At 73.0% G+C, this 55,423-nt stretch carries 56 protein-coding genes and 1 pseudogene (1 of these 57 cut by a window edge); 28 read left to right on the top strand and 29 right to left on the bottom strand.

Annotated features, from left to right (window positions below):
- Together UW392_RS59235 and UW392_RS59230 are read left to right on the top strand one after the other, a co-directional pair.
- Positions 1–1,351, top strand: the 3' portion of a protein-coding gene (locus UW392_RS59235) for a catalase (RefSeq protein ID WP_320783792.1). The gene continues 308 nt to the left of window position 1, outside the view; the window shows 1,351 of its 1,659 coding nt (coding positions 309–1,659); the start codon falls outside the window, past its left edge; its stop codon occupies positions 1,349–1,351.
- A 211-nt stretch (positions 1,352–1,562) separates the two neighbouring features.
- On the top strand, positions 1,563–3,329 hold the full coding sequence (locus UW392_RS59230; RefSeq protein ID WP_320783791.1) for an ABC transporter ATP-binding protein: 1,767 nt from the start codon (positions 1,563–1,565) through the stop codon (positions 3,327–3,329).
- A gap of 106 nt (positions 3,330–3,435) precedes the next feature.
- Here the strand turns inward: UW392_RS59230 and UW392_RS59225 are convergent, their stop codons facing one another.
- The gene (locus tag UW392_RS59225; RefSeq protein WP_320783790.1) at positions 3,436–3,816 is read right to left on the bottom strand and encodes a hypothetical protein; all 381 of its coding nucleotides are present in this window, start codon (positions 3,814–3,816) and stop codon (positions 3,436–3,438) included.
- Positions 3,817–4,053: 237 nt separating this feature from the next.
- Between UW392_RS59225 and UW392_RS59220 the strand changes: the two genes are divergently transcribed.
- The 3 genes from UW392_RS59220 (at position 4,054) to UW392_RS59210 (ending at position 5,042) form a co-directional block, all read left to right on the top strand.
- The gene (locus UW392_RS59220) at positions 4,054–4,239 is read left to right on the top strand and encodes a hypothetical protein (protein WP_320783789.1); all 186 of its coding nucleotides are present in this window, start codon (positions 4,054–4,056) and stop codon (positions 4,237–4,239) included.
- A 46-nt stretch (positions 4,240–4,285) separates the two neighbouring features.
- Positions 4,286–4,648 carry a hypothetical protein gene (locus UW392_RS59215; RefSeq protein ID WP_320783788.1) on the top strand — a complete coding sequence of 121 codons (363 nt, stop codon included), beginning with the start codon at positions 4,286–4,288 and terminating at the stop codon, positions 4,646–4,648.
- A 157-nt stretch (positions 4,649–4,805) separates the two neighbouring features.
- Positions 4,806–5,042 (top strand): hypothetical protein, encoded by a 237-nt coding sequence (locus UW392_RS59210; protein WP_320783787.1) that lies wholly within the window; start codon positions 4,806–4,808, stop codon positions 5,040–5,042.
- Positions 5,043–5,161: 119 nt separating this feature from the next.
- Here UW392_RS59210 and UW392_RS59205 read toward each other — a convergent pair whose 3' ends face one another.
- Positions 5,162–6,187, bottom strand: a complete 1,026-nt coding sequence (locus UW392_RS59205; protein ID WP_320783786.1) for a helix-turn-helix transcriptional regulator — start codon at positions 6,185–6,187, stop codon at positions 5,162–5,164.
- A 62-nt stretch (positions 6,188–6,249) separates the two neighbouring features.
- Here UW392_RS59205 and UW392_RS59200 point away from each other — a divergent pair, with 62 nt between their 5' ends.
- Positions 6,250–7,428, top strand: a complete 1,179-nt coding sequence (locus tag UW392_RS59200) for an epoxide hydrolase (protein ID WP_320783785.1) — start codon at positions 6,250–6,252, stop codon at positions 7,426–7,428.
- Between the two features lies 1 nt (position 7,429).
- Here the strand turns inward: UW392_RS59200 and UW392_RS59195 are convergent, their stop codons facing one another.
- Positions 7,430–8,311 (bottom strand): Gfo/Idh/MocA family oxidoreductase, encoded by an 882-nt coding sequence (locus UW392_RS59195; RefSeq protein ID WP_320783784.1) that lies wholly within the window; start codon positions 8,309–8,311, stop codon positions 7,430–7,432.
- A gap of 215 nt (positions 8,312–8,526) precedes the next feature.
- On the opposite strand from UW392_RS59195, the gene UW392_RS59190 reads away from it, so the two are divergent.
- Entirely contained in the window at positions 8,527–8,808 is a 282-nt protein-coding gene (locus UW392_RS59190) for a GlsB/YeaQ/YmgE family stress response membrane protein (protein WP_320783783.1), read from the top strand.
- Positions 8,809–8,989: 181 nt separating this feature from the next.
- Here the strand turns inward: UW392_RS59190 and UW392_RS59185 are convergent, their stop codons facing one another.
- From UW392_RS59185 to UW392_RS59175, 3 genes are all read right to left on the bottom strand, one after another.
- Positions 8,990–10,450 (bottom strand): ornithine decarboxylase, encoded by a 1,461-nt coding sequence (locus UW392_RS59185; protein WP_320783782.1) that lies wholly within the window; start codon positions 10,448–10,450, stop codon positions 8,990–8,992.
- A gap of 108 nt (positions 10,451–10,558) precedes the next feature.
- Entirely contained in the window at positions 10,559–11,032 is a 474-nt protein-coding gene (locus tag UW392_RS59180; RefSeq protein WP_320783781.1) for a hypothetical protein, read from the bottom strand.
- A gap of 188 nt (positions 11,033–11,220) precedes the next feature.
- Complete coding sequence (locus UW392_RS59175; protein WP_320783780.1) at positions 11,221–11,679, bottom strand: ATP-binding protein; 459 nt, start codon at positions 11,677–11,679, stop codon at positions 11,221–11,223.
- 265 nt (positions 11,680–11,944) lie between these two features.
- Here UW392_RS59175 and UW392_RS59170 point away from each other — a divergent pair, with 265 nt between their 5' ends.
- A complete protein-coding gene (locus tag UW392_RS59170) occupies positions 11,945–12,175 on the top strand; it encodes a DUF397 domain-containing protein (protein WP_320783779.1) in 231 nt (76 codons plus the stop codon).
- A gap of 108 nt (positions 12,176–12,283) precedes the next feature.
- A complete protein-coding gene (locus UW392_RS59165; RefSeq protein ID WP_320783778.1) occupies positions 12,284–13,201 on the top strand; it encodes a helix-turn-helix transcriptional regulator in 918 nt (305 codons plus the stop codon).
- Between the two features lie 64 nt (positions 13,202–13,265).
- Here UW392_RS59165 and UW392_RS59160 read toward each other — a convergent pair whose 3' ends face one another.
- Positions 13,266–14,084 carry an SAM-dependent methyltransferase gene (locus UW392_RS59160; protein ID WP_320783777.1) on the bottom strand — a complete coding sequence of 273 codons (819 nt, stop codon included), beginning with the start codon at positions 14,082–14,084 and terminating at the stop codon, positions 13,266–13,268.
- A gap of 333 nt (positions 14,085–14,417) precedes the next feature.
- Here UW392_RS59160 and UW392_RS59155 point away from each other — a divergent pair, with 333 nt between their 5' ends.
- Both UW392_RS59155 and UW392_RS59150 read left to right on the top strand, forming a co-directional pair.
- Positions 14,418–18,701, top strand: a complete 4,284-nt coding sequence (locus UW392_RS59155; protein WP_320783776.1) for a HAMP domain-containing protein — start codon at positions 14,418–14,420, stop codon at positions 18,699–18,701.
- An 85-nt stretch (positions 18,702–18,786) separates the two neighbouring features.
- Positions 18,787–21,258, top strand: coding sequence for a SpoIIE family protein phosphatase (locus UW392_RS59150; RefSeq protein ID WP_320783775.1), 2,472 nt, complete (start codon positions 18,787–18,789; stop codon positions 21,256–21,258).
- Between the two features lie 27 nt (positions 21,259–21,285).
- On the opposite strand, the gene UW392_RS59145 is transcribed toward UW392_RS59150, so the two are convergent.
- A complete protein-coding gene (locus UW392_RS59145; RefSeq protein WP_320783774.1) occupies positions 21,286–21,435 on the bottom strand; it encodes a hypothetical protein in 150 nt (49 codons plus the stop codon).
- 143 nt (positions 21,436–21,578) lie between these two features.
- Here UW392_RS59145 and UW392_RS59140 point away from each other — a divergent pair.
- Together UW392_RS59140 and UW392_RS59135 are read left to right on the top strand one after the other, a co-directional pair.
- Positions 21,579–21,804, top strand: a pseudogene (locus UW392_RS59140) (hypothetical protein); the annotation flags it as partial.
- A 143-nt stretch (positions 21,805–21,947) separates the two neighbouring features.
- Positions 21,948–22,103: a hypothetical protein gene (locus UW392_RS59135; RefSeq protein WP_320783773.1), complete on the top strand. Its 156-nt coding sequence runs from the start codon at positions 21,948–21,950 to the stop codon at positions 22,101–22,103.
- A 50-nt stretch (positions 22,104–22,153) separates the two neighbouring features.
- Here the strand turns inward: UW392_RS59135 and UW392_RS59130 are convergent, their stop codons facing one another.
- The 6 genes from UW392_RS59130 to UW392_RS59105 form a co-directional block, all read right to left on the bottom strand.
- Positions 22,154–23,038 (bottom strand): STM4011 family radical SAM protein, encoded by an 885-nt coding sequence (locus tag UW392_RS59130; protein WP_320783772.1) that lies wholly within the window; start codon positions 23,036–23,038, stop codon positions 22,154–22,156.
- Positions 23,039–23,049: 11 nt separating this feature from the next.
- Positions 23,050–24,432: an STM4012 family radical SAM protein gene (locus tag UW392_RS59125; RefSeq protein WP_320783771.1), complete on the bottom strand. Its 1,383-nt coding sequence runs from the start codon at positions 24,430–24,432 to the stop codon at positions 23,050–23,052.
- Entirely contained in the window at positions 24,429–25,235 is an 807-nt protein-coding gene (locus UW392_RS59120; RefSeq protein WP_320783804.1) for an STM4013/SEN3800 family hydrolase, read from the bottom strand. Before UW392_RS59120 ends, UW392_RS59125 begins: the two co-directional genes overlap by 4 nt.
- A 22-nt stretch (positions 25,236–25,257) precedes the next feature.
- The gene (locus UW392_RS59115) at positions 25,258–26,340 is read right to left on the bottom strand and encodes an STM4014 family protein (RefSeq protein WP_414497590.1); all 1,083 of its coding nucleotides are present in this window, start codon (positions 26,338–26,340) and stop codon (positions 25,258–25,260) included.
- Positions 26,341–26,434: 94 nt separating this feature from the next.
- Positions 26,435–27,409 carry an STM4015 family protein gene (locus UW392_RS59110; protein WP_320783803.1) on the bottom strand — a complete coding sequence of 325 codons (975 nt, stop codon included), beginning with the start codon at positions 27,407–27,409 and terminating at the stop codon, positions 26,435–26,437.
- A 65-nt stretch (positions 27,410–27,474) separates the two neighbouring features.
- Positions 27,475–28,434, bottom strand: coding sequence for an STM4015 family protein (locus tag UW392_RS59105; protein WP_320783769.1), 960 nt, complete (start codon positions 28,432–28,434; stop codon positions 27,475–27,477).
- 199 nt (positions 28,435–28,633) lie between these two features.
- Here UW392_RS59105 and UW392_RS59100 point away from each other — a divergent pair, with 199 nt between their 5' ends.
- A complete protein-coding gene (locus UW392_RS59100) occupies positions 28,634–28,960 on the top strand; it encodes a hypothetical protein (protein WP_320783768.1) in 327 nt (108 codons plus the stop codon).
- Between the two features lie 51 nt (positions 28,961–29,011).
- Positions 29,012–30,046: a DUF6745 domain-containing protein gene (locus tag UW392_RS59095; protein WP_320783802.1), complete on the top strand. Its 1,035-nt coding sequence runs from the start codon at positions 29,012–29,014 to the stop codon at positions 30,044–30,046.
- Between the two features lie 31 nt (positions 30,047–30,077).
- Here the strand turns inward: UW392_RS59095 and UW392_RS59090 are convergent, their stop codons facing one another.
- From UW392_RS59090 to UW392_RS59065, 6 genes are all read right to left on the bottom strand, one after another.
- A complete protein-coding gene (locus tag UW392_RS59090; protein WP_320783767.1) occupies positions 30,078–30,698 on the bottom strand; it encodes an L-threonylcarbamoyladenylate synthase in 621 nt (206 codons plus the stop codon).
- Between the two features lie 98 nt (positions 30,699–30,796).
- Positions 30,797–32,161 (bottom strand): FAD-dependent oxidoreductase, encoded by a 1,365-nt coding sequence (locus UW392_RS59085; RefSeq protein WP_320783766.1) that lies wholly within the window; start codon positions 32,159–32,161, stop codon positions 30,797–30,799.
- A gap of 143 nt (positions 32,162–32,304) precedes the next feature.
- Positions 32,305–33,486: a hypothetical protein gene (locus UW392_RS59080; RefSeq protein WP_320783765.1), complete on the bottom strand. Its 1,182-nt coding sequence runs from the start codon at positions 33,484–33,486 to the stop codon at positions 32,305–32,307.
- Between the two features lie 99 nt (positions 33,487–33,585).
- Complete coding sequence (locus UW392_RS59075) at positions 33,586–35,712, bottom strand: xanthine dehydrogenase family protein molybdopterin-binding subunit (RefSeq protein WP_320783801.1); 2,127 nt, start codon at positions 35,710–35,712, stop codon at positions 33,586–33,588.
- A 101-nt stretch (positions 35,713–35,813) separates the two neighbouring features.
- Positions 35,814–36,806: a xanthine dehydrogenase family protein subunit M gene (locus UW392_RS59070; protein ID WP_320783764.1), complete on the bottom strand. Its 993-nt coding sequence runs from the start codon at positions 36,804–36,806 to the stop codon at positions 35,814–35,816.
- A complete protein-coding gene (locus tag UW392_RS59065; protein WP_320783763.1) occupies positions 36,803–37,414 on the bottom strand; it encodes a (2Fe-2S)-binding protein in 612 nt (203 codons plus the stop codon). The genes UW392_RS59070 and UW392_RS59065 overlap by 4 nt, the downstream gene beginning before the upstream one ends.
- 259 nt (positions 37,415–37,673) lie before the next feature.
- On the opposite strand from UW392_RS59065, the gene UW392_RS59060 reads away from it, so the two are divergent.
- On the top strand, positions 37,674–38,114 hold the full coding sequence (locus UW392_RS59060) for a hypothetical protein (RefSeq protein WP_320783762.1): 441 nt from the start codon (positions 37,674–37,676) through the stop codon (positions 38,112–38,114).
- Positions 38,115–38,208: 94 nt separating this feature from the next.
- Here UW392_RS59060 and UW392_RS59055 read toward each other — a convergent pair whose 3' ends face one another.
- The 4 genes from UW392_RS59055 to UW392_RS59040 all read right to left on the bottom strand — a co-directional run bounded on the left by UW392_RS59055 (position 38,209) and on the right by UW392_RS59040 (position 41,103).
- Entirely contained in the window at positions 38,209–39,192 is a 984-nt protein-coding gene (locus UW392_RS59055; RefSeq protein WP_320783761.1) for an aldo/keto reductase, read from the bottom strand.
- A 101-nt stretch (positions 39,193–39,293) separates the two neighbouring features.
- Positions 39,294–40,100 (bottom strand): metallophosphoesterase family protein, encoded by an 807-nt coding sequence (locus UW392_RS59050; RefSeq protein ID WP_320783760.1) that lies wholly within the window; start codon positions 40,098–40,100, stop codon positions 39,294–39,296.
- On the bottom strand, positions 40,097–40,399 hold the full coding sequence (locus tag UW392_RS59045; RefSeq protein WP_320783759.1) for a BON domain-containing protein: 303 nt from the start codon (positions 40,397–40,399) through the stop codon (positions 40,097–40,099). Before UW392_RS59045 ends, UW392_RS59050 begins: the two co-directional genes overlap by 4 nt.
- Positions 40,399–41,103, bottom strand: coding sequence for a hypothetical protein (locus UW392_RS59040; RefSeq protein ID WP_320783758.1), 705 nt, complete (start codon positions 41,101–41,103; stop codon positions 40,399–40,401). The genes UW392_RS59045 and UW392_RS59040 overlap by 1 nt, the downstream gene beginning before the upstream one ends.
- Before the next feature lie 260 nt (positions 41,104–41,363).
- On the opposite strand from UW392_RS59040, the gene UW392_RS59035 reads away from it, so the two are divergent.
- The 4 genes from UW392_RS59035 to UW392_RS59020 all read left to right on the top strand — a co-directional run bounded on the left by UW392_RS59035 (position 41,364) and on the right by UW392_RS59020 (position 45,097).
- Complete coding sequence (locus tag UW392_RS59035) at positions 41,364–42,257, top strand: SDR family oxidoreductase (protein WP_320783800.1); 894 nt, start codon at positions 41,364–41,366, stop codon at positions 42,255–42,257.
- Between the two features lie 66 nt (positions 42,258–42,323).
- Positions 42,324–42,794, top strand: coding sequence for an SRPBCC family protein (locus tag UW392_RS59030; protein ID WP_320783757.1), 471 nt, complete (start codon positions 42,324–42,326; stop codon positions 42,792–42,794).
- A 58-nt stretch (positions 42,795–42,852) separates the two neighbouring features.
- A complete protein-coding gene (locus tag UW392_RS59025; protein WP_320783756.1) occupies positions 42,853–44,502 on the top strand; it encodes an NAD(P)/FAD-dependent oxidoreductase in 1,650 nt (549 codons plus the stop codon).
- A gap of 58 nt (positions 44,503–44,560) precedes the next feature.
- The gene (locus UW392_RS59020; protein WP_320783755.1) at positions 44,561–45,097 is read left to right on the top strand and encodes an MSMEG_6728 family protein; all 537 of its coding nucleotides are present in this window, start codon (positions 44,561–44,563) and stop codon (positions 45,095–45,097) included.
- 46 nt (positions 45,098–45,143) lie between these two features.
- On the opposite strand, the gene UW392_RS59015 is transcribed toward UW392_RS59020, so the two are convergent.
- Positions 45,144–45,455 carry a hypothetical protein gene (locus UW392_RS59015; protein WP_320783754.1) on the bottom strand — a complete coding sequence of 104 codons (312 nt, stop codon included), beginning with the start codon at positions 45,453–45,455 and terminating at the stop codon, positions 45,144–45,146.
- Positions 45,456–45,482: 27 nt separating this feature from the next.
- The gene (locus UW392_RS59010; protein ID WP_320783753.1) at positions 45,483–45,887 is read right to left on the bottom strand and encodes an SRPBCC family protein; all 405 of its coding nucleotides are present in this window, start codon (positions 45,885–45,887) and stop codon (positions 45,483–45,485) included.
- Positions 45,888–46,051: 164 nt separating this feature from the next.
- Here UW392_RS59010 and UW392_RS59005 point away from each other — a divergent pair, with 164 nt between their 5' ends.
- Positions 46,052–46,225 (top strand): CsbD family protein, encoded by a 174-nt coding sequence (locus UW392_RS59005; RefSeq protein WP_320783752.1) that lies wholly within the window; start codon positions 46,052–46,054, stop codon positions 46,223–46,225.
- Between the two features lie 123 nt (positions 46,226–46,348).
- Here UW392_RS59005 and UW392_RS59000 read toward each other — a convergent pair whose 3' ends face one another.
- Positions 46,349–46,558 (bottom strand): hypothetical protein, encoded by a 210-nt coding sequence (locus UW392_RS59000; protein WP_320783751.1) that lies wholly within the window; start codon positions 46,556–46,558, stop codon positions 46,349–46,351.
- 428 nt (positions 46,559–46,986) lie between these two features.
- On the opposite strand from UW392_RS59000, the gene UW392_RS58995 reads away from it, so the two are divergent.
- Positions 46,987–48,954, top strand: a complete 1,968-nt coding sequence (locus tag UW392_RS58995) for a DUF1996 domain-containing protein (RefSeq protein WP_320783750.1) — start codon at positions 46,987–46,989, stop codon at positions 48,952–48,954.
- A 103-nt stretch (positions 48,955–49,057) separates the two neighbouring features.
- Here UW392_RS58995 and UW392_RS58990 read toward each other — a convergent pair whose 3' ends face one another.
- Complete coding sequence (locus UW392_RS58990; protein WP_320783749.1) at positions 49,058–49,549, bottom strand: lamin tail domain-containing protein; 492 nt, start codon at positions 49,547–49,549, stop codon at positions 49,058–49,060.
- 216 nt (positions 49,550–49,765) lie between these two features.
- Here UW392_RS58990 and UW392_RS58985 point away from each other — a divergent pair, with 216 nt between their 5' ends.
- Positions 49,766–50,560: an SDR family oxidoreductase gene (locus tag UW392_RS58985; protein ID WP_320783748.1), complete on the top strand. Its 795-nt coding sequence runs from the start codon at positions 49,766–49,768 to the stop codon at positions 50,558–50,560.
- Positions 50,561–50,635: 75 nt separating this feature from the next.
- Complete coding sequence (locus UW392_RS58980) at positions 50,636–51,805, top strand: YihY/virulence factor BrkB family protein (RefSeq protein ID WP_320783747.1); 1,170 nt, start codon at positions 50,636–50,638, stop codon at positions 51,803–51,805.
- 111 nt (positions 51,806–51,916) lie between these two features.
- Here UW392_RS58980 and UW392_RS58975 read toward each other — a convergent pair whose 3' ends face one another.
- Positions 51,917–52,129 carry a hypothetical protein gene (locus tag UW392_RS58975; RefSeq protein ID WP_320783746.1) on the bottom strand — a complete coding sequence of 71 codons (213 nt, stop codon included), beginning with the start codon at positions 52,127–52,129 and terminating at the stop codon, positions 51,917–51,919.
- Positions 52,130–52,385: 256 nt separating this feature from the next.
- Between UW392_RS58975 and UW392_RS58970 the strand changes: the two genes are divergently transcribed.
- From UW392_RS58970 to UW392_RS58955, 4 genes are read left to right on the top strand one after another with little or no spacing between them, the layout of a single operon-like run.
- Positions 52,386–52,571 (top strand): hypothetical protein, encoded by a 186-nt coding sequence (locus UW392_RS58970; RefSeq protein ID WP_320783745.1) that lies wholly within the window; start codon positions 52,386–52,388, stop codon positions 52,569–52,571.
- Between the two features lie 38 nt (positions 52,572–52,609).
- Positions 52,610–53,335, top strand: a complete 726-nt coding sequence (locus UW392_RS58965; RefSeq protein ID WP_320783744.1) for a hypothetical protein — start codon at positions 52,610–52,612, stop codon at positions 53,333–53,335.
- Positions 53,332–54,384 (top strand): DUF6895 family protein, encoded by a 1,053-nt coding sequence (locus UW392_RS58960; protein WP_320783743.1) that lies wholly within the window; start codon positions 53,332–53,334, stop codon positions 54,382–54,384. The genes UW392_RS58965 and UW392_RS58960 overlap by 4 nt, the downstream gene beginning before the upstream one ends.
- Positions 54,381–55,307: a DUF6895 family protein gene (locus tag UW392_RS58955; protein ID WP_320783742.1), complete on the top strand. Its 927-nt coding sequence runs from the start codon at positions 54,381–54,383 to the stop codon at positions 55,305–55,307. The genes UW392_RS58960 and UW392_RS58955 overlap by 4 nt, the downstream gene beginning before the upstream one ends.
- The last annotated feature ends 116 nt before the right edge of the window (positions 55,308–55,423 follow it).

Here is a 55,423-nt window from a genome sequence, read left to right as displayed (position 1 = left end):
CGACCTGGCCGTGCGCTTCTCCACCGTCATCGGCGGCCGGGACTCCTCCGAGGCGGCCCGCGACCCGCGCGGCTTCGCGGTGAAGTTCTACACCGAGGACGGCAACTGGGACCTCGTCGGCAACAACCTCGGCGTCTTCTTCATCCGGGACGCGATCAAGTTCCCCGACGTCATCCACTCCCTCAAGCCCGACCCGGTCACCTTCGAGCAGCAGCCCCGGCGGATCTTCGACTTCATGTCGCAGACCCCCGAGTGCATGCACATGCTCGTCAACCTCTTCAGCCCACGCGGCATCCCCGCCGACTACCGCCACCAGCAGGGCTTCGGCGTCAACACCTACAAGTGGGTCAACCAGCAGGGCGACACCGTGCTGGTGAAGTACCACTGGCAGCCGAAGCAGGGCGTGCGCAGCATGACCGAGGAGGACGCCGCCAACGTGCAGGCGCAGGGCCTCGGCCACGCCACCAAGGACCTGTACGAGGCGGTCGCGCGCGGTGACTACCCCGAGTGGGAACTGCTGGTCCAGGTCATGGAGGACCACGACCACCCGGAGCTGGACTTCGACCCGCTCGACGACACCAAGACCTGGCCGGAGCAGGACTTCCCGCCGAAGCCGGTCGGCAAGATGGTGCTGAACCGCATGCCGGAGAACTACTTCGCGGAGAACGAGCAGATCTCCTTCGGCACCGGCGTCCTCGTCGACGGCCTGGACTTCTCCGACGACAAGATGCTGGTCGGCCGCACCTTCTCGTACAGCGACACCCAGCGCTACCGGGTGGGCCCGAACTACCTCCAGCTCCCCGTCAACCAGGCCAAGCACGCCGAGGTGCGCACCAACCAGCGCGACGGCCAGATGGCGTACTCCATCGACGACGGCGGCGAGAGCTCGCACATCAACTACGAGCCGTCGCTGATGGGCGGCCTGCGGGAGGCCCAGTACCCGACCCACGACGACCAGGGCCCGGAGATCACCGGCCGCCTCACCCGCAAGCGCATCCCGCGCACCAACGACTACCTCCAGGCCGGGCAGCGCTTCCGGCTGATGGAGGACTGGGAGCGCGACGACCTGGTGAAGAACTTCACCGACCTGCTCTCGCAGTGCGACCGGCCGGTCCAGGAGCGGATGGTCTGGCACTTCTTCCTGGTCGAGAACGAGCTCGGCGAGCGCGTGGGCAAGGGCATCGGCATCGGCGCGGAGGACGTGAAGCACCTGGAGCCGCTGGCGAGCCAGGACCTCACCGACGAGGACCGCCAGCGCCTGGCGAACCTCGGCAAGAACCCGCCGCGCGACGTCGAGGGGCTCACCATGACGCACTGCGTCCCCAACGAGCGGCACGTCGTCGAACGCTGAGGCACGGTCCGTACGGCCTCACCCGGTGAGGCCACACCCCGTACGACCGGACACCACCACCGTCCCGCACCACCCCCGCCCGTGCGTGGCGTCCCGGCCCACCGGCCGCGGACGCCACGCACGGGCGTTCCCGTCGCCCTGGTGTACTCCCGGCCGGCCTGGGCAGTAAGCGCTTGCCATCCACTTGCCCCACGGGATAGGACCGCCCTCCATGGCTTCGCCGGAAAAACCGCTCGACCATCGTTACCGGGACGAACACCCGGTCCGTACGCTCGGCTACCTGCTGCGCGCCGACCGGTGGCGGCTGGCCGCGGCCGCCGCCGTCTTCACGGTCAAGCACAGCCCGGTGTGGCTGCTGCCGCTGATCACCGCGACCATCATCGACACCGTCGTGCAGCACGCCCCGATCGGCCAGCTGTGGCTGAGCGCCGGCGTCATCATGTTCATCCTGGTCGTCAACTACCCGCTGCACCTGCTCTTCGTCCGCCTGCTGTACGGCAGCGTGCGCCGCATGGGCACCACGCTGCGCTCCGCCCTGGTCACCCGCATGCAGCAGCTCTCCATCGGCTACCACGCGCGGATGAGCGCCGGTGTGCTCCAGGCGAAGGTCGTCCGGGACGTGGAGACCGTCGAGACGATGGTGCAGCAGACCACGGAGACGGGACTCGGCGCGCTCACCGTGCTCACCGGCGGCCTCGTCATCATCGCGGTGCGCACCCCCGAGTTCGTGCCCGTCTTCCTCGTCGTCGTGCCCGCCGCCGCCATCGTCGTGGCCCGGCTGCGGGCCCGGCTGCGCACCCACAACGAGCACTTCCGCCTCGAGGTCGAGACCCTGTCGTCCAAGGTCACCGAGATGACCCGGCTGATCCCGGTCACCCGGGCGCACGGCCTGGAGGGCAAGGCGCTGCACCGCATGGACGGCACGCTCAGCCGGGTCCTGAAGTCCGCGCTGCGCCTGGACCTGCTCAACGGGCGCTTCGCCTCCCTGGCCTGGGTGGTCCTCAACATCGTCGGCGTCCTGGTCCTCACGGGCGCGGCGCTGATCTCGTACTACGGCGTCTGGGGCGTCAGCGCGGGTGACGTCGTCATGCTCAGCGCCTTCCTGACCACCCTCACCAACTCGACCACCACCCTCGTGGGCCTCGCCCCGGTCATCACCAAGGGCCTGGAGTCCGTCCGCTCGGTGGGCGAGGTGCTCCAGGCGCCCGAGCTGGAGGACAACGAGGGCAAGACGAAGCTGGACGCCGTCCGCGGCGCCGTCACCTTCCAGCGGGTCGGCCACGCGTACGACGCCACGGAGCGCCCCGCCGTACAGGACTTCACCCTCTCCGTGGCGCCGGGCGAGACCATCGCCTTCGTGGGCGCCTCGGGCGCGGGCAAATCCACGGTGCTCAACCTGGTCATCGGCTTCATCCGCCCCACCTCCGGCCGGCTGCTGCTCGACGGCACCGACATGAGCACCCTCGACCTGCGCACCTACCGCAGATTCGTCTCGGTGGTGCCGCAGGAGTCGATCCTCTTCGACGGCACGATCCGGGAGAACGTGGCCTACGGGATGGACGAGGCCGACGAGGAGACGGTCCGCGCGGCCCTGCGCGACGCCAACGCGCTGGAGTTCGTCGACCGGCTGCCCCGCGGCCTGGACACCATGGTCGGCGAGCGCGGGGCACGGCTGTCCGGCGGCCAGAAGCAGCGCCTGGCCATTGCCCGCGCGCTGATCCGGGACCCGAAGGTGCTCGTCCTGGACGAGGCGACCTCGGCCCTCGACACCCAGTCGGAGGCCCTCGTCCAGCAGGCCCTCGGCCGGCTGCTGAGCGGGCGCACCACCTTCGTGGTGGCGCACCGGCTGTCGACCGTGCGCGGCGCGGACCGGATCGTGGTCATGGGCGACGGCCGCATCCAGGAGATCGGCACCCACGAGGAACTGCTCCGCCGGGGCGGCGCCTACACGGCGCTGCACAGCGGTCAGGTCGCCTGAGGCCAGGGCGCCGGACGGGCCCCGCGGGGACCTGGCGCGGGCGACCCCCGCCTTCCGGCCGGCGCTCGACGGCGTCGGGCAGGAGGTCCGGTCGCCCGCACGGCCATCATGCCGGGCCGTCGGCTCCCTCGGCGACGCTCCGCGCCCACAGGACGAGCGGCACCTGGAGCGGGAGCCGGGCGTACGCCGCGGCCCGCAGCGCGGTGGGCCGGTCCCGCCAGTCGGCCGCCATCTTCACGTTGGCCGGGAGGACGCCGACGAAGAGGGCCGCCGTGGCCCGCGCGCTCGTCCGCCGGGTGCGGGGCAGCACCAGCCCGGCGGCCAGGGCCAGTTCCGCTACGCCGCTCGCGTACGTCCAGCTCCGCGCCGACCCCGGCAGGCTCCGCGGGACGATCGAGTCGAACCGCTTCGGTGCGGCGAAATGGGCGACGCCGGCCGTGGCCAGCAGACCGGCGAGCAGCAGGGGCGAGCGGTTCGAGCGGGGCACGGTTCCTCCTCGGGGGGCGGCCCGCGGTGGACCACCGAGCGATATTACTGAACGGTAAGCGCGTATCGGGGACGGGGTGGGCTGTGGCCCGCGACGGCCGGCCGGGTCACGCACGCCCGCCGTCGGGCGGCCCTGTTTGTGCCGCCACCCTGCGGTTACTCGCCACACCCTCGTGGGAAACGCGCACGGTCCTCGACGGACCGGTACGCACGGAACAAGGCAACTGGAGGCACACCGTTGGGCGAGCAGACACCGTCTCAGGCCGAGGGCGAACGCGACGACGAGGCCGCCGTCGAGGCCGAGCGCGGCACCGGAGAGACACGTCCGCACGCCGACGCGCCCCGGCCCACCCCCTCGCAGGCGGAGGGCGGGCGTGACGGGGACGACGCGGACGAGGCGGACGGACGGCCCCGGCAGGGCTGACCGCGAGGAAGACGGACGTCGGACGAGTCGAGGAGGAGCGAGCGCTGTGACGGACCGGGAACACGAGGCGACGGAACGGGCCGCGACGGAACAGGCGGGGCGCGACGCCTCGCAGGAGCGCGGCTCCCGCGAGAGCACGGGCAAGGTGCCCGACCCCACGGAGGGCGGGGCCGAGCGCCGGGCCCCCATCGGCAGGGGCGACAACGCGGCGGTGGCCGGCAGCGATGTGCAGCAGCCGGAGATCGCGGAGGGTCCCGTCGAGGGACTGCAGCCCGGAGAACGGGTGGAACGCGGCGAGTGGCGGCCTCCGCTGGAGGTCGACCCGCCGTCCGACGGCCTCGCCCCGGCGGTCGGCGCCTCGGGCGACCCCGAGGCCGTGCGCGAGCAGAAGAAGCGGGGCGGCCCCTGAGCCGCGGCGTGTCCGACCGGCCGACGACGGCGGAAAGTGACCTCGTGTACGCGGTGAGCGACCGGGTACCCGGGCGGCGTTCCCGGACGACCCCGACGATCCGGCCGCGGCACGGACGACGAGCCGCGCACGACACACGACACGGAGGTGGACCGGCGTGACCCACAAGACGGAGACCGGCGGCGTGACCGGCACGCGGGACAAGGACTACAACCTCATCTGGTACGTCGAGGCGTGCCTGGCCAACGCCCTGCGCCTGGAGAGCTACATCCAGGACGCGGAGCGCGAGAAGGACACCGAGGTCGTGGAGCTGTTCCGCAAGGCACAGGCCGACAGCCGCAAGGGCGCCGAACTGGGCAAGCAGCTGCTGCGCTCGCGGCTGGGCGGCGGCTGAGCACGGACGCCGGGGGACGGGACGGGCCGCGCACCGGTCCGTCCCGTCCCCGCACCCGTACGAGGAGGCGGGCCGGCGCACGACCTGGGCAACGGGCCGGGGTGTGCGCCGGCCCGCCTTCATGCGCCGTGCGCTCCGGTGCCGGAGGGGCCGTCGGCCCCGGCCACCGCGTCCAGGCAGCGGGTGCCCTGGACCCGCAGGGCCTCGGCGAGCTCGGGCGGTGCGTCGCGGAGCGTGAAGTCGGCGTCCACCGAGGTGATCATCCACGCGAGGTCGCGCGGGGTGGCGGCGCCGACGTGCAGCAGACAGCTCCGGTCGTCCACCGGTTCGACGGCGCCCATGCCGGGCCACACGCGGTCCGCGACCGCCCCGGCGGACTCGTGCAGGACGACGGTGGCCCGGAAGGGCCAGGTCCGTGCCGACAGCTGGTGGGAGAGGTACGCGGCCACGTCCTCCCCGCCGTCGCCGTCGCCGTCGCCGTCGGTGTACGGCAGCGGGCGCGGGACGAAGCGCGGACCGGTGGGGGTCCGCGGGGCGAGCCGGTCGACGCGGAAGGTGCGCCAGTCGGCGCGGTCGGTGTCCCAGGCCACCAGGTACCAGCGGCGGTCGAAACTGACCAGACTGTGCGGCTCGACGCAGCGGACGCCGGACCCGCCGCGCGTGCCCTCGTAGTCGAAGCGCAGGCGCTCGCGGCGGCGGCAGGCCTCCGCGACGGCCATCAGGGTGTCCGGGCGGACCCGCGGCCCCGGCACCTCACCGGCCCGGACGGTGGCCCCGTGCAGGGTGGCCACCCGGTGCCGCAGCCGGGCCGGCAGCACCTGCTCCAGCTTGGCGAGCGCCCGCAGCGAGGACTCCTCGATGCCCGCGACCGAGCCGCCGGCCGCGGTGCGCAGCCCGACCACGACGGCGACGGCCTCCTCGTCGTCCAGCAGCAGCGGCGGCAGCCCCGCCCCGGCGCCGAGCCGGTAGCCGGTCGCCCCCGGGGTGGCGTGCACCGGATAGCCCAGCTCGCGCAGCCGTTCGACGTCACGGCGTACGGTGCGGCGGCTGACGCCGAGCCGCTCGGCGAGCTCGGCACCGGACCGTTCCCGGCGGGTCTGCAGCAGCGCGAGCAGCTTCAGCAGCCGCGCGGAGGTCTTCACCATGGCGTCAGCCTGCCGCAGAGCTAGGACCGTGGCCGTCCCAGGTGGCTCCTAGCGTCACCGCCATGGTGAACACGACACCGGGCGTCCGCCCGTTCCGCATCGACGTCCCGCAGGACCGCCTCGACGACCTCCACGCGCGCCTGGCCGCCACCCGCTGGCCCGACGAGCTGTCCGGCGTCGGCTGGACCCGCGGCGTCCCGGTGGCGTACCTGCGGGAGCTGGCCGGGTACTGGCGCACCGCCTACGACTGGCGGGCCCAGGAGAAGACGCTCAACGACCGACCCCAGTTCGTGACCGAGGCCGGCGGGCAGACCGTGCACTTCTTCCACGTGCGCTCCCCGGAGCCCGGCGCCACCCCCTTGCTCCTGCTGCACGGCTGGCCCGGTACGGCGGCGGACTTCCTCGACGTCCTCGGCCCCCTGTCCGACCCCCGGGCACACGGCGGGGACCCCGCCGACGCCTTCCACCTGGTCGTCCCGTCCCTCCCCGGCTTCGGCTTCTCCACCCCGCTGGCCGGCCCCGGCATGGGCGCGGCCCGGATGGCCGAGGTGTTCGACGAGCTGATGACACGGCTCGGCTACCCGCGGTACGGCGTCCAGGGGTACGACACCGGCTCCTGGGTGGGCCCCGAAATGGGCAGGCGGGCGCCGGACCGCGTGATCGGCGTCCACGTCAACGGCATGATCGCGTTCCCCGTCGGCGAGGAGGGGGAGACGGACGGGCTCGACGAGGCCGACCAGCGCCGCTGGCAGGCCATGCAGGACTTCAACGACGGTTACCTGCAGTGCAACGCCAAGCGCCCGCAGACGGTCGCCTACGCCCTCACCGATTCCCCCGCCGGCCAGCTCGCCTGGATCGTCGAGAAGTACAAGGAGCTCACCGACCCGGGGGACGGACTGCCCGAGGACGCCATCGACCGGGACCGCATGCTGACCAACGTGTCCCTGTACTGGTTCACCGGCACCGCGGCCTCGGCCGCCCAGATCTACTACGAGGAGATGTCCGCCACCGCGTGGGACGCGGCCCAGGGCGCGGAGGCCTGGTCGGCGGACGGCGGAGGCGGGACGGTACCCACGGCCGTGCTGCTCTCCACGCACGACGTGACCGTCCGCCGCTGGGCCGAGCGCGACCACGACGTCGTGCGCTGGACCGAACTCGGCCGCGGCGGCCACTTCCTCGCCATGGAGGCCCCGGACCTCCTCGTCGAGGACGTCCGCGCGTTCTTCCGCTCGCTCGGCTGACTCAGGCCCGGGCCAGCCGGTCCTCCGCCGCCGCGAGGACCTCCGTGACGCGCAGCCCGAACGCGGCGTCGCAGGGGTGCGGGCGGCCGGTGCGGGCGGCGTCGAGGAGCGCGTCGGCGGCCCGTACGAGGGCGGGTACCGGCCCCTCGTGGGACATGGGGAGGACGGTCGTCCCCGCCTTGCCCCGCAGTTCGACGACGGCCCCCGCGGCCGCGGGCGGCGCGGTGAGGCTGAGGGTGAGCGTGCTGGTGGCCCCGCCGGTGTGCGCCAGGACCAGGTGGACGGTGTCCCCGGGGCCGCGCGTGGCGGCCGCCACCCGTGTCACGTCGCCGAGCACCGGCAGCAGCACCGACAGGGCGTGCGGGCCGACGTCCCACAGGGCGCCCCGCTCCCGCCGCCACGCGGACGCGGCGAACGGGCTGTCGCCGGTGAACACCGCGCCGAGCCACTCGGCACGCGCGGTGAACCAGCCGTCGACGGCGGCCTGTTCGGCGATCCAGGCCTCGGGCGCGGACTGGAACCGGCTGGTGAGGAAGACCACCGAGGCCACACCGGCCTCCGTGACCGCCCGCACCACCTCCCGCCCCTCCGCGACGTCCGCCGCGAGGGGCTTGTCGAGCAGCAGGTGGCAGCCCGCCCGCGCGGCCCGCGCCGCGAGCGGGGCCTGTACGGCGGGCGGGAGGGCGACCGCCACCGCGTCCACGTCGGCGAACAGCGCGTCGACGTCCTCGTACACGCGCGTGCCGTGCCGTGCGGCCAGGGCCCCGGCCGCCTCCGGGCGCCGGCCCCACACGCCGGTGAACTCGAGTTCCGGGTGCTCGCTGAGTGCGGGGGCGTGGGCCATCCCGGCCCACGGTCCCGTGCCGAGCAGTCCAGTGCGCATGCCGCAGTCCTCCTCGTACCGGTTCCCTCGGGCGTGACGCCACGCGGACCGCGCGACGTCACAGTCACCCGTCCTGCATGCCCGCGATCGGACCGGGCACACCCGTACGGGTCCGGGAAGGATGCCCCACCGGTCTCTCGAAATCACGGTGGTTTGCTTCGGCCTTCACGGTGCATCCGGAGGGGGACACACATTCGAACGACAGTGGAGGAACCGTGGGAATCATCGCTTGGATCCTGATCGGTCTGCTGGCCGGCGCCATCGCCAAGATGCTGATGCCGGGCAAGGACCCGGGCGGCATCATCATCACGATGCTGATCGGTATCGCGGGTGGTCTGCTGGGCGGCTGGCTCGGCAAGGTGATCTTCGGAGTGGACTCCATCGACGGCTTCTTCAGCCTGTCGACCTGGGTCGCCGCCATCGTCGGCTCGATGATCCTGCTGCTGCTCTACCGACTCGTCACGGGCAACAACGGCCGCTCGCACCGTCACGCCTGACCGGTCGACCCGGTCACCCCACGGCCACACGGTGGACCGCCGCGCCCCCGTACTCGAACGGGGACGGACGAGGACGAGAAGCACGATCACGGCCCGGTGAGGGACTTCCCTCACCGGGCCGTCCGCCGTCCACGGGCGGGACGCCCGCGCCGCCCCGTCGTGCCGGGACGGCGCGGGGGCCTCAGCGGGTCATGACCCGGAAGGTGTCCAGTGAGGAGTCGGCGGCGTCCGGGATGAGCACGCCGGCGGCGAGCCCGCTGCGCAGGTAGTCGACGATCTCCCGGGTGATGACCTCGCCGGGGGCGATGACGGGCACGCCCGGCGGATAGGGGGTCACCATCTCCGCCGCCACCCGGCCCGCGGCCCGGTCCGCCGGTACCCGCTCCGCCTCCGCGAAGAAGGCGTCCCGGGGCAGCACGGCCTGCTCCAGTTCCAGGTCGCCGGGTTGCGGCAGCCGTACGGGGGGCCGCCGTTCGATGGACCCGGCCCGTTCGGTCAGGTCCCGCAGCGCGTCGCGGAGCAGTTCCTCGGTCCGGTCGTCGTCGGCGTGGGTGAGGCTCGCACTGATCCGGCAGCTGTCCGAGGCGCCCATGTCGACGTGGTGCTCGGTGCGCAGCCACTCGGTGGCCTGCATGCCGCTGATGCCCAGCTCGCGTACGTCGACGGTGATCTTCAGTGGATCGAACTCCGCGGTGAGCCCCTCGCGCACGACCTCCTCGCCCATCGGCCGCAGCCCGGGCATCTCCCCGATCGCCGCACGCACCCGCTCGGCCCGCCGCAGCGCGCCCTCCAGCAGGTCGTGCCCCTGCTCGACCATCTGCCGGCGCCACCCGTCGAGCGTGGCGTACACCAGCGTGGAGGCGCTGGTGGTGCCCAGCAGGTCCTCCCGCTGCTTGAGCACGTCGGGCGAGACCCGGTCGCCCTTGAGGTGGAACACCGAGCTCTGCTCGATCGCCCCGCCCATCTTGTGCACGCTGGTGACGACCAGGTCGGCGTCGGCGTCCATGCCCCAGGCCGGCAGACCGGTGTGGAAGGGCAGGTGGGCGCCCCACGCCTCGTCGACGATCAGCGGTACGTCGTGGTCGTGGCACACGGCGGCGACCCCGCGGATGTCCGCGCAGGATCCCCAGTCCGTGGGCGTGATCAGCAGCATGCCCTTGGCGTCGGGGTGGGCCCGGAACGCCCGGCGCACGTCGTCGGGCTCCGGCGGGTGGGCCAGGTGCCGTTCCGCGTCGAACTTCGGGTGCACCCACACCGGCTCCACCCCGTTGACGACGAGCGCGGAGACCACCGCCTTGTGCGCGTTGCGCGACACGAGCAGCTTCTCGCCGGGCCCGGCCACGGACACCATTGCCGTCTTCACGGACAACGAGCTGCCGCAGGTGGAGAAGAAGGCCCGGTCGGCGCCGACCGCGTCCGCCATCAGCTCCTCGGCCTGCGGAATGATCCCCCGCGACTGACGGCGGTCGTCGAGGCCGTTGAGGGACAGCACGTCGGACCGGAACACCCCCTCGCCCAGGATCTCCACCACCCGCGGGTCGGCGCCCCTGCCCTGCTTGTGACCCGGAGGGCCGTACGCCACGTCCCCGCGCCGCCTGAACTCCTCCAGCGCTTCGAGAACCGGGACACGTGAGTGATCCATGGTCCAGTCCACCTCCTCGCACGATCGGATCCGGGCGACCGGCGCCCGTCCGGTCCCCGGGTACCCGAATGCCCCGCGCGCGATGTGCGGCCCCTCCGGGCGGCCGGCTCAGGCGGCGATCGCGGCGGCCAGGCCCTCCGCGGCCCGGACCAGCTCGGGATCGGGATCGGCGAGGAGGCGCGGCAGGACGTGGCGGCAGGCCCGTACGGCGGCCCGGGCCTGCCGCTCCCACCCCACGTAGTCGTCGGTGTAGTGGAGCAGCTTGGGATAGGCGGTGGCCATGTCCTCCCACTGCCGTGCGGAGACGATGCCGCTCAGCAGCTGGACGATCTGCGGACGGCAGGTCACCTCGGGCCGCTGGGCGAGCTCCCACAGAAAGGGCACGGTGGCGGCAGTCGCCTGTTCCACCACGAAGCCGTACTGGCAGATACGTTCCCGCAGCGTGCGGAGGGCGTTCCGCGCGGTGGCGAGGTCGTCGGAGGCGAGGGCGGTCAGCAGATCCGGGATGGCCGCGGCGGATCCGCTGGAGTCCTTGATCTCGTGCCAGGGCACGTGGTTCAAGGTCGTCAGAGGTGTGGCCATGTCTGCTCCTGCGGCGGTGTCGGGTCGTGCTCCGGTTACGGACGCGTCGCGTGGTACTGCGTGCAGGGAAGTCCTCGGTGGTGATCTCTTACGGCGGCGGCCTCCTTCCGTGGTCGCCTCGGGAACCGGCCGGTGCCGGCGCTGTCGGGTCCGGCACCCGCCCGGTCCGGTGGCCGTCCCTCCGGGCGTCAGCCGCGGGGCGGGGCGGGCAGCAGCGCCCAGACGGTCTTGCCGGCGGAGGAACCGCCCAGCCAGCCCCACCGCTCGGACAGGGCGTCGATCAGGTGCAGCCCGCGCCCGTGCTCCTCGAAGAGACCGTCCTCGGCGCGCCGGACGACGGGCGGGGCGTCGGCCGGGTCGGCCACGGCGCACAGCACGTGTCCGGGCCCGAGGGCGAGGCCCAGCCAGACCCCGGCGCTGCCGGCGGGGGCGTACGGCAGGGCGTGCGTGACGGCGTTGGCGGTCAGCTCCGTGACTACGGTGACGGTGTCGTCGCAGCAGTGGTCCAGCGACCACCGGCGCAGGGTGTCGCGGGTGAGGTCACGCGCCCGTGCGAAGCACTGCGGACCGCCGCTGACGGGGAACGCGACCGGGCGGGCCCGGAGGCCGGGCGCACTCGGCTGACGGTACGTTTTTTCTGGTCTCAACGACCTGTCCGTCGCCGTCGCTGCGGTGTCGTCCGTCTCTCCGGGAGCCAGGTGCGGCGTGGTCCCGGAAGCGGTGCGGTGCGCTCGGATCACGTGTGAGGACACGGCCGTCTCCCTGATGTGTCGTCAGGATGCGGCGCCGCTGACGCGGTTGACGCCACGGCTATTATTCACGCTGACAGCATCGGCATGCAATTGCACGGTGAATTGCGCCCGATGGAGCGGCGGCACGGCACGGGGACGGAACGTGAGCGAGGAGGACTCGGTGCCAGCAGTGCCCAACGGGATACGGGCGAGCTCCCTGAGCGCCCGCTGGACGAAGAGCCGGTACAGCAACGCCGAGGGCAACTGCGTGGAGGTCGCCCCCCTGGCCGACGGGAGCGTCGCCGTGCGCAACTCCCGCCATCCCGACGGTCCCGCCCTGGTCTACACGCCGACCGAGATGGCCGCGTTCCTGGCCGGCGCCAAGGACGGGGACTTCGACCACCTGGTGTGACGGGCGGGGACGCCCGCCGGGGTGGCCGGTCGTGCGGAGGCCCGCGACCGTGCCGACCGAATGCGATAATCTGGATCTGATCTCCGCCCGCGCGAGCTGGGAGCCAGGATGTCCGGAACACCGCATCGCCTCTCCCGCCTCGAGCCGTATCTGCACCGTCCCGAGCCCGCTCCCACACTGCTGAAGATGCTGGTGGGCGTGCAGTTGACGGGCATGCGCGAGGACGCGGGCCACTCCCAGGACCAGGCGGCGCGAGCTGTCGGCTTCAGCCCGGCGAAGCTGTCCCGCATCGAGGCGGGCAAGGGCCGCCGGCCACCGGCCGAGGGCGACGTCCGGGCGCTGCTGGAGCTCTACGGCGCCGACGAGCACGAGGCCTCGGTCCTCCTCCAACTGCTGCGACGCGCCGGTGAACCGGGCTGGTGGCAGCGGTACGACAAGCGGCTGATGCCCGAGTGGTTCGACCGGCTGGTCGGGCTCCAGGAGGCGGCCGCCACCATCCGCACCTTCGAGATCCAGTACGTACCGGGACTGCTGCAGACCCCCGCCTACACCCGCGCCGTGGTCGAACGCGGTCTGCCGACCGCACCGGCCGCCGAGGTGCAGCGCCGGGTGGAACTGCGCCGCCGCCGGGGGGAGTTGCTGCACCGCGCGGACGCCCCGCAGCTGTGGGCGGTCGTCGACGAATCGGTACTGCTGCGGGTCCTGGGCGGCCGCCTGGTGATGCGGGAGCAGCTGGAGTACCTGATCAGGATGGCGCAGCTCGCCCATGTCACCGTACAGATCGTGCCCTTGGACGTGACCGACGCGGCCGCGCCGGCGATCCCCATCACGTACCTGCGGTTCGGCGGGCTCGATCTGCCCGACATCGTCTACCTCGAGCACATCAGGAGCGCCAACTTCCTGGAGGACCGCGACGAGACGGAGGAGTACCGGCTCGCCCTGGACCGGCTGGCCGATGACGCCCTCAGCCCCCGCGACTCCTTGGAGCTGCTGCGGCAGACGCTGGAGCGGCGCTACTCCGCCTGAGGGCCCGTGCCACCTCCCCGGCCGGGGAGGTGGCACCGCGTCTCGGCCGCGCGCCCCGGGTGCACTACCGCAGCCGGCCCACCCCGCCAAACTCGATCCACTCCTGCGTGAGCTGACGGGGCGCCACCTCCGAGTCCGGCCGCCAGGTCGAGACCTCCACCAGCCCCGGCTCCAGGACGTCCAGCCCGTCGAAGAGCCGGGCCACGTCCTTCTCCCGCCGTACGCGGCCCCAGTGCCCCTGGGTCGTACGGTCCATGAAGCCGGTGACGAAGTCTCGGACCTCGGGGTCCTCGCTGACCAGCTGGCACATCACCATGAAGCTGCCGGGCACGAGCCGCTCGGCCACCCGGCGGGCCAGCGCCTGGGGACCGTCGGTGTCGCTGTCGGGGATGCAGTGCAGCACCGACACGAACAGCGCGGCGACCGGCTGCGTGAAGTCGATCAGGCGCCGGGTGTCGGGGTGGGCGAAGATGCCGTCGGTGTCCCGCATGTCGGCCTGGATGACGGCGGTCCGCTCGTTCTGGTCCAGCAGCGCCCGGCCGTGCACCAGGACCATCGGGTCGTTGTCGACGTACACCACCCGCGAGGAGGGATCGACGCCCTGCGCCACCTGGTGCACGTTGTCCTGGGTGGGCAGGCCGGAACCGTGGTCGAGGAACTGGCGGATGCCGTACTCGGCGGCCAGCGTCCGCACCACCCGCCGCAGGAAGCGCCGGTTGTTCAGCGCCAGGGCGCGGGTGCTGGGGACGACCTTGTCCAGTTCCTCGACCGCCGCCCGGTCCGCGGCGTAGTTGTCCTTCCCGCCCAGGTAGTAGTCGTACATGCGGGCCGCCGTGGGTACGTCGGCGTCGATGGACGTGGACAGCTGGTCTCCGGACTGCATTCGGGCCCCCCGATCTGCGTCGTGCCCCCTGACGGGCACCTGCCGAGAAAACTCATCCTAGGGATGCGACTTTTACCAGTGCCAGCCCTCGATCGGAGGATCCGCCCGCGGCGACCACCTCGCAGTGCTCGTTTCTGAGTGAGTGTGCAGCTGATCGTGGTGGGGCGACGTATTTTATCGGTGATCGGATCCGGTGATTGACAGGGCATCGAGCAAGAACCATCGGGGGATGACGGATGATGAGGGGGTCACGACGTACGAGCCGGTGGTCCCGCCGGCCCGGCGGCGTGTCCGGGCGGGCGCCGAAGAGGGCGCCCGGGGGAGAGGGAGACGATGGACGAAGCGGGTATGGCGATCCAGGAGCCGGGCACCGAGCCCGGTGAGCCGGAGCTGCGGCGGCTGCTGGCCGGACTGACGGCGGTACGTGACGGCGACTTCGGGACCAGGCTGCCGGAAGAGGCCGGCGGACTGCTCGGCGAGATCGCCTCCGTGTTCAACGGCATGGTCGACCAGCTCTCCCTGTTCACCTCCGAGGTGACCCGGGTGGCGCGCGAGGTCGGCACCGAGGGCACCCTCGGCGGTCAGGCGAAGGTACCGGGCGTCTCCGGCAGCTGGGCGGACCTGACCGACTCGGTCAACGCCATGGCGGGCAACCTGACGACCCAGGTCCGCGACATCGCCCAGGTGGCCACCGCGGTCGCCAAGGGCGACCTCTCGCAGAAGGTCGACGTGGACGCCCGGGGCGAGATCCTGGAGCTGAAGAGCACCATCAACACGATGGTGGACCAGCTCTCCGCGTTCGCGGACGAGGTCACGAGGGTGGCCCGTGAGGTGGGCACCGACGGGCGGCTCGGCGGTCAGGCCGACGTCAAGGGCGTCCGGGGCACCTGGCGCGACCTCACGGACTCCGTGAACTTCATGGCGGGCAACCTCACCGCGCAGGTCCGCTCCATAGCCCAGGTGGCCACCGCGGTCGCCAAGGGCGACCTCTCCCAGAAGATCACCGTCGACGCCCGGGGCGAGATCCTGGAGCTGAAGAACACCATCAACACGATGGTGGACCAGCTCTCCGCGTTCGCGGACGAGGTCACGAGGGTGGCCCGTGAGGTGGGCACCGACGGGCGGCTCGGCGGTCAGGCCGACGTCAAGGGCGTCTCGGGCACCTGGAAGGCGCTGACCGAGTCCGTCAACGTCATGGCCGACAACCTGACCGCGCAGGTCCGCGCCATCGCCGACGTCACCACGGCGGTGGCCCAGGGCGACCTGTCGCAGAAGATCCGGGTGGACGCCCGGGGCGAGATCCTGGAGCTGAAGGAGACCATCAACACGATGGTCGACCAGCTCTCCTCCTTCGCCGACGAGGTCACCCGCGTCTCCCGCGAGGTCGGCACCGAGGGCAACCTCGGCAACCAGGCCACCGTGCGCGGGGTGTCGGGCACCTGGAAGAACCTCACCGACAACGTCAACCTGATGGCGTCCAACCTGACCGGGCAGGTGCGCTCCATCGCCCAGGTCGCCACCGCCGTGGCCCGCGGCGACCTCTCCCAGAAGATCACCGTGGAGGCCAAGGGCGAGGTCGCGGCCCTGGCGGGCACGATCAACACCATGGTCGACACCCTGTCCGCCTTCGCCGACGAGGTCACCCGCGTGGCCCGCGAGGTGGGCACCGAGGGCCAGCTGGGCGGCCAGGCGCACGTGCCGCACGTGGCCGGCATCTGGAAGGACCTCACCGACAACGTCAACTCCATGGCGAACAACCTCACCGGGCAGGTCCGCAACATCGCCCTGGTGACCACGGCCGTCGCCAACGGCGACCTGTCGAAGAAGATCGACGTGGACGCCCGGGGCGAGATCCTGGAGCTCAAGACCACCATCAACACCATGGTCGACCAGCTGTCCTCGTTCGCCGCCGAGGTCACGCGCGTGGCCCGCGAGGTGGGCAGCGAGGGCCGGCTCGGCGGCCAGGCCGAGGTCGAGGGCGTCTCCGGCACCTGGAAGCGGCTCACCGAGAACGTCAACGAACTGGCCGGCAACCTCACCCGCCAGGTCCGCGCGATCGCCGAGGTGACCAGCGCCGTCGCGGAGGGCGACCTCACCCGGTCCATCAACGTCGACGCCTCCGGCGAGGTCGCCGAACTCAAGGACAACATCAACGCCATGGTGGAGTCCCTGCGCGAGACCACCCGGGCCAACCAGGAGCAGGACTGGCTCAAGTCCAACCTGGCCCGCATCTCCTCCCTCATGCAGGGCCACCGCGACCTCGACGTCGTCGCCGAACTCATCATGGACGAGCTGACCCCGCTGGTCGCCGCCCAGTTCGGCGGGTTCTACCTGGCGGAGGAGGCGGCGGACGGCGTCCACCTGCGGCTCATCGGCTCGTACGGCCGCCCCGCCGACGACCCGGGCCGGGACGGGCGCATCCCGCTCGGCCACACCCTGGTCGGCCAGGCCGCGCGCAGCCGCCGCACCATCACCGTCGACGAGCTGCCCGACGGGTACGTCACCATCTCCTCCGGACTCGGCCAGGCGGCGCCGACCGCGCTCGTGATCCTGCCCATCACCGTCGAGGGACACGTCCTCGGCGTGATCGAACTGGCCTCGGTCACCCGGTTCACCCAGATCCACCAGGACTTCCTGGGCCAGCTGACGGAGACCATCGGCGTCAACGTCAACACCATCCTCGCCAACGCCCGCACCGACGAGCTGCTCGGCGAGTCCCAGCGGCTCGCCGGGGAACTGCGCGTGCGCTCCGAGGAGTTGCAGGCCCGCCAGGAGGAACTGCAGAGCTCCAACGCGGAACTGGAGGAGAAGGCCACCCTGCTGGCCACCCAGAACCGGGACATCGAGGCGAAGAACCTGGAGATCGAGCAGGCCCGCCAGGAGCTGGAGGACCGCGCCCAGCAGCTGTCGCTGGCCTCCAAGTACAAGTCGGAGTTCCTGGCCAACATGAGCCACGAGCTGCGCACCCCGCTCAACAGCCTGCTCATCCTCGCCCAGCTGCTCGCGCAGAACCCGTCCCGCAACCTCACGCCCAAGCAGGTGGAGTACGCGGGCATCATCCACTCCGCCGGTTCCGACCTGCTCCAGCTCATCAACGACATCCTCGACCTGTCGAAGGTCGAGGCGGGGAAGATGGACATCGCCCCCGAACGCGTGCCCATGCGCCGCCTGCTCGACTACGTCGAGGCCACGTTCCGGCCGATGACCACGCAGAAGAGCCTGTCCTTCACCGTCACCACCGCCGCCGGAGCCCCGGTCGACCTGGTCACCGACGACGCGCGGCTGCGCCAGGTGCTGCGCAACCTGCTGTCCAACGCGGTGAAGTTCACCGAGCGGGGCGGCGTGGAACTGCGCATCGAACCGGCCACCGACAGCGAGGTCCCGCAGCCCGTGCTGCGCGGCGGCCCCGTGGTGGCGTTCCGGGTCAGGGACACCGGCATCGGCATCCCCGAGCAGCAGCTGGAGACGATCTTCGGCGCCTTCCAGCAGGCGGACGGCACCACCAGCCGCAAGTACGGCGGCACGGGGCTCGGCCTGTCCATCACCCGCGAGATCGCCCACCTGCTGGGCGGTGCGGTCGCCGTCGACAGCACGCCCGGTCAGGGCAGCACGTTCACGCTGTACCTGCCCGTCGCCCGCACCGACTTCCAGGAGGCCGACACCTCCGTACCGCAGGCGGCCGAGGTGCGCGCGGCCGGTGAGCCGCCCGCCCTGCCGGCCGCCGGCCCGCCGGAGCCCGCTCCCGCGGAGCCCGAGGCGCACCCGCGGCGCCTCCTGGTGGTCGAGGAACGGGTCCGCGGACTGCTCTCCGTCGTCGCCGAGAGCGCCGTCGCCGACCTGGACCGCAGCCGGGCCATGCGGGACCCGGGGGACGCCGTGGAGATCATCACCGCGATGAGCGCCCAGGAGGCTGCCTCCGCCCTCGCCGCCCGCCCGTGTCACTGTGTCGTCCTCAGCCTGGACCTGCCCGACGGCGAGGGCATGCGGCTGCTGGAGGCCGCGGACGGCGACACGGCGCTGGCCACCGTCCCGGTCCTGGTCCACAACAACCACCGGCTGCCCGCCGCGCAGGAGGACGAGCTGCGGGCCCGGGCCGAGAACCGGCCGCTGGAGATGCTGTCCAGCCTCGACGAGCTGCGGGAACGCATCGCCCTGCACCTGTCGGCCGAACAGCCCGGCGACGTGGTGCCGCTCGTCCGGATCGAGGAGAGCGTGAGCGCGGCCCCCGAGGTCGACGACGCGCTCGCCGGACGGACCGTGCTCGTCGTGGACGACGACGCCCGCAACCTGTTCGCGCTCAGCGGCATCCTCGAGATGTACGGCCTGCGCGTGCTGCACGCGGAGAACGGCCGCAAGAGCATCGAGGTCCTCACCGAGCACCCCGACATCGCGCTGGTGCTGATGGACGTGATGATGCCCGAGATGGACGGGTACGCGGCCACCGCCGAGATCAGGAGAATGCCGCGCTACCGGGACCTGCCGATCATCGCGGTCACCGCCAAGGCCATGCCGGGGGACCGGGAGAAGAGCCTGGCGTCGGGCTCCAGCGACTACGTCACCAAGCCCGTCGACGCAGGCGACCTCATCGCCTGCGTACGACGCTGGCTGTCGCCGTGACACCGACGAGTCCGGAGGCACCGGCACCCGAAGGCACCCGCCCGTCCCCCGCACACCGTGCGCGTCAGAAGGAGCATGCGTCCACGTGAGCATCCGTGACCTGCCCGGTGACCTCACCCGGGACGAAGAGCCGCAGCTCACCGCCACCGCGGCACCGGCGGCGGACACCGCCGGGCCGTCCGGGGCCGAGGTGACCGGTTCCGCCGGCGTCTCGGTGACCACCCCGGTCGGCCGGCTGGCCGCGACGGTCGAACGGCTGCGCAGCGAGGTGCAGGCGGCGCACGCCGCGGCCGACGGGCGGGCCCTGATCGAGCTCGCCAAGGGCATGCTCGTCGAACGCCTGAGCTGCGGTCCCACCGAGGCCGCCCGGCAGCTCGCCGCCCTCGCCGGCCAGTCCGGCGTCACCGCGCTGGAACTGGCCGCCGACATCGTCAACCAGGCGGCCCGCGACCGGCTGACCGAGGCCGCCGTCGACTTCGCCACGGCGGTCGGCGCCGACCCACGGGGCTCCGCCCCGGAGGCCGCCTCCGCCGCCGTACGGCTGCGTACGGCGGAGAGCAGCGCGCTCGCCGCCGAGGACCCGCAGGCCGTCGCCGACTCCCTGCTGGAGCACGCGCTGAAACCGCTCGGCGCGAGCGGCGTCGCCGTCTGGCTGGCCGGCGCCGACGGCTCCCTCACACTGGCGGGCAGCGCAGGCTTCCCGACCGGGGAGGCGGAGCGCTGGCGCTACGTCCCGCCGGGCGTCGCGACCGTCGCCCGCTGCGCCCTGACCGCGCGCGAGCCGGAGTGGGTGGAGTCCCTGGACATGCGCGGCCTGCCGTCCATCGGCCGCGCCCACCACCCCGAGGGTGGCCGGGTCGCGGTGCCCGCCGGGGTCGGCGGACGCATCCACGGCGTCCTGGAGATCTGCTGGCCCGTCCCGCTGCCCGCCCAGCCGCCCGCCGTGGTCCGGCAGATCGACGCCCTCGCGGAGCTGTGCGCGCACACCCTGGAGATGCACTCCGGCGCCGCCTCCCGCGCGTACGAGGACGCCGTGGCGCGGTCGGGCCTGTCGGAGCTGGTGGACCTGGCCGACGGGCTGTACGACCCGGCGCTGGTGCTCGTCCCCCAGGTGGACGCCGAGGGCCATCTCGCCGACTTCCGCATCCACCACGTCAACCACCGCTTCCGCGACCCCGCGGGCCGCCCGCGCAGCGCCGTCAACGGCGCGCTGCTGCTGGAGGCGTACCCCATGGCGGTCGACCAGAGCGACCTGTTCCAACACGTGGAGCGGGTCTACGCGACCGGGGAGCCGTTCCGGGGCAGCCGAATGACGCTCACCGCCCTGGTGGACCAGGTGCCGTTGTCCTCCGTCGCCGAGGTCAGCATCATGCGGCACGGCGACATCGTGCTGCTGATCTGGCGGATCGAGGACGAGGCGGCCCGGCTCGCCAACCTCCTCCAGCACGCCCAGCGCCTCGGCCGCATCGGCGGCTTCGAGGAGAACTTCGTCACCGCCGAGATCACCTGGAACAGCCAGCTCTTCGCCCTCTACGGCAGGCCCGAGACCGCCGGGCCGGTCCCGGTCGCGCAACTGCGGGACCACACCCACCCGGACGACGCGGTCGCCATCGGCCGCTTCCTGCGCACCGTCCTGCACCACCGCAAGCAGGCGTCGACCGCCTTCCGGCTGCGCCGCCGCGACGGGGTGACCCGGCACGTCCGGGTGGTGGCCGAGCCCGTCGTGGACCTCGACGACACCCTGCTCGCCGTGCGCGGCGCCTACCAGGACGTCTCGGCGCAGCACTGGACCGAGGTCGCCCTCGCCGCCACCCGGGACCAGCTCGTCCAGACCGAGCAGGAGTCCGCGGAGCGCAACCGGCTGGCCCTCCAGCTGCAGCAGGCCATCATGCCGGTGACCGCGGCGCCCCCGGACGTCCCCGGACTGCGCACCGCGGTGCGCTACCGGCCCGCGGAGACCGAGAACCTGGTGGGCGGCGACTGGTACGACGCGGTCGTGCTGCCCTCCAAGCAGGTGCTGCTGAGCATCGGGGACGTGGCCGGGCACGGCATCGAGGCGGCCACCAGCATGGTCGTGCTGCGCAACGCGCTGCGCGGCCTCGCCGTCACCGGGGCGGGCCCGGCCCAGCTGCTGTCCTGGCTGAACAACGTCGCCCACCACCTGACCAACTCGGTGACCGCCACCGCGATCTGCGCCCTGTACGACCCCTCCACCCGGGTCCTGCGCTGGGCGCGGGCGGGCCACCTCCCGCCCGTCCTGGTGCGGGCGGGGGAGGCGGCGACCCTGCCCATGCTGCAGGGGCTGCTGCTCGGCGCCGTCTCCGACGTCTCCTACGAGGAGGCCGAGGTGCGGCTGGACATCGACGACACCCTGCTGATGTACACGGACGGACTGGTGGAACGCCGGGACCGTTCGATGGAGGAGTCCCTGAAGCACCTGGTGATGACGGCGGCGACCGCCCGGCCCAGCCTGGAGCAGCGGCTCGACCACCTGCTCACGTACAGCAGGTCCGACACCGACGACGACACGTGCATCATCAGCATCGAGGTCATGTGAGCCGCCGCCCCCGTGCTCCCCTGCCGCTCAGCGGCGGGGGGTGCGCAGCCTCCCCAGCAGCCGCTGGGCCTGCCCGCGCCGGCGGGGGTCGGCGGCGGCGCGCCGCACCTGGTCGATGGTGCGGCGGCCCTGAGGGCTGCCGGCGAACGCCTTGATCCGATTGAGTATTCCGGCCACGACATGCCTCCCGAGTTCGCGTGGTCACTTCCGGCGGACAACCGCTACTCCCCGACTACCCCGCGCGAGGGCATCCGTGCGCCGGAGAATGAGGCGCGTCGGCCGGTGCGCGAGCGGTACGGTCCCGGGATGCCCGATCAGGAGGTCACTTCGGAGAGGACGTAGCGGCCTGTCACGACGAGTCGTCGGCTGACATGTTCCGGCCGGAGGCGGTGGATCCCGCGGTCGGCCTGCTGGCCAGGCCGGGCGGCGGGGCCGTCGGCGTGACGGTCGGCGACTTCGCGACGACACGGGTGGCGGGGGAGTTCGCCGTAGGTGGGGGTGCCCGACCTGCGGTTCCTGCCGCCCGGGCAGAGCGCCGTACCGTTCACCGGCGCCAGCCGCGGTCATGTCTCCGTGTGGGAGAAGCAGGCCGACGGGATGTGACCGAGGAATGGATCGCGCCATGGCTGGTACGCGGTGGGGGAGCCGTTGCCGACGGGGCGGCCGGACGACGATACGAGGAGGCCGAGATGACCACGCCCGAGGAGAGCGCGGGGAAGACGCCGAAGACCGACCAGGTGATCAAGAACCCGGAGCGGTCCACCACCGAGACGCCGCGCACGGTGGACCGGGACCGGCGGGAGGGCGACGACCGGGGCGAGGAGAGGCGGGACACCGCGTCGTAGCGCTCGCCCCAGGACGTCAGGGGCCGCGGGGAGCACCCCGCGGCCCCTTTTCAGGTGTGCGGGGCGGCCGGGTGCGGGGCGACCGCGCGCGGGACGCGTTCGAGGACGCCGCCCGCGAAGACGTCGTACAGCGGCAGCGTCTCCAGGTGCACGTACCCGATGTGGCAGTCGCAGACGGCGAGCGGGCACGGGCGCGGGGCGAGTGCCCGCCGGTAGGAGCCGTCGTACAGGTTCCCGAGCTCGGCGGGCACGAAGTGGCAGCGCCGGACGGTGCCCTCGCCGTCCACGGAGACGACGGACGATCCCGTGCGGCACGGCATCCCGGCGGACCGGTGCGGATGGCGGCTGTAGGGGAAGAGCGGGTCCAGCTCCGTCCACCGGGCGGCCTGGTCGTCGGTGTACGTGTGGCCCTCGGCGGCGTTGACCCAGAGGTACACGTGGTCCGGCAGCTCCGCGCGCAGCCGCCGGGCGTGCTCCAGGTGCTCGGGCAGGCCCACGATGCCGACGCTGAAGCGGACCCCGAGTTCCGCGAGCCGGTGGGTCCTGCCGAGGAAGCGGTCGTACGGGGTCTGCCCCGGGTGGTACGTGCACCACAGCGCCAGCGTGTCCAGGTCGGCTGTCTCCAGCCAGTCGGTGCGGCAGCTCAGGTTGGTCTGGATCGCCACGCGGTCGATGTGCGGCGCGTGTGAGAGGTCCACCAGCGCGCGGCGGTACCAGGAGCGCACCAGGCCCTCGCCCCACGGTGTGAAGAGCACCGAGAGCCGGCCGCCCGTCCCGGCGCGGGCCCAGTCCGCGAACCGCTCCAGGGCCGCGCGGTCGGCGCGCAGCTGCGCCGTGGAGTCGCGGCGCTTGGCGAAGGGGCAGTAGGGGCAGTCGTAGTCGCACGAGGCCAGGGGGCCCCGGTACAGGACCGTCAGGTCGGTCGTCGGGTTCATCGTGGCCACCGTCACTTGGGCTCGTAGGCGGCCATCGCGGCCCGTACGGCGCGGGAGAAGAAGTCGGGTCCGATGGCGTCCGAGTGGGCCAGCCCCTCGGCGGTGAGCCGCAGCCGCCCGGTGCGCGGGTCGCCGGGCTCCGCCAGCCAGCCGCGGGCCGCCAGCGTCCCGAGCTCCGCCGGGAAGTCGTCGTACGGACCGGAGCCGAAGCGCCGGCGGTAGTCGGCCACCGGCAGCCCCTCCGCCTGGAGCAGGGACTGCAGCAGGTGCCGGCGTCGGGCCTCGTCCCCGTCGACCTCGCGGCCGTGCACGGCGCGGGTGAAGTCCTCGGTGGCGGTGTAGGCGTCGATGAGCGAGCGGATCTCGGGCATGCCCACCGCGTAGTCGAACGAGTAGTGCACCGTCGACGTGTACGAGCGGGCGCCGCAGCCCAGGCCGATCATGCCGTCGGTCTGGCAGGCGTGGTCGTCCGGGCCCTGCGGCGGGGCGTCCGCGCGGCGGAACATGCGCATCGACACCTGCTCGTAGCCGTGGGCGAGCAGGTGGTCGCGGCCCTCGCGGTACCGGCGCAGCCGCTGCTCGTCCCACTCCCGGTCGGCGGCCTCCGGATCGGCCCGGCGGCCCAGGCCCGTCAGCGGCCGGACGTACAGGGGGTACAGGTAGACCTCCTCCGGCCGCCAGGCGAGGGCCGCGTCCAGCGACAGCCGCCAGCTCGCCGCCGTCTGCCCGTCGATGCCGTAGATCAGGTCGATGTTGAGGACGGGGACGCCCGCCTCGCGGACACGGGCGAGGGCGGCCTCTACGTCGGCCCGCCGCTGGGGCCGGACGGCCGCCCGCGCCTCCTCCTCGACGAAGCTCTGCACCCCCAGGCTGAGCCGGGTGGTGCCCCGCTCGGCGAGGACGGCCAGCCGGTCGGCGGTCGCCGTCGCGGGCGAGGCCTCCACGGACAGCGGGACCGCCCGCAGGTCCGCGCCCATGTGCAGCTCCGCGATGTCGCACAGCCGCGCCAGCTCGTCGGCCTCCAGGAAGGTGGGCGTGCCGCCGCCGAACGCGGCGTTGGCGAACCGCACCGGCTCCGCGTCACCGAGCGCCTCCCGGACGGCGACCGCCTGCCGCTCCAGGGCGTCCAGGTAACGGCGGGTCAGGTCGCCGGGGGCGCCGATGCGGGTGAACAGGTTGCAGAAGCCGCAGCGCACCTCGCAGAACGGTATGTGCGCGTAGAGGGAGAGGGCCTGCCTCGGTTCCCCGGACCAGAGGTCCGCGAGCCGGGGTGCGGGCTCCAGGGGCCGGTAGGCCGTCTTGTGCGGGTAGGCGTAGACGTAGTGCTGGTACGGGCGGGGCGGCCGGGTCGCGGCGGGCGCGAGGGCGACGGCGGGGGTGGTGGGGGCGGTCATGCGGACGGCTCCAGGAAGAAGTGGGCGTAGGGGACGGTCCACACGGCCTCGTGGCCGAGGCGGTGCCCCGTGTATCCGTCGTCCCCGTACGTGGTCCCGTGGTCGGAACAGACGACGGCGAAGCAGCGGCGGCGCGAGCCCATCGCGGCGAACAGCCGGCCGACGTGCCGGTCGATGTACTCCAGCGCCGCCGCGTGGGTCTGAAGGGTGTCGCCCGCCTCGCGGGTCGCGCCCGGCAGGTGGAACCAGTTGGGCTGGTGCAGCGCCGAGGCGTTGAGGAAGAGGAACAGCCGCTGGTCGGCGGGGAGGGCGGTGACGATCCGTTCGGCGCGGTCCACCTGCGCCTCGAACGAGGTCGGGGACGCGACGGAGAACTCCGGTTCCCAGTGGCTCTCCTGGAACAGTCCCGGCAGCACGCTGCCGAGCGCGCCCTGCCGGTTGAAGAAGCCGACACCCCCGATGCACACCGTGCGGTAGCCGTGCCCGGCGAGCGCCGACACGAGGTCCGGGGTGTCGAAGACGAAGGTGCGGCCCGCGGTGGTCTCACTGCCGGCGAACCGCGCCGCGAACAGCCGGGGGTGCGGTCCGGGCGCCGCGGGCGTCGGCAGGAAGCCCGCGAACATCGCCTGGTGCGAGGCGTAGGTGAAGTTGCCGGGCGCGTGCCGCTTCTCCCAGGTGCCGCCCGGCAGGTGGGCGGCCAGGTGCGGCAGCCGCCCGGCGGCGGTCAGCTCCACCGCCACGTCGTACCGCAGGGTGTCGAGGGTGAGCAGAAGCAGGTCGTCGCGGCCCACCACCTCGTTCATGTCGGGGGCCTGCGGCGCGGGTTCAGGGACGTGCATGGTCGTTCCTCGGTTCGGGTTCGGGGCGGTGCCGGGGGGTGGGAGGGGAGAGGGGGACGGCCGTCCGCGCGGCGGCGATCTGCGCCGCGTAGGTGTCCAGCCCCTCCGCGGGGCCGCCCGGGAGGCCGGTCAGCCGGGGCAGCAGATCACCGAAGGCATTGACCTCGCCGACGGCGAACCGCCGCCAGCCGGTCGCCGGGAGCAGGTCGACGCCGACGCACAGCGTGCGCGGGAAACAGGCCGCGGCCTCCTCGCAGACGGCCAGCGCCCGGGCCCAGTTGTCGCCCGCCAGCGCGACGACCGCCGCCGGGTCGCCGCGCGCCCCGCCCAGGTGGAGGTTGGTCAGCGGGGTACGGCTGGTGCGGACGACGGCGTGGGTGGCCCGGCCCGCCACGACCACCACCCGCAGGTCCGCGGCCCGGCCGCCGAGGGAGGCCTTGGGCAGCCAGCGCTCGACGTGCAGGCCGTCGGGTGCCAGCGCGTCCACGATGCCGGCGATCTCGCGCTCGCCGGTGTAGCGGCGCACCCGCAGCGAGTTGTGCAGCCCACCCGGCGTCGCCTCCACCGACGTCGTCGCCCTGATCCGCCCGCCGGCCCCCGTCTCCACGGCCAGCACACCGGACGCGGAGGAGCCGTGGGCCGGCTTCACGAAGACGCGCGGCATGCCGTGCTCCCGCATCGCCGCCCGCACGTCGGCCCAGCCGCGCACCGGCAGCGTCCCGCCGGAGGTGGGCGACGGCGGCACCGGCACACCCGCCGCCGTCAGCCGGGCGTGGCACAGCCGCTTGTCGAACAGCACGGCCAGCTCGTCCGGGTCGTCCAGCCGCACCCCGCCCCGCAAGGAGCGGACGGCCGCCAGGAAGCGGGCGTACCAGCGGGCGGAACCCTCCACGCGCGTGGGCTCGGCGGCCCCGCGCAAGTGCCGGTCCACCTCCGCGTCCTCGCCCGGCGAGTCAAGCCGTACGATCTCGTCGTCCGCGAAGGCGTGGCCGCCGTCGCGCAGGACGTCGCGCCACTCCACGAGGCGGGGCGTGCCGGTCCCGGCGGCCCGCGCCGCCTCGGTGAACATCTCCACCCGCCGGTTCCCCCCGTTGCCGACGACCGCCCACCTGTACGACTCGACCACGCTGACCTCCCTCCCTCCGTTCGCCGTGCGCGTCGCGCTACTCGCCCACCGCCACGTAGCGCCAGACCTCGCCGTCCTCCTCGTCCTCGTCGTCCTCCGCGCCGTCGGGGTCGGTGTTCACCTGGACCCCGGCCGGTTCCAGGGCGTCGTGCAGACGGGCGCGTATGGCGTCGCTGAGGTAGTTGTGGTGCATGTCCAGCGCCTTGAGGTGGGTGAGCGGCTGGCCGGTGAGCAGGGCGGTGGCGCCGTCGTCGGTCAGGACGCCCATCGAGACGTCGAGGACGTCGAGCCGGGCGACCACGGGTGCGGCGGCGAGGGCCGCGCAGATGTCGTCCTGCATCTCGCTGTTGCGCAGCGCGAGGTACTTCAGGGCGGGCAACCGGGTGCCGTCCAGGAGCGGCGCGAGGTCGCTCACCTCGGCGTCGCCGCCGTACTCCGGGGTGCCCAGCCACAGGTCCAGGTGTTCCAGGGCGGGCAGGTCCGAGGCGGCCACCCCACGGACCGTCTCGGCGGACATGCCGCCGGTCTCCGCCTTCAGCCTGCGCAGCCGCTCGTGCCGCAGGGGGCCGATGCGCAGCCCGTCGCCACCGCGCACGCCGAAGTCCTCCAGCTCGCCGAAGGCCTCCAGCAGCGGGGTGACGTCGCCCTGCTGGGTCCAGGAGATCTCGCTCACCTCGTGGTCGAACTCACCGAGGAAGAGCCGCCGCAGGGCGGGCAGCCGGCCACGCGCCGCCACCAGCGTCTCGATCGCCTCCTGGGGGCCCGCCTGGGACGGAGTGCCCCAGGAACCCACGATCAGCGCGCGCACCCGCGTCGTGTCGACGGTGTCCAGGAAGCGGGCGAAGAGGTCCTCCCACCTCCAGCGGTCGTGTCCCTCCGTCCCGATCCTCCAGGCCACCGCATCGGGTGCCGGCGAACCGGAGGGGTCGAAGGGTCCGGCCGTCTCCTCCGGGACGTGGAATGCGAAAGTGGGCAGGCCGTGCAGGTCCCGCAGGTCGTTCCCCGTGGTCACGATGTGCGTGCGCTCCTTCGTCATGTGCCGTTCCTCGCCGGTGCGTCGTCCGCCGCGCGGGTGCGCTACTCGCCCACCGACACGTAGCGCCCGTCGTCGTCGCCACCGTCGTCCCTCGCGTCGTCGGGGTCGGTGTCGACCTTCACACCAGCCGGTACCAGCGAGTCCCGCAGCCGGATGCACATCGCCTCGCTGAGGTAGTTGTAGTGCATGTCCAGCGCCTTGAGGTGGGTGAGCGGCTGGCCCGTCAGCAACGCGGACGCGCCGTCGTCCGACAGCGTGCCCATCGAGACGTCGAGGACGTCGAGCCGGGCGACCACGGGTGCGGCGGCGAGGGCCGCGCAGATGTCGTCCTGCATCTCGCTGTTGCGCAGGGCGAGGTACTTCAGGGAAGGCAGGCGGGTGCCCGCCAGGATCGGCTCCAGGTCGCCGACCTCGGCGTCGCCGCCGTACTCCGGGGTGCCCAGCCACAGGTCCAGGTGTGCCAGGGCGGGCAGGTCGCTGGCCGCCACCCCGCGGACGGCTTCGGCGGGCATGCCGCCGGTCTCCACCCGCAGCGTGCGCAGCCGCTCGTGGCGGACCGGGCCCAGTCTCAGGTCGTTGCCGCCGCGCACGCCGAGCTCCACCAGTTCCCCGAAGGTCCGCAGCAGCGGGGTGACGTCGCCCTGTGCGATCCAGGAGATCTCGCTCTCCTCGTAGGTGATGTCGCCGAGGAACAGTGCGCGCAGCGCGGGCAGTCGATCGTGAGCCTGCACCAGTGCCTCGATCACCTCCTCCGGGCCTCCGTCGTACGCCTCGCCCCAGACGCCCACGATCAGCGCGCGCACGCGGGTGGTGTCGACGGCGGTCCGGAACCGCTCGAAGGCCTTCTCCCAGCTCTCGCCGCTGCCGTAGATGTCCCCGCGGACGTACCAGGCCACCGACTCCGGGGCCGGCAGTCCGGCGGGGTCCACGGGACCGTCCTCCCCGTCCGGGAAGTCGAAGGCGGGCAGGCCGTGGAACTCCTGCAGGTGGTCACCGATCATGTGCGCCCGTTCCTCGTTCCGTGTCGGTGGACGACAGTCCAACGCGTCGAACCCGGAGCGAACCTGCCGACCGGGTAGGGGAGTTCTACCAAGCCCCACTGACAACGCGATCACCGGACCCCGCCGAAGGGCGATTGTCAGTGGCTTCCCCTACGGTCCTCGGCATGGCACATCACGTGCCCCGACCGCAGGGAGACCCATGTACCGGCAAGGTGACGTCCTGATCGTTCCGCTGGCGGCGGACGCCGTTCCCGAACAGGCGGGCGGCGCGCCCACGGAGCCCCGCGACACCCGCGGCCGGCTCGTGCTCGCCCTCGGCGAGGTCACCGGGCACGCCCACGCCGTGGTGGGCCCGGGCCGGCTGATCCGTGAGTCGAACGGTGCCGGGCCGATGCTGCTGCACGTCCCGGAGGGCGCGCGGGTGGTGCACGAGGAGCACGCGGCGATCTCCCTGCCGAAGGGCTGGTACCGGGTCGTGCGGCAGCGCGAGTACGTGCCGGGTTCGGTACGGATCGTCGCGGACTGACACAGCGTCAGATCACGGGAACGGGACATGTACACCGAGGAGGAGAACGGCGTGACGGAGCAGTCGGCGTGGCGGACGGTGGCGGCGGCCACGGGACCGGGGGACCGGGCGGCGGCGGAGGCCGGTGTCGAGCTCGCCTACCGGTCGGCGGGGCTCGACGAGCCCGCGCGGATCGTCTGGGCCCGCTCACCGCTGGAGGCGGTGCGGCTGCTGTCGGGGGAGCGGTCCGGGGACGGTGAGCCGCTGCCGGAGAAGGGGGCGAGTGTGCGCGACGCGCTCCGCACCGCGCCGATGGCCGCCGCACGCGACCGTCTCCACGGGGAGCTGGGGCCGGCGGGCTGGGCCGGCCACTGGCGCGCCACGGGCGCCGGCCTGTGGGAGGCCACCCGCCCGCTCGTCGACCGTGTCCGCCGGGGCGTCGTCGAGGAGCTGGTCCCGCAGCCGGACCGGGAGGCGGAGTCCCGCATCCGGCTGCTCCTGCTGGACGCGGTCCTCGGCCAGCACGAAGCCGCCTGGCTGTCCGCCTTCGACACCGGCCCAAAGTCTCCACTGCGCGGACTGGCCGAGGTGGCCCGCACGGCAGGCTGGTGGTGGCCGTACGAGAACGTGGCGGTGGTCAGCGAGCGGCCCACCGCGCTCCACCGCGACGAGGCTGGCCGCCTGGACCGCGGCGACGGCCCCGCCCTCGCCCACGCCGACGGATTCGCCCTGTACGCCTGGCGCGGGATGCCCGTGCCCGGTGAGTTCCTCGACGGGCTCGGCGCGCTGACCCCGGAGCGCGTCCGGGCGGAGGAGAACGCCGAACTGCGCCGCGTGATGCTCGAGCACTACGGCTACGACCGGTACCTCGAGGAGTCCGGGGCGGAGCCGGTGCACCGCGACGAGGCGGGGGTGCTCTGGCGGATACCCCTGCCCGGCGACGAGGACGTGGTCATGGTCGAGGTCGTCAACGCGACGCCCGAACCGGACGGCACGAACCGCACCTACTGGCTGCGGGTGCCGCCCACGACGCGCACCGCCCGGGAGGGGGTGGCCTGGACGTTCGGCCTGGACGCCGACGCGTACGCGCCGCTGCGGCAGACCTGAACGGGGCCCCGGCCGGGCGCGGGGCGTCCCCTCACTCGAACCGTGAGGTGTCGCCCGCCCCCCGCCGTACGATCTCGGGCTCGCCCTCGGAGAAGTCGATGACCGTCGTCGGTTCGGTGCCGCAGTCGCCGGAGTCGACCACCGCGTCCACCACGTGGTCGAGGCGCTCCTTGATCTCCCAGCCCTGGGTCAGCGGCTCGTCCTCGTCGGGCAGCAGCAGGGTGCTCGACAGCAGCGGTTCGCCGAGCTCGGCGAGCAGGGCCTGGGTGACGGTGTGGTCGGGGATGCGCACCCCGACGGTCTTCTTCTTCGGGTGCAGGAGCCGGCGCGGCACCTCCTTCGTCGCGGGCAGGATGAAGGTGTAGCTGCCGGGCGTCGCCGCCTTGATGGTGCGGTACACGTCCTTGTCGACGCGGACGAACTGCCCCAGCTGGGCGAAGTTCTCGCAGACGAGGGTGAAGTGGTGCCGGTCGTCGAGGTGCCGGATCGTCCGGATCCGCTCGATGCCGTCACGACTGCCGAGTCGGCACCCGAGGGCGTAGCAGGAGTCCGTGGGGTACGCGACGAGCGCCCCCTCACGGATGCTGTCGGCGACCTGACGGATGGTGCGCTGCTGGGGGTTGTCCGGGTGCACGTCGAAGTACCTAGCCATCCTCCGACCTTATGCCGTGACCCGGCCGGTACGCGAAAGGCGGGACCCGGCGAGGGTCCCGCCTTCCAGCGGCCGAGCGGTCACGAGGTCGGGCGGAGCTACGCGCCGCTCTCCCGGAGCATGTCCTCACGCTCGACGTACTTCACGCGCTCGCGGCCGTGCGGCTCGCCCTGCGCCTTCTCGGCGGCGTCCAGCTTGTACCAGCCGTCCCAGGTGGTGAAGCGGACGTTCCGCTCGCCGAGGAAGGCGTCCACGGCCCCCGGGTCGGGCGCGGTGGGCGTGTGCAGCCGGTCGTTGCGGTAGTCGTCCAGCAGGTTGGCGACCGTCTCGTTGGCGTCGCCCTTGGTGTGACCGATCAGACCCACCGGACCCCGGCGGATCCAGCCGGTGACGTAGGTCGACTGCAGGTGGGCGCCGCCCTCCTCGATCACCCGGCCGCCCTCGTCGGGCACCGTGCCGGTCGCGACGTCCCAGGGCAGCTTGGGCAGCTTGTCGGAGAGGTAGCCGACGGCCCGGTAGACCGCGGTGACGTCCCAGTCCTTGAAGGTGCCGGTGCCCTTGACGTTGCCGGTGCCGTCCAGCTCCGTGCGCTCGGTGCGCAGGCCGACGACGCGGCCGTCCTCGCCGAGGATCTCGACGGGCGACTCGAAGAAGTGCAGGAACAGCTTGTGCGGCCGGTCGCCGACATCGCGGATCGCCCAGTTCTCCAGGGTCTTGGCGACCATGTCGGCCTGCTTGTTGCCGCGCCGGGTGGCGATCGAGCCGTCGTCGTAGTCGATGTCCTCGGGGTCGACGACGACCTCGATGTTGGGGGAGTGGTCCAGCTCCCGCAGCTCCATCGGGCTGAACTTGGCCTGCGCCGGGCCGCGGCGCCCGAAGACGTGCACCTCCAGCGCCTTGTTGGCCTTCAGGCCCTCGTAGACGTTGGCCGGGATCTCGGTCGGCAGCAGCTCGTCCGCCGTCTTGGCGAGGATGCGCGCGATGTCGAGGGCGACGTTGCCGACGCCGAGGACGGCGACCTTCTCGGCCTCCAGCGGCCAGGTGCGCGGTACGTCGGGGTGGCCGTCGTACCAGGAGACGAAGTCGGCGGCGCCGTAGGAGCCGGCCAGCTCGATACCGGGGATGTCCAGCGCGCGGTCGGCCGTCGCGCCGGTGGAGAAGATCACCGCGTCGTAGAACGCGCGCAGGTCGTCCAGGCTGATGTCCCGCGGGTAGTCGACGTTGCCGAAGAGACGGATCTGCGGCTTGTCGAGCACCTGGTGCAGGGCGGTGATGATGCCCTTGATGCGGGGGTGGTCGGGGGCGACGCCGTAACGGATCAGTCCGAACGGCGCGGGCATCCGCTCGAAGAGGTCGATGGAGACACCGGGGCCGGCGGCCACGTCGGACTTCAGCAGCGCGTCGGCGGCGTAGATCCCGGCGGGGCCGGCTCCGACAATGGCTACCCGCAGGGGGCGGGACATGATCAGGTTCCCTTCGAGCGATGAAAGACGACTCGTGGGCAACCCTAAACTAAGGTGAACCTAAGCTGGTATGCAGGTCTGATCTATGACCTCATCAACCGCGCTTATGGCCAACCGTGACCAGAGGTCACTGCCGCCTCATGTTACGTGCTCTCCTTGACCTCCTCGCGCTCGGGTGCGGGTGCGGACGGGGCGGCGGCGGGTGCGTCCCCGTCGCCCGGCGTGCCGAGCAGCCCGGCCCGCGCACGCTCCAGGGGCTTCGCCAGCGTGCGCAGGGAGAAACGTTCACGTGGACGGGGCTCCTCGCGCGGCGCCGGGACCGGTCCGGGGCCCTCCTCCCGGTACGCGGCCAGCGCCTCGTGGGCCCGGTCGGCGGCCTCCCGGTACAGGTCCCGCGACTTCGTCATGGCCTCCAGGGCCTCCGCGTACGCGGCCACGAGACGGCGGGCGTGGTCCAGCTCCTCCTCGACCGTCAGCAGGTGCCACTGCTCGCGCAGCTCGGTGACGGCCTCCCCGGCCCACGCGGGCAGCGGTCTGGGCAGGGAGGCGTACCGCACCACCGTGTCGATGAGCTCGGTGGGTTCCGAGCCGTCCAGGAACACGGTGCGGACCGCGAAGTCCTCGGCGTCGTAACCGGGCCGCGCGGGCGTGCCCGGCAGGACGACGGCACCGCCGCGCGGCACCCGTACGCCCAGGTCACCGAGGGCCCAGTTGACGACCTGGAACTGGTCCGGGGCGGCCCGGTGCTCCACGACGCGGTGCCGCAGCCCGGGCGGCAGCAGCGGTGCCAGCGGCCGCAGCCCCCGCTCGTCCGGGGTCATGGCCTCGTGGACGACCACGTGGATGTTCCAGCTCTGCCGGACGCAGTCCTTGAGCAGGCGGCGCAGCTGCTTCTCGTCCGTGGGCAGCCGGTTCGTACCGCGCAGGCGGAGCCCCGCCACCACGTCCTGGTCCCAGGCGGCGGACCCGCCGACGGGCTCCTCGGGCCAGAAGACGGTGGCGGGTGAGATCCAGTCCAGCTTCCAGGACCACTCCGCCTCCGCCGCGAGCACCCACTCCTGTGCGCCCTCGCCGTCCGGCGGCTCCACCGTGAGGCGTGCCCGTACCACTATGTCGCCGGCGACCAGCCATCGGGCCTCGAAGACGTGCCGGCCGGCCGTCTCCTCCGGGTCGTCGAACTCCAGGTGGTCGTGGATCACCCCGGCGCTCTTCAGCTCCGCCAGACGGCGGCGGACCAGCTCCTCGGCGGGGGAGCCCGTATGGTGCCCGCGCGCCAGCCAGACGCTGTCGGGTGCCGTGGCAGGGGCAGCGGGGGATTTCGCCATGGTTCTCTCTGAGCAGACGGAGCGGATGGACGTCGGATGCGCCTCCCAGTATGGTCCGCCCACGTCAGACGCCCGCGGACGGGACCACCGGCAGGTGGATCACATTATGGCCACGTGTCCCGCGTGCTGCTGTTCCCGCAGGGCGGTCAGGATGCGGTCCGGCGTGAGCGGCAGCTCGCGGAAGCGGACCCCGGTGGCGTGGTGGACGGCGTTGCCGATGGCCGCGGCCGAGCCGACGATGCCGATCTCACCGATGCCCTTGCTGCCCATCGGGTTGAGGTGCGGGTCGTCCTCGTCGATCCAGTGCGCCTCGATCGCGGGCACGTCGGCGTGGACGGGCACGTGGTAGGAGGCGAGGTCGCGCTCGGCGAAGTCACCGAAGGCCGGGTCCACCGTGCTGCCCTCGGTCAGCGCCATACCCAGTCCCATGACCATGCCGCCGACGAACTGGGAACGCGCGGTGCGCGCGTTCAGGATGCGGCCGGCGGCGTACACGCTCAGCAGCCGGCGCACCCGGACCTCCCCGGTGACCGTGGAGACGGCGACCTCCGCGAAGTGCGCGCCGAAGGCGTGCCGGGCGTAGTCGCTCTCCGCGTCCGCCGTGCCGCTGGTGTCGGCGCGGGAGCTCAGCCCGTCCGCGGGGACGGGCCCGGTGTGGGCGGCCAGCCGGCCCGCCAGCCGGGTGCACGCCTCGTGCACGGCCCAGCCCCAGGACGCCGTGCCGGACGACCCGCCGGCCAGCGGGGCCGCGGGCAGGTCGCTGCTGCCGACCTCGGTGCGCACCCGCTCCAGCGGGACGCCCAGCGCGTCGGCGGCGACCTGGGCGAGCACGGTGCGGGCACCCGTACCGATGTCGGCCGCGTTGACCCGGACGACGAAGGAGCCGTCGGGCAGGGCGTGCGCGGTCGCGGTGGACGGCGACACCATGACCGGGTACGTGGCGGATGCCACGCCGGACCCCACCAGCAGCTCCCCGGTGGAGGCCCGCGCCCGGGCCTCCCGGCCCGCCCAGTCGAAGCGGCGGGCGCCCTCCCGCAGGCAGTCCGCCAGGTGCCTGCTGCTGAACGGCCTGCCGCTGTCGGGCTCGCGGTCCGTGTCGTTGACGATCCGCAGCTCGACGGGGTCCATGCCGAGCTCACCGGCCAGTTCGTCCATGGCCGACTCCAGGGCGTACATCCCCGGCGCCTCGCCCGGCGCGCGCATCCAGGACGGGCTCGGCACGTCCAGCGGCGTCACCCGGTGGGAGGTGCGGCTGTGCGGCGAGCCGTACATGACGCGGGACGGCACGGCGGCCTGCTCGACGAACTCCTTGATCTGCGAGGTGTGGGTGGCGACCTCGTGGATGAGGGAGGTCAGCCGGCCGTCCCGGCCGGCGCTGAGGCGGAGGCGCTGCAGGGTGGGGGCGCGGTGTCCCACGACGGTGGCGAGCTGGCGGCGGGGGAGGGCCACGGTGACGGGACGGCCGGCCCGCCGGGCGGCCATCGCGGCCAGCACCACGTCCGGACGTGGCGTCCCCTTCGACCCGAAGCCGCCGCCGACGTGCTCGGCGGTGACGGTGATCCGCTGCTCCGGCAGCTCGAACAGGGTGGCGAGCGTCTGCCGCACCTTCGTGGTGCCCTGGCTGGAGGTGTGCACGACGAGCCGCTCCCCGTCCCAGTGGGCGGTGGACGTGTGCGGCTCCATCGGGTGGTTGTGCAGGGGCGGCACCCGGTAGCAGGCGTCGACCCGGACGGGCGCGGCGGCGAAGCCGGCGTCGGGCGTGCCGCGCTCCCGGGTGCCGGGCTGCCCGCCGTTGGCCTCCTCGGGGGCGTAGGAGGCGGGATGGTCCTCGGTGAGGGTCACGTCGTGCTCCTCCTCCGCGTAGTGGACGCGGACCGCTGCGGCGGCGGCGCGCGCCTGCTCCAGGGTCTCGGCGACCACCAGGGCGACGAACCAGCCGTGGTGCGGCACCCGGGCGTCCTGCAGGACGGCGAGGGTGGGGTCGTCCGGCTCGGCCAGCCGGGGCGCGTCCTCGTGGGTGAGCACGGTGAGGACGCCCGGCATGCCGAGGGCGCCCGCCGTGTCGACGGCGCGGACGCGGCCGCGGGCGACCGTGGCCTGCACGGGCCAGGCGTGGGCCCGCCCGGGCAGGTGGTGCTCGGCGGCGTAGCGGGCGGTGCCGGTGACCTTCTGCCGCCCTTCCCGGCGCTCGGCGGGAGCGCCGGTGGCGGTGTGCGGCTGTGCCATGGGGGTGGCCATCGGGTTGGCCAAGGGGTGGGCCGGGGAGTCGGCCATGGGATTCTCCTTCGGACCTTCGAAGCGTGCCGACGCGTGCCGACGCGAGGGGGTCAGGACGCGGTGGGCGGTGCCAGGCGGGTCAGGACGTCCACGCCGACGTTGCGGGCCAGGGGCACCTTGTAGGCGTTGTCCGGGAACGGCTCGGCGGCCTCGAGCTCCAGATCGAGGGCGTGCTCGAAGGCGTCCCTGGTGGGGGCCGCGCCCAGCAGCGCGGCCTCCGCCCGCTCGGCCCGCCACGGCCGGTGCGCCAGCGCGCCGAAGGCGATGCCCACGTGCCGGACCACCCCGTCCTCGACACGGAGGACGGCGGCGACGGAGGCGAGGGCGAAGGCGTACGAGGCGCGGTCGCGGGCCTTGCGGTACGCGGACGGCAGCCCGGCCGTGGCGGCCGGCAGCACCACCCCCGTGACGAGCTCGCCGGGACGGATCTCGGTGTCCAGCTCCGGGTGCTCACCGGGCAGCCGGTGGAACCCGGCCGCGGGCACGCTCCGCGCGCCCCGTGCCCCGTACAGCTCGATCCGGGCGTCGAGGGCCGCGAGGGCCACCGCCATGTCGGAGGGGTGGGTGGCGATGCAGTGCTCGGAGTGCCCGAGGACCGCGTGGTCACGGTGGACGCCCCCGCGGGCGGCGCAGCCGCTGCCCGGCTGCCGCTTGTTGCAGGGCTTGGAGACGTCCTGGAAGTACGGGCAGCGCGTGCGCTGGAGCAGGTTGCCGCCGGTCGTCGCCGCGTTGCGCAGCTGGCCCGAGGCGCCCGCGAGCAGTGCCTGGGACAGGGCCGGCCAGCGGTCCCGCACGGCGGGGTGAGCGGCCGCGTCGCTGTTGCGGACCGTGGCCCCGATGCGCAACGAGCCGTCGGGCAGCTCCTCCACCGTGTCCAGGGGCAGCCGGCCGACGTCGATGAGGGCGGGCGGCTCCTCCACACCCAGTTTCATCAGGTCGACGAGGTTGGTGCCCCCGCCGAGGTACCGGGCGCCGGGGCGGGACGCGTACGCCTCGGCCGCCTCCTCGACGCTGCCGGCCCGTACGTACGCGAACGCCTTCACCGGATCACGTCCTCGACCGCGTCGACGATGTGCGGGTAGGCGCCGCAGCGGCAGAGGTTGCCGCTGAGCCGCTCGCGGATCTCGTCCCGGTCCAGTGGCACCGGAGCGCCCGAGGGTGTGCCGGGATCGGTGACGTGCGACGGGTGGCCCGCCGCGGCCTCGTCGATCGCCCCCAGGGCGGAGCAGATCTGCCCGGGCGTGCAGTAGCCGCACTGGAAGGCGTCACGGTCGAGGAACGCCTGCTGGAGGGGGTGGATGCCCGCGCCGTCCGCGCCGTCCGCCTCGTTCCCGCCGCCGGACCCGTCGGTGAGTCCTTCCACGGTGACGACCTCACTCCCGTCGAGCGAGACGGCGAGCAGCAGGCAGCTGTTGACCCGGCGGCCGTCGACCAGGACCGTGCAGGCGCCGCACTGGCCGTGGTCGCAGCCCTTCTTGGCGCCGGTGAGGTCCAGGTCCTCCCGCAGGACGTCCAGCAGCGCGCGCCGGTGGTCCAGCGTCAGGGTCCGTGGTGTGCCGTTGACGTGGAGGGTCACGTCGGAGTGGTGACGGTCCGCCGTGGCCGTGGCGGAGTCGCCGCCCGGCGTCGCGTCGTGTCGCTGGCTGCCCATGAGGTCGATGGCCTTCCGCGGGGGGACAAGTTGCTGTCGGATCGCGTATCCAGGCTGCGGCAGCCGACACGGACCGGCACGTGGTGAACGCCGCGCCTGTACGGGGAGTGACGAGTGGAATCCGGACGGTAGCGGTGGGCGGGCGCGCGGGCGGGAGGGCGTGGCGGGTGCGCGGGAGCCGGCGGAAGCCCTCCACACTCTCGCAAGTGCCGTGTGAATCACCGTGTTTGCGGTCCGGGCGAGCGGCAAAGCGGTGTCCATGAGTGGAGCGAACGAGAACACGAGCCGGAAGACCGAATCCACGCGGACGGCCGCGTCCAAGGCCCGACAGGCCACGGACAAGGCGACGGCTCCCGCCTCCCGGTCCGCGAAGACCGCCGCCGCGAAGGCGGAGGGCGCGACGTCGGCGGCCAAGTCGGCCACCACGTCCGCCGCCGAGCGGTCGGCCGAGGTGACGTCCGGGGCCGCGCAGGCCGCGGCCAAGGGCGTCGAGACGGGCCGTCAGGCCATCGTCACGGCCTCGGGGCAGGTGGCGGCCACCGCGAAGACGGCCTGGACGGTGCTGAAGCACCGCAAGCTGATCGCCGCGGGCGTGGGAGCGGGCGTCACCGTGCTGACCGCCGCGTCCTACGCGGTGGGCCGCCGCGCGGAGCGTCACTCGTACGGCCCCGTCACACGGTGGACCGGCGGCCGCATCTGACCGCCGGCCGAGGGGCCGTACCCGGACACGGCGCAGGAGCAGCCCGCGAGGCTGCTCCTGCGCCGTGTTCTCGTGCCGTGCCGTGCGGGCGGGACTACCAGCGGCCCTCGACCTGCTCCTTGATCCGGCGGTCGTACAGGTCGCGGACCGCGGCGAGCGTCTCGTCGGTCAGCGGCGGGAGCTTGGCGGCGGCCGCGTTGGCCCGGGCCTGCTCGGGGGAGCGGGCACCGGGGATGACGGTGGTGACGCCCGGCTGCTGGACGATCCAGCGCAGCGCCAGCTGGGCCGGGGTGTACCCCTCGGGGACGAGGGCCGCGAACTCGGCGGCCGCCTCGACCCCCGTCGCGTAGTCGACACCGGAGAAGGTCTCGCCCTGGTCGAAGGACTCACCGTGCCGGTTGAACGTGCGGTGGTCGTTCTCGGCGAAGACCGTGTCCTTGGTGTACTTCCCCGACAGCAGGCCGGAGGCGAGCGGCACCCGCGCGATGATGCCCACGCCCGCCTCCTGGGCCGCCGGCAGGACCTCCAGCAGCGGCTTCATCCGGAACGGGTTGAGGATGATCTGCACGCTCGCCACGCCCGGCCGCCGAATCGCGGTGAGCGCCTCCGCGCAGGTCTCCACGCTCACGCCGTACGCGGAGACGCGCTCCTCCTCGACGAGCTTGTCCAGGGCGTCGAACACCGCGTCCGAGGAGTAGACGGACGTCGGCGGGCAGTGCAGCTGCACCAGGTCGACGCAGTCCACGCCGAGGTTGCGCCGCGAACGGTCGTTCCACTCGCGGAAGTTGTCCAGGACGTAGTTCTCGGGGATCTGCTCGACCCGGCGGCCCATCTTCGTGGCGACCAGCACGTGCAGGTCCTGCCGGCTCCGCAGGAAGCCGGCGATGGTCTGCTCGCTGCGCCCGTCCCCGTACACGTCGGCCGTGTCGAAGAAGGTCACCCCGGACTCGGCCGCCGCCTCCAGCACCGACTGGGCCTCCCGGTCGTCCACGTCGCCCCAGTCGGCGCCCAGTTGCCAGGTGCCGAGACCCACGGCCGACACCCACTGACCCGATCTCTCGATTACGCGTTCTTCCATTGCGTCAGTCTGTCATCCGCCCCGCCCGACGGGCAGGACGAAGCGCTCCGGCCCGTCGTCGCGGCGGACGGGCCGGAGCGCTCGGCCGGGCTGTCACACCGTCACGTCATGAACCCCGGCGCGGGGTCCTCGGCCGACTGCCACGCGTGCCCGCCGCCGGCGGGTGCCGCGGCCGGTTCGGGCTCGGGGGTCTGCAGGTGGTACACGTTGAAGGCGCGCCGAATGACCGGTTGCGCCACGTTGCGCACCCGGACGCCGCCGCTGGTCATCCCGTGCTCGGAGCCGGCGTGGGCGTGCCCGTGGACCGCGAGGTCCGCGCCCGCCGTGTCGATCGCCTCCGCCAGCAGGTAGCTGCCGAGGAACGGGTAGATCTCCAGTGGTTCGCCGGCCAGCGTCTCGGCGACGGGGGAGAAGTGGGTGAGGGCGACGCGGGCGTCGCAGCCCTGCTCGCCCAGCTCCTCCAGGGACCGGCGCAGCCCGTCGGCGCAGCGGCGGGAGTACCGCACGAACTCCTTCATGACCGGCTCGCCGAACTCCCCGGCGCTGCGGCCCACGAAACCGCCCCCGAAGCCCTTGGTGCCGGCCACGCCGATCCGGCCGTGGGCGGTGCTCACGACGGTCGCCCGTCCCTCCAGCACGTGCACGCCCGCGTCCTGGAGGATCTCGGTGACCTCCTCGGGCCGGTCGTCGTGGTGGTCGTGGTTGCCCAGGACGGCGACGACCGGGACGGGCAGGCCCCTGACCTCCTCGGCCACGACCCGGGCCTCCTCCGGCGTGCCGTGCCGGGTGAGGTCGCCGGCCAGCAGCAGGATGTCGGCACAGTCGGGCAGGGTGTCGAACGCGGGCCGGAGCACTCCCTGGCTCTCGGGCCCCATGTGGATGTCTCCTACGGCTGCGACCCTGATCATGCGAGCTCCTCCGCGTGGTCGGGAGAGTCCGTCTCCGCGATCACGATGTCGCTGTGGACCGGTACTCCGGCCAGTTCCTCCTCGGCGGTCGCGAGGACCTGGTCGCGGCACTGGGCCGAGGGCACCGTGCCGGTGAGCAGGACGGCCGGACCGCGGGCCTCGACCCGCACGCCGAGCTCCGCGGAGTCCCCCTTCGCGAGGCGGTCCCGCAGGTGGGCGACGCGGTAGTCCAGGTTCTGTACGTTCCGGTCCTGCGGGGCGTCGCCCGCGGGCTGCCGCGGTGTGCTGTGCTCGTTCATCAGTGCTCCTCATGCGGGGCGATGACGTCCAGGCGCTCCAGGAGGAAGAGGAAGGCGGCGGGCATGGGCGCCGCACCGCAGTCGCGCCGGACCTCGGCCCAGTCGATCTTCTCGCGCAGCGCCCGCGCGATCGGCAGGACCGAACCGAAGTCGCAGTAGTGCTCGGAGAAGGCCCCGAGCAGGCTCCTCATCAGGTCGGTGGGCGCGAGCACCGGCATCCGGACCGAGTCGACGGGCAGTTCCTCCGCCCGGTCGAGCATCTCCAGGGTGACCGGCTGGTGCGCCAGTTCGAAGATGACGTCCACGTCCTGGCCGAGGCACTTGGCCTTGATCAGCCAGTCCTCGGGCGGTGTGTAGACCAGCAGCCCGGCCTCCTGCAGCGTGGCGGCCACCGCTTCGGCGTCCTCGGGGCGGACACAGAAGTCCGCGTCGTGCTGGAGGTTGCCGCTGCCGCCGTGCGCGTACACGGCGACGCTGCCCGCCAGCGCGAACGGGTGCCCCTGGCGTTTCAGCAGCGCGCCGACCTGTTTGGCCGCTTCGAGGATCGCCTGGTTGCGGTCGCGGGGCAGCTCGTGCTCGTGTTCGTGCACGTGGATGTCCTGCTCCTGCACGAGCACGTCCTGCTCGTACACGCCGCGCCCGTTCAGCTGTGCGGTGCGCAGGCCGAGCGGGCGCAGGTCGCGCGGATCTGCGCTCGTGCTCATAGCCGCGTCATCCGCGTTCTGCGTCATTGCGAGACTCCGATCGCCGAGACGGAAGGTTGTCTGGTTACGGGGAGCGACCACAGCCCCGTACGACGCCGGGTACCCACCACGCGCGCTCCGAGACGGGGAAGACCGCGGGAGCGTGGGGGACCAGGAGCGCGAGCGAAGAAAGCGAGAAAAGCGAGGAAAGAGCTGAAAGGGGAACGCGTACCCGTGTCATGACGGACAGGACCTGCGTGACCGACCGACAGGAGGAGCCGGTGGAGCACGGACCGTTGCGGGACCGCACCGTGGTGGTGACCGGCGCCGCACGAGGACTGGGCGCCGCGCTGGCGCACGAGCTCGCCCGGCGGGGAGCGAGGGTCGCCCTGCTGGGACACGAGAAGGAGCGGCTGGAGGCCCTCGCGGACGCACTGCCCACCCGGGCGGCGGCCTGGGAGGTCGACGTCACCGACGAGCCGGCCATGGCGGACGCCGGCCGGCAGGTGCGCGCACGCCTGGGACGGCCGTCGGTCGTCGTCGCCAACGCCGGGGTCGCCGAGGGCGGCCTCTTCGCCGACACGGACATGGCGTCCTGGCGCCGGGCCGTCGACGTCGACCTGGTGGGCAGCGCGCTCACCGCCCGCACCTTCCTGTCCGACCTGCGGGACACGGCGGGCTACTACCTCCAGGTCGCCTCCCTGGCCTCCCTCGGCGCGGCGCCGATGATGAGCGCCTACTGCGCGTCCAAGGCGGGTGTGGAGGCCTTCGCCCACGCGCTGCGGGCCGAACTGGCCGCCGACGGCGTCGCGGTGGGCATCGCCTACCCCGGCTGGATCGACACCGACATGATCCGCGACGCCGACCGGTACCCGGTCATGCGCGGACTGCGCGCCTGGATGCCGCCGCCCTCCGACCGTTCGCTCCCGGTGGAGCGGGTCGCCGCCCGGCTGGCGCGCGCCGTGGAGCGGCGGCGCACCTCGGTGTACGTGCCGCGGTGGCTCGTCGCCGTCCAGGCGGTCCGTACCGCGCTGCCGCCCGTCGTCCTGCGCGTGACGCGCCGCGAACTGCCCCGGCTGGCCGCCCGGCAGCCGCTCGCCCCCACCGGGCTGCTGGGGCCCGGCGGGGACGCGGACCGGCCGGACAGCGGCGGACGGACGAACCCGCCGGGTTGAACCACGGACCGGTGGGGAACCCGGGGCCGGTCCCCATCCCCGCACGGCGTGTCCTAGGAGGCACCGTTGGCAGCTCGCCACCGACTGATCAGGCGAAGTCCCCGGGACGTCTGGGCCGTTCTCGCCGACGGCGACCGTTACGCCGAATGGGTCGTCGGCACGGCCGAGTCCCACCCGGTGCGCGGCCACTGGCCCGAGGTGGGCTCCGCGCTCCGGTACGAGGTCCGCACCGGTCCCCTCACCCTGCACAACCAGACGGTCGTCCGGTTCTGCGACGAGGGCCGGGAGCTCGGCCTCGAGGCCCAGGCGGGCCCCCTCGGCACCGCACGCATCGCCATCGAGGTGCGCCCCTGGGGCGAGGACACCCTCGTCGTCATCGACGAGCACCCGCTGAGCGGCGTGGGCGGGGCGCTGCACAACGTCGGCCTGGAGGCGTTCATCACGATCCGGCACCGCGCCATGCTCAAGCGGCTCGCCGACGTGTGCGAGAGCGAGCCCCTCTCCGGCCGGTCGGCCGCGCCCGTCGGCGCCTCATGACCGGCCGCCCCCGCCACCCCGCACCCAAGCCACCCGTACGACGGAACAGGAAGTGATCATGCCGGACGCCGTGGTGATCGGAGCCGGTCCCAACGGTCTCGTCGCGGCCAATCTCCTCGCCGACGAGGGGTGGAGCGTCGAGGTACTGGAGGAACAGGACGAGCCGGGAGGAGCGGTCCGCCACGACAAGGGCGTCGACCCCGACTTCACCAGCGACCTCTTCAGCGCGTTCTACCCGCTCGCCGCCGCGTCGCCGGTGCTCGCCCGGCTCCGCCTGGACCGGCACGGCCTGCGCTGGAGCCACGCGCCGCGCGTCCTGGCCCACCCCGTGTCCGACGGCCGCTGCGCCGTGCTCGGCCGCGACCTCGACGACACGGCCGCGTCCCTCGACGTCTTCGCCGACGGGGACGGCGCCGCGTGGCGCGACCTGCACGACGTCTGGGAACGGCTGCGCCCCGACATCGTGAAGGCGCTGTTCACCCCCTTCCCGCCGGTGCGGGCGACGGCGAGACTCGCCACCCGGCTGCACGCCGCCGGCGGGCTGCGGCTGGCCCGATCGCTGGTGCTGCCGGTGAGACGCCTGGGCGAGGAGGAGTTCCGCGGTGAGGGCGGCAGACTGCTGCTGGCGGGCAACGCCCTCCACGCCGACCTGGCACCGGAGGCCGCGGGCAGCGGCGGCTTCGGCTGGCTGATGTCCATGCTGGGCCAGACGTACGGCTTCCCCGTCCCCGAGGGCGGCTCGGGCGCCCTCACCGAGGCGCTGGTCCGCCGGCTCAAGGAGCGCGGCGGTGTGCTGCGGTGCGGGACCCGCGTCTCCCGCGTCGAGGTCCGGCAGGGCCGGGCCGTCGGGGTGTGGACCGCCGACGGCGAACCGGTGCGGGCCCGGCGCGCCGTCCTCGCGGACGTGTCCGCCCCAGCCCTGTACGGCGGCCTGGTGGACAGTGCCCACCTGCCCGCGCAGGTCCTGGCCGACATCCGGCGCTTCGAGTGGGACTTCGCCACCTTCAAGGTGGACTGGGCGCTCGACGGTCCCGTCCCCTGGCAGGCCCCCGAGGCCGCGGGGGCGGGCACGGTGCACCTGGCGGACGGGGTCGACGAGCTCACCCGGTTCGCCGCCCAGGTCGCCATGCGCCAGATCCCGGACCGGCCGTTCACGCTGTTCGGGCAGATGACGACGGCCGACCCCACCCGCTCGCCCGAGGGCACCGAGTCCGCGTGGGCCTACACCCACGTGCCGCACGAGGTCAGGGGCGACGCGGGCGGCGAGGGACTGTCGGGGACCTGGGACCACAAGGAGCGGGAAGTCTTCGCCGACCGGGTCGAGCAGCAGGTCGAGCGCTTCGCCCCGGGCTTCCGCGCCCGGATCCGCGCCCGCCGGATCCTCGCCCCGTCGACGCTGCAGTCCATGAACGCCAACCTGCACGGCGGCGCCATCAACGGCGGTACCACCGCCATGCACCAGCAGCTCGTCTTCCGCCCCGTGCCGGGTACGGGACGCCCCGAGACCCCGGTGAAGCACCTCTACCTGGCGTCGGCCAGTGCCCATCCGGGCGGCGGGGTGCACGGGGCGCCGGGCGCCAACGCCGCGCGCGCCGCGCTGCGCGGGCACCTCGCCCGGCCCTCGCTGACGCGCGTCCAGTCCCTGCTGACCCGCCGTGACCGGACGGGGGACCGCAGCGCCGGCCCCGGCGACGGCGAGCGGCGATGACGCGCCGCTTCCGGGGCGGCGCGGTACGGATCCGGGACGGCGCGGTACGGACAAGACCATGCAGACATTCCTGACCCATGCCGACTTCACGGAGTCGGCCCTCGCCCTCGACATGCGCCGGCTGGGCAAGCAGCGGGTGGAGACGCTCCAGGTGCTCCGCGGCCTGACGGTCCCGGGGTACGGCTGGCGCCGCCATCCGGCCGTCCGCATGTGGAAGGGGTACGAGGAGGCGCTGGTCCGTTACGGCCTCCAGATGTGCCACGTCTGGCGGGACCAGGGGCACCAGGACAGCTGTGCGGCCAAACTGGTGGCCGACCTCGCCGCGTACCGGCCCGGGGCGCAGGTGCGCACCCAGGAGGAGCTGGCCGCCGCCGGGGAACTGCCGCCCTGGCTGGGCGAACCGGCACTGCACATCAGTCACCGGTCGGCGCTCGTCCGCAAGGACCCGGACTACTACGCGCCGCTGTTCGCCGGGGTGCCGGAGGAACTGCCGTACTTCTGGCCGGTGTCGGACCGTGACCCCGAGGCCGCGGCGGAGGCCGAGGCCGCGGCCGCCGCGGCGGCGTCGGAACCGTCGGAGCCGGCGGACGGCTGAACGGGTGGCCGTACCCGGGTGCCCGCCGCCCGGGTACGGCCCACGGTCACACCGGATGGCCCTGAGCGGCGAGCCAGCGGTGCACCGCGTCCTTGTCGGCCGGGGTGATGCGGAGGGGCCCGTCGACGACGGGCCCCTCGTCCTCGTTGAAGCCGGTGTCCGTGACGCGGGCCGTCACCCAGGTGGCGAGGTCCTGCGCGGCGTCCGACGACAGGGCGCCCCGCTCCCAGCCGCCGCGCGCCTCCCGCGCGGCCTCGGCGTCGTGCTCGGCGGTCTCCCGCAGCCAGCGGGGGACGAGGCGTTCGACGGTCTCCCGGTCGGTGACGGAGCCGGACGGGTGGTGTTCGTGTGCGTTCATGCACGCCGGGTTCCCCGGAGCGCCGCGTCAGTCCCGGTCGGCGCCCTCGACGATCTCGCCGAGCCGGTCCAGGCTGCGCCGCAGGGCGTCCTCCACCGCCCGGCGCGGCGGTGCCTGGTCCTCGTCGAAGAACGACAGGTGGACGATCACCTCGCTGGGCGCCTCCTCCGTCCCCTCCACCTGCAGCCACCCGGCGTAGTGGCCGGACCCGCGGGTGCCCCACTCGACGCGCATCTGGTCCTCCTCGACCCGGACGAGGGCCGGTTCGCCGCGGTGCTCCGGCGGATCGACCACCGTCACGGCCGGCGGCTCCTCGACGCGGAAGTGGAACGAGGGCGACATCCACCGGCTGCTCTCGCTCAGATCACTGGCCTCCGCGAACACCGTGCGTGCCGGTGCCGCCACCGTCTTCGTCATCTCGAACTCGGACACCTCGGCCTCCTCGTGCGTGTGGGCGGGTGCGGGCCGGACGGGTTCCCGTGCGCTCCACGCCGACACGCGCCGGGGGCGGCAGGCCCACTTCCCGGGTTTGAGTGCGGCGGGATCGGTCACCCGATGCAGCAACGCATAGTCGACCACTGATGGAGTGAAGATCTGTGGCTGGTGACGAGAAGGCCAAGGGCAAGGTGGAGCAGGCCAAGGGCAAGGCCAAGGAGACGGTCGGACGCGCCGTGGGCAACGAGCGGATGACCGCGGAGGGCCGGGCGGAGCAGTCGAAGGGTGACGCCCGTCAGGCCAAGGAGAAGACGAAGGACGCCTTCCGCCGCTGACGCGGCACTTCTCGCGTAGGTCTCACCGTGGGCCCCCGTCCTCTGGGACGGGGGCCCACGGCATGTCCGGAACGTCCGCGGGCACCGACCGGGTCGGCACCGCCGTGACCGCGCCCGTGTTCCTCAGGTGAACCAGCCGCCGTTGGGGTGGGCGCCCGGCGCGGGCGGCAGGGCCGGGGCCGACGAAGCGGCGGGCCTCGGCGGGAGGCCCGTGACGTCCATGTTGAGGACGCGGTCGAGCTCCCGCTGGATGCGACGGGCTTCCTCGCGGGTCTGCAGCGGAATGTCGCCACGCTCCCGTATCAGCTGGGCGTAGATCGGTGCGTCGTGCACGAGTCGGGATGCTCCTCGGGTCTGGTGCCTCACCTCGTCGGCGGGGCAACGGCCTCACCACGGTCACCATCCTCTCACCCCGAGTCAGGTCCACGGGTGTGGGGGCCCGTCCGGCACCGGGTTCCCCACCTGCGCACATGTGCGGTACGGCGCGGTGTCGGCGCTGGTCAACGCCGATCGGGCGGGCGGCCGTTGCGCACACGCCCCGCCACGGCCCGTGCGCCCGCGTGTGTGAGGCGCCGGGAAAACAGTGGGGCGGGATGAACGCACCGGGGCGCCGCCGCGTATAGGCGGCCGGGGGATTGTCATGCCGACCGACGACGAAGCGTAGGAGTACTCCCTTGGCACGCAACAGCCGCAGACGCCCGACGGGCCCACGACGTGCGACCTTGGCGGCGGTCGCGCTGATGCTGGGCGGAGGGGGGCTCATGGCGGCGAACGTGTACGCCACGGCCTCCGAGACCGGCTCGGCACAGCCGGGTCAGACCCGTGCCGACCAGGCCCTGGCGTCGGGCGCCGCCACCATCGACTGCCCGGACGTCGGCGACCGGCTGACGTCGGTACCGGACCCGGCCAGGGCTGAGGTCGACAGGGAACTGGCGGCCCTGGACCAGCAGATCGCGGAGGCCTACCAGCGACTGCAGGACTCGACGCAGGCCCTGCAGCAGGACAGCGGCTTCGCGGACTCCGCGATCATGAACCCGCTGAAGGAGAAGCGGGCCGCCACGATCGAGCGGATCGCCCTCGCCATCGGACGCGAGGAGGAACGCCCCCAGGGCCTCGACTCCCTCGCTCAGTGCACCCTGCGCGCCTCCGGCAACCAGGACGGCGGCGACGCCCAGGAGGGGCAGGAACAGGACGGGAACGGGCAGGAACAGGACGGCAACGGGCAGAACCAGGGCGACGGGCAGAGCGACGGCGCCGGTCAGGACGGCCAGGACGGCCAGGACGGTCAGGACGGTCAGGACGGTCAGGAGGAGGGCAACGGCGGGCAGGCCGGCAACGGTCCGGTCGCCGCGGACTTCGTCGACATCACCACCGTCCAGCCCGACGCGCAGGAGCCGGCCCAGGAGGACGGCGCCTCCCGCGGCACCTTCACCACCGAGTGCGGCGTGAACGCGAACGGCCTGTTCAACTCCGACAACGTGATCGTGGCCCCCGGCGTCTCCAACGGCGCCCACCACTTCCACGACTACGTCGGCAACCAGGCCAACGACGCCTTCGCGAGCGACGACGACCTCGCGAACGGCGAGACGACCTGCGTGGACCAGGGCGACCGGTCCTCCTACTTCTGGCCCGTCCTGCGCCTGCAGAACGGCACGCAGGAGCAGGACGCCGACGCGCCCGGCGGCGGCATCGAGGGCAACGCCGGCGAGATCGTCACGCCCGAGCAGGCCGAGATGACGTTCGTGGGCAACCCGCGCGGCGAGGTCGTCGAGATGCCGCGGCTGCTGCGCATCATCACCGGTGACGCCAAGGCGTTCGTGAACGGCACGGCCAACGCCAACGCCTCGTGGAGCTGCACCGGTTTCGAGGACCGCCAGCTGAAGGACAAGTACCCGCTCTGCCCCGACGGCAGTGACGTGGTGCGCACCTTCAAGTTCCAGAGCTGCTGGGACGGCCGCAACATCGACAGCGCCAACCACCGCACCCACGTGGCGTTCGCCGACGCCCAGGGCAACTGCGGCAACGGCTTCCAGGCCATACCGCAGCTGGTGCAGCGGATCGTCTACGACGTCGAGGCGCCGAGCCTGGAGGACGGCGGCCGGACGACCCCGCTGTTCGCGGTGGACTCCTTCCCCGAGCAGCTGCACAAGCCCGTCACCGACCACGGCGACTTCATCAACGTCTTCGACGAGGACCTGATGCGGGAGATGGTCGCCTGCATCAACGAGGGACGGGAGTGCGGCGCCGGTGACAACGGTGCCGGTGACGCAGACAACGGTGGCAACGGCGCCGGCGCCGGCGAGGGCAACAACGACAACAACGACAACAGCAACGACAACAGCAACGACGACAACAACAACAACGGCGACAACGACAACGGCGACGAGGGCGTCACGGCCGAGCCGTCCGCCGGTGCGCCGGGGCAGGCCGATCCCGCTCCCGCCGCGGGCGACACCGTGGACGAGGCTCCGGTGGACGGCGGCGGTGCCGAGAAGGCGCCCGAGGTCCTCGCGTCGGCCTCGCCCGCGCAGGAGGTGGCGGCCACGGAACAGCCGTCCACCACCACCGGTGACGGCGACCAGGTCGCGGGTGCGCGGACCGAGCCGCAGACGGTCACGGGCGGCGGGCTCGCCGAGACGGGTGCGCAGCTGTGGCCGGCCGCGGCCGGGGCGGCGCTGCTGATCGCGGGCTTCCTGCTGCTGCGGCACATCAGGCGCGGTGCCATGTAACCCCGCACCGCACCGGAGCGCACGGCAGCGGCGACCGGACCCGCCCTTCGCGGATCCGGTCGCCGCTTTCGTCATGCCCGGTGCCGGCTGCCCCGGCGCCCGGTCACTTGTGGAACGTGATGTACCCGTTGCCGTCACGGTCGTTGCGGGCCTTGGTGTAGGAGTGCACGTCGGCCCGGGCCCCGGAGGGCTTGTACAGGTAGATGGTGTCCTTGTCGTTGTTCCACAGGAAGTTGCAGTTGTTGCGGTACACGACGTTCTTCTTGTCGGAGTCGGTGCCGCGGCCGCCGCGGAGCTTCACGTAGTCGCCCGGCTCGAGGTGGTGGTTGGCCTTGAAGACGAAGCGGTTGCCGGCGGCGTCCTTGACCACGTAGCCCTTCAGGTTGACCTTCGCCGAACGCGAGTAGTTCTTGATGGTCAGGTACTCCTGATGGGTGTTGCCCTTGGTGCAGCTGTTGGAGTCACGGCCGGGCGCGTCGTACTGGACGCCGCGGACCTTCAACGCCGAGGAGTACTCGGCGGCCTGCGCGGGCGGGGCCAGGGTGACCAGTGAGCCGACGGCGACGGCCGTGGCTATGACATAAGACGTGCGCATGAGGAAATCCCCCCTCAATGGTGCTCTGAAGACACTGGAGCCTACACAGGTCCCTTACAAAGTCCCTACCTCGGGAACAGGAGACGTTGAAATATGTGCACGCATGATGGCATCGCTTGCGGGTAAGCCGCGTGTGCAATTAAAGTCGACGTCGGCGCGAGGGACAGCGGAAGACAACGAGAGACAGTACGTAAGCGGAAGGACCGTGACGCCACCATGAACATCGATCTGCAGGGCCGTACCGCCCTGGTCACCGGCTCCACCCAGGGCATCGGCGCCGCGATCGCCGCCGGACTCGCCCGCTCGGGCGCACGGGTGGCCGTCAACGGCCGCACTCCCGAGCGGGTGGAGCAGGCCGTCGCCGCACTGGCACGGGACGTGCCCGGGGGTGCGTTCGTGCCGGTCGCCGCGGACGTCAGCACCGAGGAGGGTGCGAGCCGGGTGGCGGAGGAACTGCCGGAGGTGGACATCCTCGTCAACAACCTGGGCATCTTCGGCGCCAAGGACCCGCTGGACATCACCGACGACGAGTGGCGGCGCTACTTCGAGGTCAACGTCCTGGCGGCGGTGCGCCTCACCCGCCTCTTCCTCCCCGGGATGACCGAGCGTGGCTTCGGCCGCGTCCAGTACATCGCCAGCGACTCGGCGGTCGTCATCCCCGCCGAGATGATCCACTACGGCATGTCCAAGACGGCGCTGCTCGCGGTGAGCCGGGGCTTCGCCAAGCAGGCGGCCGGCACCGGCGTCACGGTCAACTCCGTCATCGCGGGCCCCACCCACACCGGAGGCGTCGAGGACTTCGTGTACGAACTCGTCGACCGCGAGCTGCCCTGGGACGAGGCCCAGCGCGTCTTCATGCGCGAGCACCGGCCGCAGTCCCTGCTGCAGCGCCTGATCGAGCCGGAGGAGATCGCCAACATGGTCGTCTACCTCGCCTCCGACCAGGCCTCGGCCACCACCGGGGGCGCGCTGCGCGTGGACGGCGGTTACGTCGACTCCATCCTGCCGTGACGTCGTGCGCTCTCCCGGCCGCCCGGCCCGGATCCGCCGCGCGTGAACCCGTGTCGGCGGGATACTCGCCCGCCTATGGCTCGGCTGACGAAACTCGTACACAGGCGTCACCAGGAAGAACGCGAGCGGGGGGAGCACGAGGCGGACCCGGAGCCGCGTACCCCCGCGAACGGTGACACCGCAGGCAGGGACACCGCGGGCAGGGACACCACGGGCGGTGGCGTCGCGGACACCGGCGCCGCGGACCGTGACGACGCGGAGCGCGCGGGACCGGATCCGGAGGTGGAGGAGCGGGCCCCCGACACACCCCTCCACCTGCCGAAGCGCTCGTGGATGGCGGTGCTCAAGGGGACGGTCAAGGAGTTCCAGGACGACGAGCTGACCGACCGCGCCGCCGCCCTGACGTACTACAGCGTGCTGGCGCTGTTCCCCGCGCTGCTCGTCCTGGTCTCCATGCTGGGCATCGCCGGTGAGTCCGCCACCGACGAGGTCATGAACAACCTGCAGCAGCTCACCCCGGGGTCGGCCCGGGACATCATCATGGACGCCGTCGAGCAGTTGCAGGGCAACGCCGGCATCGGTTCCGTGATGGCGGTCGTCGGTCTGGTGCTGGCGGTGTGGTCGGCGTCCGGCTACGTCGCCGCCTTCATCCGCAGCTCGAACGCGGTGTACGACATTCCCGAGGGCCGCCCGATCTGGAAGATCCTCCCGGTGCGCCTCGGGGTGACCCTGCTGCTGATGGTGCTGGCCGTGGTCAGCGCGCTGATCGTGGTGTTCACCGGCGGGATCGCCCGGGAGGCCGGTGCCGCGCTGGGCATCGGGGACACGGCGCTGACGGTGTGGTCGATCGCCAAGTGGCCCGTGCTCGTGCTCCTGATCACCTTCATGATCGCGATCCTGTACTGGGCCGCTCCCAACGCCAAGGTGCGGGGCTTCCGGTGGATCTCGCCGGGCAGCTTCCTGGCCCTGCTGATCTGGCTGGTCGCCTCGGGCGGGTTCGCGTTCTACGTCGCCAACTTCGCCTCGTACAACAAGACGTACGGCACGATGGCGGGTGTGATCGTCTTCCTGGTCTGGCTCTGGATCAGCAATCTGGCGATCCTGCTGGGCCTGCAGTTCGACGCGGAGATCGCCCGGCAGCGGGCGATCGCGGGTGGCCACCCGGCGGACGAGGAGCCGTACGCCGAGCCGCGGGACACCCGGGCGTGGGACGAGCAGGACCGCCGCCGGGTGGAAGGCCCGTAGCCGGACCGGACTCGACCGAGCCGGGCCGGGCGGACGGCCGACACACTCGAGGAGCCGGTGCTTGCCGGCTCCTCGAGTGTGTCCGTGTCCCGCCGCCCGTCGGCGCCGCCCTCAGGCGGCCCCGCGTCGCGCTGCCGGAGCCGCCGGAACGGGCACCGTGCTCTCCCGCGCGTCCCGTCCGCCGCGTATCAGCCGCAGATGGTGCCGTGCGCGGGCATGGCGCCGTGGGCCTGCCCTGTCGAACAGGCGCTCTTCCCACCAGGTCATGCCGAGCAGCAGCCCTCCCATCATGGGCAGCAGCAGGACGGCAACGATGATGATCACGTCGGCCCACCCCTCATTGCGAACGCATCACCGGGTGCCCCGGGTCTCCGGCTCGAAAGGTGGCGTGACGCGAATGTGATGTGGGGGAACGGCTCCCGGGCGGATGTTCCGCGTCGCGCCGGGGCGCGGCCGCGAGGGCACCGGGTGAGCGGGCGGGCGACGGACGTCTTGAAGCGGACATTTTGCGACTTCGGAGCATATGCGTTCAAACTGGGACCAGAGGGTACTCGGCAAAGCCCCCGAAGGAGGCGATGGTATGTCTGCCACCGAGAACGTGATCACCGAAGTCACCGGCATTCAGGATGCCGATATCGAAGCGGCGCTCGACCCCGTGGAAACGGACGGCGTCTTCCGTGACAGCCGTGAGTGCGCAGCCCTCGCCCTGCTCGAAGGGCAGGGCAAGCTCCTGCTGTCGCCGCCGACCCCGCGCCCGAAGAAGTGACTGACGAGCACGGGACCGACGTCGACGGGAGCAGCTGAATGAAGCAGTCAGGCACTACGACCCTCTTGCAGGGCGCGGTGCAGGACCTCGCTTCCGGTGTGGTCTCCGCCCTACGGGGCGGGGACCACACCCGCGAGTCCGGCACCTGGTGCCCGTCCCCGGCCGACGACGGAGCGGGCGACCTCGCCCTCGCGGCGGTGCGGGTGCTGGGAGCCGACGCGCTCCTGCCGCACGCCTTGCTGCGCTTGGAGCCCGGCGCGGACGGACTCGCGCTGTTCAGGCGGGCCATGGCGGCCTATCCGCCCGCTTCCGGCGCCGCGCCCACCCTGCTGTGGAGCCACTGGGGCATGACCCGCGCGCTGCGGAGGATCGACCCGCCGGGCGGCGGCGCCGGCCCGTCCGCGGGCGCCGCCGACGTCCAGCCCGACGCGGGCTGGCTCGAGGACGTCACCTGGCAGGTGCTGACCCACCAGCTCGCGGTCCTGGCGCCGCTGGCGGTGCCCGGTAGCGAGGACAGCGCGGTGGCCCGCGTCGCCCGGGGCCGTCCCGTCGACGTGGCCCGGGGCTTCGTCCGCGCGGTGCGCCGCAGGGACTGGCTGCAGGCGGCGGGAGCGGGACGCTGGCTCACCCTGTTGGAGGGGGTGCCGGACACACTCGGTCTGGAGAGCGGACTCGACTTCGTGGCGCTGATGGGCGGCGACGACCAGCGGGTGGCCCTCCAGGTGCGGGCGGCGCAGCTGATGCGGGCCGGAGCGCCGGTGTGACGGGCGCGGGCGTCCACCGGGCGCGCGAGGTGGAGGAGGCCGCACTGGCCTGGCTGACCGCGCACCGCGAGGAGTTCGTGCTGGGGGAGGACGCGCTCGCCCCCGAGGGCCGGGTGAACGACAGCTGGAAGCCCCTGGGCGAACTGGCCCAGGTGTGCGTGAGCGTGCGCGGGCGGACCGCGCCCACGGACCCGGTGTACGCGACGGTCACCGATCTGCTGGCGTTCGCCTGGCGGCAGACCCGTCACGGCGCGCTCTTCCTCCAGCTCCAGCGACTGGAGCCGTTCGCCACCTATCCGCTGGAGGTGTACGCCCCGTTCGCCTCGGCGGGCCTGCGGCACCCCGGCTACGAGGCGGCCGCCGCCGCGGTGGCCCGCACCCGCGGCTGGCAGCTCACCGAGCAGCAGCCCACCCGCCGGCTCGGGGTGCGGATGGCCGAGCGGCGCAGCGGCATGCGGGCGCCCGAGCCGGGCCCGGAGGCCGTGGCGCGCACCTGGCTCGGCGGACTGTCCGAGCCGTGGACCTTCGAGCGCTCCTCCGGTTACCAGCTCACCCACGTGGTCTTCCACCTCACCGACTGGGGCTGCGGCGCCGACGGACTGCCGCCCGCCCTGGCCTCCTACCTGGCGCACTGGCTGCCGCCCTGGCTCGACTCCTGCCTGGAGGCCCGGGACTGGGACCTGGCCTGCGAGCTGCTCGCCGTGGCCGCGACACTGCCCCGGCCGCTCGACCCGGCGACGCTGCGGGACGCCTGGGACCGTACGGCGGCGGCACAGCACACGACCGGCGCCCTGCCCGAGCAGGGCGAGGGCCCGGCGGCGGACGAGAGGTCCGCGGAGGGAGCCGGCCGGTACTTCGCCGGCACCTACCACTCCACCCTGATGGCGGCCTTCGCGGCGGCCCTCACCCTCGGCCGCCCGCACGGTCGGGGCCCAGGCCACGGCTCGCCGCCGCTCCACGGCGACGGCGGACCGGCGCGGCACCCGCGGCACCCGTGGGACCCGTGGGGCGTACCGGAACGGCACGGCGGACAAGGAGTACGGGGATGACCGGGACCGGCCTGATCCACGACGTCGGCGTCCGTGCCATCGAGTGGCTGTGGACCCATCGCGAGGGCTTCCGGCTGGAACCCGACGCGGACCCCGAGATCGGCTTCCTGGAACGCTTCAAGCCGGTCGGTGAACTGGCCCTGATCTGCAAGGTCCTGTTCCGCGAAGGGGTCGCGGGCTCGCAGCAGGCCCAGCTGGCCCGGCAGTTGCTCGACCACGCCTGGCGGGACACCCTGGACGGCGGCCGCATGCTGGTGCGCGGCCAGCGGACGGAGCCGCTCTCACCCGTCCCGTTCGAGGTGTACCTGCCGTTCAAGGAGCTGGGCTACAGCCAGCCCGAACTGGAGCGGGCCGTGGCCCTCAACCACCGCCTCGACAGCTGGGCGGCGCACGAGCTGAGCCCGACCCGGCGGCTGGGACTGTCCGCCTTCGAGCGCCGCTTCGGGCTGGCGCCCCGGCCGCCCGAGGCGGACGTCGTGGGCGCGACCTGGCTGGGCCGCCGGCCCGAACCCTGGACGGTCGAGGGGCACATCGGCTACGACATCACCCACTGCGTCTTCCACCTCACCGACTGGGGCGAGGACCCGGACGGTCTGCCGCCCGCCCTCGCCGGCTACCTCGGCACCTGGCTGCCGGTGTGGCTCGACGACTGGCTGGACCTGCGCCGCTGGGACCTGCTCGGGGAACTGCTCGTGGTCGACGCCTGTCTGCCCCGCCCCACCCTCGACGCACGTGCCTGGGAGGGCTTCGCCGCCGCCCAGCAGCCCGACGGCGCCATGCCCGCCGTCCGGGAGATGCCCGAGGGCGACGCCACAGACGTGTTCGACGTGGTCTACCACCCCACCCTGGTGGCCGCGTTCGCCTCCGTACTGGCCACCTCCCGCGCCCTGTCCCGGCTGGCGGCCGCCGCATCCGCCCCCTGACCGGCAGGACGGCTCCATGACCGGCACGACCGCCTCCTGGCCGGGCGACCGGCCCGACCCCGACGGCCCGCACCCGGCCCGCGCGCCGAGGACCCCGCCGGCGGCGGCGATCAGCG

The organism is Streptomyces sp. CRN 30, from assembly GCF_034105845.1.
This window is presented reverse-complemented; position numbering and strand designations above follow the sequence as displayed.

What these genes read in the sequence shown, in the direction of transcription:
- UW392_RS59135 (WP_320783773.1), top strand. Translation starts at nt 21,948, where the DNA reads ATGACCACGCCCGAGGAGAGCGCGGGGAAGACGCCGAAGACCGACCAG.
- UW392_RS58980 (WP_320783747.1), top strand. Translation starts at nt 50,636, where the DNA reads ATGGCTCGGCTGACGAAACTCGTACACAGGCGTCACCAGGAAGAACGC.
- UW392_RS59160 (WP_320783777.1), bottom strand. Translation starts at nt 14,084, where the DNA reads ATGCAGTCCGGAGACCAGCTGTCCACGTCCATCGACGCCGACGTACCC.
- UW392_RS58995 (WP_320783750.1), top strand. Translation starts at nt 46,987, where the DNA reads ATGGCGGCGAACGTGTACGCCACGGCCTCCGAGACCGGCTCGGCACAG.
- UW392_RS59100 (WP_320783768.1), top strand. Translation starts at nt 28,634, where the DNA reads ATGTACCGGCAAGGTGACGTCCTGATCGTTCCGCTGGCGGCGGACGCC.
- UW392_RS59080 (WP_320783765.1), bottom strand. Translation starts at nt 33,486, where the DNA reads ATGGCGAAATCCCCCGCTGCCCCTGCCACGGCACCCGACAGCGTCTGG.
- UW392_RS59090 (WP_320783767.1), bottom strand. Translation starts at nt 30,698, where the DNA reads ATGGCTAGGTACTTCGACGTGCACCCGGACAACCCCCAGCAGCGCACC.
- UW392_RS59105 (WP_320783769.1), bottom strand. Translation starts at nt 28,434, where the DNA reads ATGATCGGTGACCACCTGCAGGAGTTCCACGGCCTGCCCGCCTTCGAC.
- UW392_RS59040 (WP_320783758.1), bottom strand. Translation starts at nt 41,103, where the DNA reads ATGAGCACGAGCGCAGATCCGCGCGACCTGCGCCCGCTCGGCCTGCGC.
- UW392_RS59055 (WP_320783761.1), bottom strand. Translation starts at nt 39,192, where the DNA reads ATGGAAGAACGCGTAATCGAGAGATCGGGTCAGTGGGTGTCGGCCGTG.
- UW392_RS58965 (WP_320783744.1), top strand. Translation starts at nt 52,610, where the DNA reads ATGAAGCAGTCAGGCACTACGACCCTCTTGCAGGGCGCGGTGCAGGAC.
- UW392_RS59115 (WP_414497590.1), bottom strand. Translation starts at nt 26,340, where the DNA reads ATGTTCACCGAGGCGGCGCGGGCCGCCGGGACCGGCACGCCCCGCCTC.
- UW392_RS59015 (WP_320783754.1), bottom strand. Translation starts at nt 45,455, where the DNA reads ATGAACGCACACGAACACCACCCGTCCGGCTCCGTCACCGACCGGGAG.
- UW392_RS59025 (WP_320783756.1), top strand. Translation starts at nt 42,853, where the DNA reads ATGCCGGACGCCGTGGTGATCGGAGCCGGTCCCAACGGTCTCGTCGCG.
- UW392_RS59230 (WP_320783791.1), top strand. Translation starts at nt 1,563, where the DNA reads ATGGCTTCGCCGGAAAAACCGCTCGACCATCGTTACCGGGACGAACAC.
- UW392_RS59200 (WP_320783785.1), top strand. Translation starts at nt 6,250, where the DNA reads ATGGTGAACACGACACCGGGCGTCCGCCCGTTCCGCATCGACGTCCCG.
- UW392_RS58955 (WP_320783742.1), top strand. Translation starts at nt 54,381, where the DNA reads ATGACCGGGACCGGCCTGATCCACGACGTCGGCGTCCGTGCCATCGAG.
- UW392_RS59020 (WP_320783755.1), top strand. Translation starts at nt 44,561, where the DNA reads ATGCAGACATTCCTGACCCATGCCGACTTCACGGAGTCGGCCCTCGCC.
- UW392_RS59130 (WP_320783772.1), bottom strand. Translation starts at nt 23,038, where the DNA reads ATGAACCCGACGACCGACCTGACGGTCCTGTACCGGGGCCCCCTGGCC.
- UW392_RS59085 (WP_320783766.1), bottom strand. Translation starts at nt 32,161, where the DNA reads ATGTCCCGCCCCCTGCGGGTAGCCATTGTCGGAGCCGGCCCCGCCGGG.
- UW392_RS59060 (WP_320783762.1), top strand. Translation starts at nt 37,674, where the DNA reads ATGAGTGGAGCGAACGAGAACACGAGCCGGAAGACCGAATCCACGCGG.
- UW392_RS59120 (WP_320783804.1), bottom strand. Translation starts at nt 25,235, where the DNA reads ATGAACGAGGTGGTGGGCCGCGACGACCTGCTTCTGCTCACCCTCGAC.
- UW392_RS59205 (WP_320783786.1), bottom strand. Translation starts at nt 6,187, where the DNA reads ATGGTGAAGACCTCCGCGCGGCTGCTGAAGCTGCTCGCGCTGCTGCAG.
- UW392_RS59180 (WP_320783781.1), bottom strand. Translation starts at nt 11,032, where the DNA reads ATGGCCACACCTCTGACGACCTTGAACCACGTGCCCTGGCACGAGATC.
- UW392_RS59075 (WP_320783801.1), bottom strand. Translation starts at nt 35,712, where the DNA reads ATGGCACAGCCGCACACCGCCACCGGCGCTCCCGCCGAGCGCCGGGAA.
- UW392_RS59050 (WP_320783760.1), bottom strand. Translation starts at nt 40,100, where the DNA reads ATGATCAGGGTCGCAGCCGTAGGAGACATCCACATGGGGCCCGAGAGC.
- UW392_RS58985 (WP_320783748.1), top strand. Translation starts at nt 49,766, where the DNA reads ATGAACATCGATCTGCAGGGCCGTACCGCCCTGGTCACCGGCTCCACC.
- UW392_RS59195 (WP_320783784.1), bottom strand. Translation starts at nt 8,311, where the DNA reads ATGCGCACTGGACTGCTCGGCACGGGACCGTGGGCCGGGATGGCCCAC.
- UW392_RS59155 (WP_320783776.1), top strand. Translation starts at nt 14,418, where the DNA reads ATGGACGAAGCGGGTATGGCGATCCAGGAGCCGGGCACCGAGCCCGGT.
- UW392_RS59125 (WP_320783771.1), bottom strand. Translation starts at nt 24,432, where the DNA reads ATGACCGCCCCCACCACCCCCGCCGTCGCCCTCGCGCCCGCCGCGACC.
- UW392_RS58970 (WP_320783745.1), top strand. Translation starts at nt 52,386, where the DNA reads ATGTCTGCCACCGAGAACGTGATCACCGAAGTCACCGGCATTCAGGAT.
- UW392_RS59185 (WP_320783782.1), bottom strand. Translation starts at nt 10,450, where the DNA reads ATGGATCACTCACGTGTCCCGGTTCTCGAAGCGCTGGAGGAGTTCAGG.
- UW392_RS59165 (WP_320783778.1), top strand. Translation starts at nt 12,284, where the DNA reads ATGTCCGGAACACCGCATCGCCTCTCCCGCCTCGAGCCGTATCTGCAC.
- UW392_RS59065 (WP_320783763.1), bottom strand. Translation starts at nt 37,414, where the DNA reads ATGGGCAGCCAGCGACACGACGCGACGCCGGGCGGCGACTCCGCCACG.
- UW392_RS58990 (WP_320783749.1), bottom strand. Translation starts at nt 49,549, where the DNA reads ATGCGCACGTCTTATGTCATAGCCACGGCCGTCGCCGTCGGCTCACTG.
- UW392_RS59045 (WP_320783759.1), bottom strand. Translation starts at nt 40,399, where the DNA reads ATGAACGAGCACAGCACACCGCGGCAGCCCGCGGGCGACGCCCCGCAG.